Raw genomic sequence first — 56,476 nt, 5'->3', positions numbered from 1 at the left:
CCACCGCTTCGCCCATAAACGCGCCCGGTCGCGCCCCCATCCGGGCTGTCGCGGCCTTCACGTTCCATGGCCGTTTTCGGTCCGCCGGCAAGGTCCGGCCCGATTGTGCTGCCGTCGAGCGGGGGAGTGTCCCGAGTGGCAAAGGGAGCTGACTGTAAATCAGCCGCCTCATGGCTTCGCAGGTTCGAGTCCTGCCTCCCCCACCATCCTGCTTCGCGCTAACGCGCTTCGCAAGATTTGCAGCCTTCCACTGCGCGAAGCAGGATGCCCTCCGAAGCCTTGGCGTCGGATCTGGACAAGAGTCGGGTTCGGGCCACGCGTTCGCGAAGAAGAGTCTCTGGTGAGCGTAAGCGAAGACGAACTTTCCGCCACCCCATCATCTCCCTGAGCATCGGCATCACCTTCCGTGCGTAAAGCGCGATACTCTTCATCAGCTTCTCGTGCGGCAGCGGTCCCGCCGAGTATTTCAATTGAAACCGCGCAAGGCCGAATGTCTTGGCCGGCTTGTGGTGCTGTCGCGCAGCAGACTCTCGATCCACTCCCGGCAGAGCCGGCGATCGCCTCCATGATTTTCTAACGCTTACCTAAGGTAGCGATCATTGCGGTCTGCGCGCATGTTGATCACTGGCTGCAGCCCGACATTCATTACACTGGAAATAGTGGGCCATGTGTGAGCTAGCCGACACGCATTGATGTCCGGCACTCCTAACATCCCGGACGGTCAACATGCGGAGTGACGATACGAGAAAGGTGATCAGTCATGCCAACCAGAGAGCAGCTCGCCCACATTAGCCCCGTCGATGGCGACGGCGCATCTATCGTTCAGAACGACGACGGTTCGGTCACGACATCCTGGCCTGACGGTACCGTCCGCGTCGACGAATCCGACGGAAGGGCAATGGTCACTTTCCCTGACTTCGCGGTTCTCAATATCGAGACCGACGGAACCATGACCCTCAACGACGTTAATGGCAATCCGCTGGACGTTACTACGGGAGCGCCGCTGTCCGGCTCATCCGATGATCCTCCCACACCACCGCCGACGACAGTCGAAGAGCTCAGCGAAGTCCTCGAGGGGGTGAGTGCAATCCGCGACCTGGCAGCAGCCAAAGGCATCCTGCGCGCATTCGGGGTCGCCGCGGTGGTCGACAAGCAATATGGCGCGCTGTTCGAGCTTGCGTCCGCTTTCGGCGAGGCGCTCAAGGGCGAACTGTCGCCAACCAGCTGGTTCATCCAGCCGGTGAAGATGCTGCTCGCGGTGATCAAAGCCCTCCAGACGGAAGAGCGCGGAGCGGCCATGCGGTCATGGTGCTACACCGTGGCCTATGACGCGATGGCCATGGGGGTCCCTCCGGAGCCGAATTTTTCCGGCAGCCTCCAGGGTGCCGATCAGGACGCGTTGGACAAGCAGTGGTGGGATGACGCCCGCAAGCAGGCCCAGGACCAGCTCGCCGACGGGCAGGGCGGGATCGCCCTTCGCAACCGGGTGACGCTGCTGATTGCCAAATGCAGCGGAGATCCCGCGACCGCGGTCACCGAATTGTGGGCAGCAGCGTGCAAGCAATCGGGTGACGACGGCAACGCCGGACTGCTCGCCGCATATCCCAATCTGTCCTGGCCGCAGCCGACCGGCGCCTGACCGGATTGCCGTGCAGTAAATACCGAGCCTTCACGCACGCATTTGTTTTCGCCTACTCATATTTCATAGGAGCTTGATATGGCCGATTTTATTTCCGGCGTCGGACCGCTGTTTGGCCCCGATTTCGTTGTGGTCACGGTCAACGATGAAACAGGAACGAGATTTGATGTGCAGGTCTATCCTGATGCGCACAATCCCGAGCTGAGGCAAGCCGGGTTGCCCACCCAGTACTACTTCCAGCCCGCGCAGGTCTTCCTGGCGCGCAAGCAGAGCTCGCCGCAAGACTTTGATTTCGAGATGACTCTCTTCAAAGGTCTGGGTTCGGAGGAAGCCAACATAACTCCTGAAGAGCTCGCCGGCGCCTCAACCGAGATAGGCGGTGGCTTTTGCACGTTCTCCACCACGTTCGCGATCCCGCCGAGCGTGATCGAAGGTGTCATCGCCAAACTGAAGAGCCGCGAGCACCCCGCGCCGATCCCGCGGTTGGGTCGCTTCTTCAATCATCAATCGGGTGACCCCGACCCCGGGCTGGGCATCGTGCCCATCACCAACAGCACCGTGGTGTGCGCGGTGCAAGACCCCAGCGTCACCGGCGGCAAGATCCTGATGACCGCTCAGTACAGCCAGAAGGGCAGCATCGAGCAACACGGCATAAGCACTTTTCTCATCTCCTGCAATCTGTTCGCCGCGGGTGAGATCGCCTCAGCGCTCAAGGCGGGCGCCTCGCCGCCATTCACCGTCACCAACATCCTCAAGGAGGCGTTCTACGTCAATGCCGTGACGGTCGAGGTCAATGTCGACGTCGACAAGGTCTATGACTCGTTCTCCTTCGCGGTCCAGGCGGGCGGCTTCCTCGGCATCGACGAAATTTCCGCCAGCGCGGCCTGGTCCTCGTGCATCACCTCAGGAGGTGTGACAACGCACATCACCCAGAACGGATCCGTTCTCGATGCCTCCACGGCGAAGTGGGTCAACGAGAATGTCGACGCCATGAAGAAGACCGCGATGGATCTGGTCAAGCAGGAGATCTTCGACTGGGACCCGTCCAAGGCCGACTCCAAGGCCGCGACGTCGGGGCGCGGCTGGTTCAGCGAAGTCTTCGGCGGTGCTGCGGTGTCACTGAAGTCTGATCATGAGCGACGTGGTGTGCATTTCCAACAGACGCTGATCCTCGACGAGACCATCTCGGTCGAAACCGCAGTGACGGGAGACCTCAACGACCTGCTGCCGGCGGTGCGCGCCAACCTCAACAAGTACCTGTTCGTCATTGATATCGGCGAATTCTTCAAGAAAGTTCAGGTGGTCGGCACCTGCGCGGTGAACTTTGGCGAAAAGCTGCCGGATGGTACCGACCTGCGGGACCCGCTCGTCGCTGTTGAGCTCGAAGCCGGTTACCCCGACTTTTCCAGTCCGGTCGAGAATGGGCAAGTCAATCTGCGGATGCTGAACCAGGGCCAGCACTATGTGCAGGGACAAAGCGTTCCCAAGGGGCCTGTTTCGCCGGCGATTTGGAAGGCTGAGAACAGCAGCGATTTCGTGAGCTATTCTTTCCTGCGTCTGGACAACCCGGTGCAAGGTTGGCCGAAGGACCAAGTCAAACTGCGTCGCAAACTTGTCTTCGATGGACTTGACCCCCGGGTGAACCTTTCCCCGTCGATCGCCCCGCACGATCCGGCCATAGCCGAGATCGAAGAGCTCACCACCGATCATGGACCGATTCTCACCGCTGCGGCAGTCGGATATGTGTTCGTCCGGTTTGCGGTTACGCCGCTCAAGCTTCCGCCGAACGTCAGCGTCACGATCACGCCGAAGATCGGCAACGATACCTACCCGGAGATCGTGGTGACGAAGGCGAATGTGACCAACGCCATCTGGGAGGTATTCTCGGACAAATACATCCAGGAGACCAAATTTACGTACACGATGACGGTCGAGGTCGATGGTCCCAATTTCACCGATGACCCGGTGATCTACTCCACGCCCGAGCCTGTTTCGGTGGCGATCCCACAAGGACACATCAAGTACTTCCCGCAGCTGAAGACGCCGTTGCCGAGCGCGCCCGCTGACAAGAAGGCCCTTATCGACGTCTATGTGAAAGCGGCCCAGACCGCACCCGCGTGACCGGCTCTGCCCCTGGGCATGGCGCGTCATGCCTGCGCTGTCGTCAGCTTGGGAGGATGCCGTGGAAGAAGAGATCAACATAGCCTTCGACATGTTCCTGGCCGCAAGGCAGGCGCCATGGATCGTAAGGCGCAACGGCACCGCCCTCGCTGATGCGGGTGGCATAAAATTGCCGGCGGGAGCAATGGATCTGCCGCGGCTGGACGAGGTGTTTCCGGCTCATCTGCTGTCGGCGGACAAGCAGAGAGGCTGGTTCTTGCCGGATTTCATGCTGGTCGACGCCGACCCGGCGTTTCGCTTTGATGTGGTTCAGCAAGCAGGCGAAGTCACCCCCGATGGCAAGCCGGTCAATCAGGCGACGCTGGCACTTTCGTTCCGGACCGAAATTCCCGCCAACGTCAAGCATGTGCTGACGAGCCCGGACGCCCCGGCGCGCGTGACGATCGTGCCTGACCCGCATCCCGTCGCGACTCTGTCGGTGCCCGTCACGGCTCAGGATGGTTCGGTGCATCCGCTGATCACGCAAGGCGCGGTGACGCCTCAATCCGACGGCACTTACCTGGCGACATTTGCTCTGTCACAGGGCGCCGTAGAGGCGGCCTACGAGCGGCTGACCGATCTCGGCGGCGCGACACTCGAACTGTCTTTGAACTACAGCGCTTGGCAAACGGTGTTCGCCTTCATTCCCGACGTCGGGTTTCCGCATCCGACCCCATTGTTCCATGGCTGGCACTTCCAGGCATTCGGCGACGGAACCTCGCCAGTGATCGAGCAGCTCAATGTCTTCCCCGGCGGCTATCATTTTTTTCCGGTGACGGTAAGCTATCCTCCATCCCCGCCAACGCGGTCACTGCCGCTGGGTCTGTCCTTCGCTACCGATGCCTATCGCGCACGGTTCAGGATCACGACGCGAGACGGCCACACCCGGCCCATCATCGACGCCGGCGATCTCAGCGAATTCGCCACCGTCCGCTCGGAATATCGCGAGCTCACCTCGCTGGGAGATGTCCAGGCGCAATATCCGTCGCTTCGGCGGCTCTATCTTGGCCAGGTCAGCGGCACCGTCGTCGCGCTGCCGATGAACTACGGTATCGTGCACGGAGCCACAGGCCTTGCCGCCAAATGCGATTCCATCATCGATCCATCGAGCAATCTCACCGGCAGCCGCTTCCACTTCACCTTCACCGTTGCTCCGGTGGTGGACCCGATTGATTGGGCCAGGCTCGCGGCCGCGCTGCCGGGTGCGCCCGAGGCCGCAGGGCGCGGCTTGCGATTGACCTTGCCGGATGGACTGGACCCGCGCCATCCGTCAATGCTCAATGGATTTCCCTCGGCGACGGCAGCGTTCGCGGACGGAATCACGCCGCACACCGTCAGGGTCTCGGTCGACATCGCCGATGACCATGCCACACCTGCACTCACGAATGTCAGTCTGTTCCTGGCCGAACTCGAAACGGCCGGGGAGGCACCCCTGTTCGCGAACATGGCCGTCCGTCTCGACGATTTTTTCAACCAGCCGGTTCAGACCCAGGCGACGCTGAACCTGCACCAGACTGCCGGCTCCGACGATCTCAGCTCCGTTATCGTGCCTGGATCGCCGCCCGCTGCCGTGGTCACCAACAAGGGCCGGTTCGATCTCACCCTGCAGCGATTTGCGCTGTTGCCCCAGCTTGGTGTCACCGCACTCAACGACAAGGTCCTTGCGACGGGCCAGTCGACCACGTTGAGCGCAGACGCAACTGGCGCCACCTCCGTCGCTGTCGTCCGCTCCCTCGTCGTGCCCGATCCGATTCCCAGGAAGGCGATGCTCGAGTTCATCTCGTTCAATACTCAAACCGTGCAGCAGGTCCAGCATCCCCTCACTGTTCACGCTGCGATCAACTTCGCCGCCGCCGGGATCACTGCCATCGACGTGGCGTTCAGCCTTGCCGAAGCGCCTGCTCTGCCTGTGCCCCGGCTGACCCTGACTGCCTCGCACACGATAGACTTCGTCAACGTGTTGATCCCTGTCGACTCCGCCATCACCGGCCTCGAGACGACAGTCACGCTGGATATCACCACGTCCAGCGGCCAACGCACCGTCACCGTCACCCACGATTTCGTCGACGAGCCCACCCTGACCATCACCAACACTACGATCGCGTGAGGCGATTCCGACTGAGTTGCGCCGCACCCGGCGTTCTAAAGGAGGCAGATCATGACGGACGACGTTCTTCCGGCTGGCCCGATTTTCGGTCCCGACTTCGTTGCGATCAGCCTCGACGATGGCAGTGGTGCCAAGCTCGATGTTCCGATCTATCCGGACGCCAACAATGTTCAGCTGAGGGACGCAGGCCTCGCCGCCATATTCTATTTTCAGCCTGTAAGGGTCTTCCTGGCCAGTCGACCAGGCTCGGGTCGCCCTGACTTCTCCATGAGAGCCATGGTCAAGCGCAGCAGCGTTGCCGGTGCTCCCCAGGTCGAATTCGTTGGTGGATCATGCACTTTCAGCACCACTTTCGCGCTCGGTGACGCCATGCTCAATTCGATTCTGGCGGAGCTCATGTCGCATCGTCAGGTGCCGCCGCCCGACAGGATTGCTGCGCTCTTCAACCACGAGAGCGCCGACCCCGATCCAGAGCTGCGCATGGTCCCCATTTTGCACAACACCGTCTCATGCACGGTCCCGCGGCCTGAGCCCGGTTCGGCCTTCCTGACCGTTCAACCCAGCCAGATCGGAAGTATCGAAATGCACGCGCGCACCACCTTTCTGGTGTCTTGCAACGCGGCGGCTACGGAAGAAATTGTCGGCAATCTCAGGAACGGATCCTCGCCACCGTTTGTCGTGACCAACACGCTCACCCAACAATTCAGCACAGGCGGAGCCGAGCTGTCAGTGGAGATCGTTCTTGATGCGGCAAAACTTCATGACGCATTCGCGTCTGCTCTGCCGCAGGGCGATTCGCGCGCGATAGCAGGGGCCATCCCGAATACGGCTTACAGCACGGGCCTCGGCAATGGTGCGGTCGTCACTCACATCACCGAAGGCGACAGCCGAAGCGTGGATCCGAGCTTGAAAGGCTGGATCGAATTGAGCAACCCCGTCAAGAGCGCTGCGATCGCCGCAGCAAAGGAGCAACTGTTCGATGTCGGTCCTGAGGTGCCGGCTCCAGCCGATTCCGGTTGGTGGAACGACGTGTTCGGAGGGGCCACGGCCTCGTTGAAGCCAACGCGTCCCCCGGCGGGAACGACCATCTCACAGACCGTCGCGCTCAGTGGTCCCATTTCCACCGAGCAGACCGTCGTGGGCCAGTTCGAGTCGCTGGCCGCCGCGGCGAAGGCCAGCATCGATACCTATCTCACGGTCATCGATATGGGCGGGTTCGGGTGATACCGTGGTCCGGGGTGACCTATCGCAAAGGACTACCCCATCATCCCCCTGACCATCGGGACCACCTTGCGCCCGTAGAGCTCGATGCTTCGCATCAACTTCTCGTGCGGCAGAGGTCCCGCCGAGTACTTCAACTGAAACCGCGCGAGGCCGAGCGTCCTGGCCGTCTTCGCGATCTTGCGTGCCACCGTTTCCGGTGAGCCGACATAGAGCGAGCCGTGCTCGGCCTCGCTGACGAACTCGTCGCTAGACATCGGCGGCCAGCCGCGCTCGCGGCCGATGCGGTCGCGCATGGCCTTGTAGTCAAGCCAGAGCTCTTCGCGCGCCTGCTCGTCCGTTTCGGCGACATAGCCGGGTGAATGCACGCCGATCTGCTGCGCAGGCCGGCCGAATTCCTTGAAGGCCCGGTGATAGAGATCGACATAGGGCGCGAAGCGCTCTGGATCGCCGCCGATGATGGCAAGCATCAGGGGCAGATCGTAATGCGCGGCGCGCACCACCGATTTCGGACTGCCGCCGACGCCGATCCAGGTCTTGAGCTGGCCGTTCTCGACCGGTGGATAGACCAGCTGGTCCTTCAGCGGCGGGCGCAGTTTGCCCTGCCATGTCACCGGCTGCTGCGACAGCAGGGCCGCGAACAGATCGAGCTTCTCCTCGAACAGCTCCTCGTATTTGCGCAGGTCGAAGCCGAACAGTGGGAAGGATTCGGTAAACGAGCCGCGGCCGAGGATGACCTCGGCGCGTCCGCTCGAAAGTGCATCGAGCGTCGCAAAGCGCTGGAACACGCGGATGGGATCGTCCGAGCTCAGCACCGTCAAGGCCGAGCCGAGATGGATGCGCTTGGTGCGCGAGGCGATCGCGGCCAGCACGGTCTCGGGCGATGAGATCGCAAAGTCAGACCGGTGGTGCTCGCCGAGACCGATGAAGTCGAGGCCGAGTTCGTCGGCCAGCACCGCCTCGTCGACGAGATTGCGGATGACCTGCGCGTGGGGAAGCAAGGCGCCGGAGGCATCCTTGGTGACGTCGCCAAAGGTATCCAGTCCGAATTCGAGCGGTGCGGTCATCGATCAGATCTCTGCGGGGAATGCCGGACATTTAAGTGCCGGGCGTCGTACCACAAGCACGCTTTCGGAAATGCTCGGTTTCCGTTTGGTTGGTCTACCGCCACATCCCCCGCATCCGCGCGCCGATGTCGATCTTCGGTCCTTGCGATGTAGCGCGCGGGCCAGCCGCGGCGGCCTTCGGCCAGGCCGCGCGCTCGAACAGATAGACCAGCTGCTCCGGGATGAAGCGGGTGCGCGAGGCATAGACGTGGCGGTCGCCCTTGGCGGCCTGGCCGTGCACGAAGAAGCGCTGCGGCACGACGAGATGCAGATCGTCCTTGGCGCGCGTCATCGCGACATAGAGCAGGCGGCGCTCCTCCTCCAGCTCGGCCGAGGTGCCGGCGCCGAGATCGGAGGGCATGCAGCCGTCGACGACGTTGAGCACGAACACGGACTTCCACTCCTGGCCCTTGGCCGAGTGGATCGTGGAGAGGATCAGATAATCCTCGTCGCGCAGGGGCGGCCCGGATTTGTCGCTGGTCGCATCCGGCGGATCGAGCGTGAGCTCGGTCAGAAATTTCTCGCGCGAGGAATAGCCGCTCGCGATCTGCTCGAGCTGCATCAGATCGGCGCGGCGCGTCTCGGAATCCTCATGGATGCGATCGAGATGCGGCTCGTACCAGAGACGCACGCGCTCGAGATCCACAGGCCATTCCGAGTAGCGCAAATTCTCGACCGTGCGGACGAAGCTGGTCCAGTCATCGCCGGTGCGCGCCGGCACCGGGAGATGGGCGAGCGCGTGCAGCGGGTCCATACTCTCTGCCATCTGGTCGAGCACGCGCTGCGCGGTAGCGGGGCCGATTCCAGGCAATAGATGCAGGATGCGGAAACCCGCGACGCGATCGCGCGGGTTCTCGGCAAAGCGCAGCAAGGCCAGCACGTCCTTGACATGCGCGGCGTCGAGGAATTTCAGCCCGCCGAACTTCACAAACGGAATGTTGCGGCGGGTCAGCTCGATCTCCAGCGGACCCGAATGCGAGGAGGTACGGAACAGCACCGCCTGGTGCTTGAGCAGCGCGCCTTGCTCGCGGTTCGCCAGCACCTGCTCGACGATGTAGCGCGCCTGGTCAGTCTCGTCATGCACGGTGACGAGCTGCGGTCTTTGGGTGGAGGTGCGATCGGTCCAGAGGTTCTTGGTGAAGCGCTCGCGGGCCAGGCCAATGACGCCGTTGGCCGCCGCCAGCACCGCTTGCGTCGAGCGGTAATTGCGGTCGAGCGTGATCGTCTCGGCGCGCGGCGAGAAGCTCTGCGGAAAATCCAGGATATTGCGCACGGTGGCGGCGCGGAATGAATAGATCGACTGCGCATCGTCGCCGACGACGGTGAGCCCGCGTCCATCAGGCTTCAGGGCCAAAAGGATCGAGGACTGCAGGCGATTGGTGTCCTGATATTCGTCGACCAGCACATGATCGAAGCGGCCGCCGATCTCTTCTGCAATGAGCGCATCGCTCATCATCTGCGACCAGTAGAGCAGGAGGTCGTCGTAATCGAGCACGTGCTGGGCCTGCTTGGCCTCGACGTAAGCCGCAAACAGCCCGTTCAGCTCGGCGGCCCAGCCCGTGCACCAGGGATAGTGCTGACCGAGCACCTTCTCGATCTCCATCTCGGCATTGACGCAGCGCGAGTAGATCGACAGGCAGGTGCCCTTGGCCGGAAAGCGGCTCTCCGTCTTCGACAGCCCGCGCTCGTGCCGGACCAGATTCATCAGGTCGGCGGAATCCTCGCGGTCGTGGATGGTGAAGGCGGGATCGACGCCGATGCGCTCGGCATATTCGCGCAGGAGACGCGCGCCGATGCCGTGGAAGGTGCCGGCCCAGGTCAGCGCATCGCGCATGATCGCGGCAATGTTCTCACCCAGCACCTTGCGCGCGATGCGCTCGACGCGGCCGGCCATCTCGGCGGCGGCGCGGCGGGAGAACGTCATCAGCAGGATGCGGCGCGGATCGGCGCCGGCGACGATCAGATGCGCGACGCGGTGGGCGAGCGTATTGGTCTTGCCGGAACCGGCGCCGGCAATGACGAGCAGCGGCGCGCCCACGGTCGTGCCGTCGGCCACGCCATGCTCCACGGCGCGGCGCTGCTCCGCATTGAGCGTGTCCAGATATGACGTCACGAATCGCCCCGATGAAGCGGTCAGAATCAACGATCCCCGCGCGAATCGCAATGCGGCTGGACGCGAGTGGCGCGAGGATTTAGGGGAGAGGGCAGCTCAAGTTCCAATCCGAGGGATTGCAGACATGGCCGAATCCCGGCCCCGCATGGATACGCCGACGTCCGGCAAGTCGTGACGGCGCTTCTGTCCATCATCCCCCAGTTGCTGTCGCGCCGAACCCATCGGCCGGCACGTAAAGCTTGACGGGCCGGATCTCGTAAACCGCACTCGGATTGACCTCACGCAGCTTCCGTGCAGCCGCGATCGCCTCTTCATCCGTGTCGTAGTTGACGAGGTGGAAGCCCAGAAGCTGCTCCTTGGTCTCGGCAAACGGGCCATCCAGCACGATGCCGGCGCCGGGGCCGCGCAAGGTGCGGGCCTTTTTGGTATCGTCGAGACGAGCGGCCGGCCCGAGATGTCCGCTGGCCCGCAGGGGCGCCTGAACCTCGATGACCTTGGCCACGACGGCGGCGTCCTGCTGCGGCGTCCAGGACAACATCTCATCTTCCACGTGATAGGCCAGGATCGCGTAAAGCATTGTTACCTCGCTCGTTCTTGGGGGCGCCGCCGGAAGGATGTAGCACCGCCGCCGATGCCGGCAATAGCTGTGCGCCAATATTGCGTCGCGGCGATGCTGACGAAACCATTCTGAAACCCGATTGCCGGCCGGTGGCGTGAACGCCGGCCAAAGGCGGGGCGACTGATGGCCACCAAGAGCAATCAAAGGGCTATCGGAGGCGGCAATGTCGGGTCAAACCATCAAGATCATCTGCGACGCGCGGCGGGCGGGGAAGTCGGAGCCGGCTGATCTGCACGATCAGGCAGGCCATCACCGCTATTACGGAAGCTCGGTCGAGAATGGCGGCGAGCGCATCGTCGAGAGCCGCCGCGGCAAACGCCCGTCCGTGCTCGCGATCTTCGGCTTCTGAATCGCGCTTTCAGCCGGCATCGTCAGGGCGCGCTCAGCACCTGCTTGACGAGGGCTTCGCGCAGCGCCGCCAACTCGCCGCTCGCCTCCATCTGCGCAATCACCTGTCCAACCTTCGGCACGAGGTCGCGGTGGCGTTCGTGCAGGTAATGGAAGATGCTGATACGCTCGAGCGGCGGCGAGAGCGGATAGATTCTTGCTTGCAGATTGAGCTTGCGGACAGCGGCCAGCCCGCTGAAGAGGTCGGTGACCACCACGTCGAAACGATCGGCATCGAGCATCGCGATCATATTCTCGAGGCCAGCTGTTGCCGTGACACGGTCCATGCCGCGCGTGCCGGCTTCCGACGAGCCGACGCCGCGGACGATGCCGATGCGGTAGTCCCGGATCGAATTCCAGCCGTCCACGACGAAATGGAGTTTGGTCGTGAACACGGACGGCTCGATGTAGTTGATCGCGGGCGTCACCTGCAGCAGCGTCGGATAGTCGCGCGACAGCGTTCCGATGCGCTGGATTTCGCCGTCGACCTCGCCGGCACTCGACAGCGCGAGCGCCCGCTTGCCGGGGACGTCGACAAATTCGAGCTTGATGTTCAGCTTGGCGTAGACGGAGCGAAGCATTTCGCCGCCGACATATTGATCCGGGATGTCGGCGATCCGGGCCAGCCGGATTACCGACTGCGCCTGGGCCGAGCCGGCTGCAAACAGCGACAGGCAGACGAAGATGATCCGCCACATGAGCGCGCCTCGGCCGTTTTGCTACCCTTGAGTTCCGATACGAGCGTGATCTACCGGAGATGGCGGTTGCGCGAAGCCAGAACGCTCACTGCTCGCCCGCCATGGGCGCGAATCCGGGATATCACCGATGACATTCTAGCACGCGAAGTGGTAGTTTGCGCTGGCATCCTGCTGCTGGGCGCAAGATATGACCCCGCCGACCTCAGATCGCCCAAGGGCCGACAGGATTGCTGCGCGCACCGCGTGCTGAGGGAGATCAAAATCGTAAAATCGCGTGCGGCTGCGATCGGCAGGCCGAAGAGGAGTGCCGCCATTTTCCGGGACGGGGTGCATGGGCAACGCAGGTAAAGAGAGTCCGGATCGCAGCCGCGCTGTCGCGCCGGCGGCGGCGAAGCAGGATTTGAGCGGCATCGGAGCTGCATTCGCGTCCCCGATGCTCGCGACCTTGTCGTCGCGGGCATTCAACTGGTCGCGCAGCGGTATCGGGCCACGCCTGCTTGCGGCCGTGCTTCTGTTCTCATCGCTCGTGACGCTGACCCTGACTGCGCTCCAGCTCTATCTGGACTACGATCGCGAAGTCGGCATGATCGAGACAAGGCTCGGGGAGATCGGTCGCAGCACCACCGGCAGCCTCGGCGAGAGTCTGTGGAGTCTCGACCAGAACCAGCTCAAGCTTCAGCTCGAAGGAATCCTGCGGCTGCCTGGTCTGCGCGCCGCCGAGGTCCGCGAGATCGCCGATCGGCCCAATCCTATCAGTGTCGCCGTCGGCGAACGAGGTCGCCGCTCGGTCGTCACGCGCGACTATCCTCTGACTTACATGGTTCAAGGGACCGCGCGCCCGATCGGCGTGCTCCATGTCGAGGCGACGCTCAGCGACGTCTATCAGCAATTGCTGAACCGGGCCCTCGTCATCCTGGCAAGTCAGGCGGCAAAGACGTTCCTCGTCTCGCTGTTCATCATCTATATGTTCCACCTTCTGGTGACGCGGCACCTGGTCGCCATCGCCGAGTTCGTCAGCAAATACAATCTGGCGCGGCCGCCTCCGCCATTGCATCTGGAGCGCCGGCCGCCTTCCGACCCCGACGAGCTGGACAAGGTGGTCGACGCATTCAATGCCATGTGCGCCAACCTCGGGCATGCCTATGACGAGCTGCGCGAGGCCAATGCTATCCTCGATCGTGACCTGAAGATCCGCCAGCGCGCCGAAGAGGATGCGCGCGCGAGCGAGCAGCGCTTTCGCGACTATGCCGAGACCGCCTCCGACTGGTTCTGGGAAACCGGACCGGATCACGTCTTCACCTACATCTCGGACCGGGCCGGTGCTTTCGGAACGGACCACCGGGCCATGCTCGGCAAGCGACGCCCGGATGCCGCCTTCGACCAGAACGCCGAATTGGAGAAATGGCGCGACCACATGGCGACGCTGGATCGTCACGAGCCGTTCCGGAAGTTCGAATATCGCGGCCGCGATGCGGCCGGGCGTCCGCGCTATTTCAGCGTCAACGGCCAGCCTGTGTTTGGCGACGACGGACGTTTCATGGGCTATCGCGGCTCGGCCACCGATCTCACCGCACAGCGCGAGGCCGAGGAGCGGCTTCGCCAGTCCCAGAAGATGGATGCGATCGGTCAGCTCACGGGTGGCGTCGCGCACGACTTCAACAACGTGCTGACGGTCATCACCGGGACCATCGAGATCATCCAGGAAGGGCTCGCGGACAAGCCCGAGCTCGCCGCGGTCGCCCAGCTCATCGACGACGCGGCCGCGCGCGGTGCCGAGATCACCTCGCAGCTCCTGACCTTCGCGCGGCGCCAGCCGCTGGAGCCGCGAGAGATCGATATCAACGCTCTCGTCGCCGAGACGGCGAAGCTGCTGCGGCCGACCCTCGGCGAGCATGTCGAGATCATGATGCGTCTCGACGACGATGCGTGGCCGGCCATGGCCGATCCGTCGCAGCTTTCGTCGGCGATCGTCAATCTCGCCGTCAACGCGCGCGATGCAATGCCGGATGGCGGCAGGCTCACGCTCGAGACCGCAAACCGGGAATTCAACGGCACCGACAATGATGACGGCGAAGCCGGCGCTTACGTCATGATCGCGGTGGCCGACACCGGGCACGGCATTCCTGCCGAGATTCGCGAGCGCGTGTTCGAGCCGTTCTTCACCACCAAGGGCGTCGGTCGCGGCACCGGACTTGGGCTGAGCATGGTCTACGGCTTCGCCAAGCAGACCGGTGGCACCGTCACGATCGAGAGCGAGGAGGGACGCGGCACGGTGATCAGGCTGTTCCTGCCGCGATCGGCAGGCGATGCGACGGCGAGGACGGGGCCGGCGACGATGCCGGCGCCGACGCGTGGACACGAGACCATTCTCGTGGTCGAGGATGATCCGCTGGTGCAAGGCTACGTCATCGCCCAGCTCGGCAGCCTCGGCTATCGCACGCTGACGGCCAACGATGGCGCAACCGCGCTGGCGTTGGTCGACCGGGGCGCGAGTTTCGATCTTCTGTTTACTGATATCATCATGCCCGGCGGCATGAACGGGCGGGAATTGGCAGATGCCATCCAGCTCCGCCTGCCTGACGTGCGGGTGCTCTACACCTCCGGCTATACCGACAACGCGATCGTCCACGGGGGGCAGCTCGATCCCGGCGTGGCGCTGCTGCGCAAGCCCTACCGCAAGGCCGACCTGTCGCGGAAGATCCGGGAGGTGCTCGGGGGCGAGCGCTCTGAGAAGGGCGCGAGGTCCGCGTAAATGGCCCGACAAAAGAAAAGGCGCGGCGGGGAAATCCCCNCCCCGTCGCGCCCGATTTCTTGCTCGCTGGTCCAGGGCTGAGAGCGCCCCGATGCCAAGCCCTAGCTAGAGCCTAGCGGGCGATCCCAGCGAGGTGACAGCGCTTGGAAAAAGACACTGGATCACCTCCTTTCGTTGATTGCGGGAGCCCTCAATATAGGGTGGACGGCTGTACCTGTTAAGGGGCGGCGGTGCGGAACCGGCCCCCTGTGCGCACGGGCGGAAAGCCGTCGAAAGCGACCCCGCGGCAGTTGAGACCGCCGCCCGGCCGTGTTAGGGAGCGACTTACGCGGGTGTAGCTCAATGGTAGAGCAGCAGCCTTCCAAGCTGAATACGAGGGTTCGATTCCCTTCACCCGCTCCAACGCTTAGCCGGATTATGGCCTAGAGTTTTACAGCCGGTTTTACAGTTTTTGTTCCGGCCTCGTTCATTTGCTCAATCAGCGCCTTGGTCAAGGCCGTGCGGTTGACGTACCGCCGAATGATTTTTTCAACGCTCTCTTCGTCCCAAGCCATGATCTCGGCGATCGATCGAATTGGGATGCCGGCGACATCAAGCAGGCCACGCATGGTTCGGATGACCATCCCCTGAAGATCGGAGACATCGAAAGCCGAGCGGAGGCGAGCTATTCTACTTTTCTGATTTTCTTTTCGAGGTGCCCGTTTTTTTGCTCGTGAACCAGCTGGCTTAGCGATGTCTCATTGAGATGATGGAGCACTTCAGCCAACTTTGCTGTCTCCGGGTGGCCGGCGGCAAAGGTGTTGCCGTAAATCTTGCGCAGTGTGCGAATGAGGGTGTTGCCATGCTTCTTGCTGATCTCACCGTTCTTGTCACGGTGGCGGTCGTCGATGGACATCGCGCCCTCCCTTATATTTTGTGCTTGCTCGGGCAGCCTAACGTCATTAGGTCGGCGGCATGAACCCTAATGGTCCCGCAGACGAGTCGCAGAGTTACGGCAAAGAAATTGCCGTAGTCTCGCTCCTCTCAACCAAGGGTCGAGCATTAGGGCGTTCAGTTCCTCGGTGCGGCGCGCCAGCCGTATTCCTGATGCGGAATCGTGGAGGTAATGTCAGCGTCTCTGCTAGCCGACAGGCGCCAGGCTGCCACCCCAAAGCACAAAGTCAGGGTCAGGGCGACGGCAAGCAGAAGCATCGAGACGAACTGGCTCACGCGCGTGAGGCCCGCAAATTTGAGCTACTGGGAGCGAGCACGGCGGATCGATTCGAACAACACAGACAAGCTGACCTAATCGCGGGATTTCCCCAGCGCAATGAGGCGGCGCGTCCGTTAGGTCTAGGATAAGGAGGCCCGGCCCGCGGCAGTAATGCTGTACTCGACTTCACCTGAAGCTAGCGGGTTGGCCTCGACGAGACCAAGCTCCACCAGTCGAGCGACGATCTCATGATCGAACAGCGGAGTGCTGATCCACGGCTCAGCGGACAATTGCTTCAGGAAAGCGCGCTCGACCTCAGTCAGATCCATAGTTGCCTTTCTGGAGACAACTCGCGGCATCTCGCTGTCATTCCGCTCCCGAAGTAGCCCGAGCCCTGTCAGGAAGGACCGAAAGCGCTTATCAGCCCAATCGCGATGGGGACCAGGCCAACGACAGTCCACAGGGCAGGCGAACTGGAGCCGACGCCAACAACTAAAATCCAGACGCCGAAGCCTACGATGACTGCCGAAATGACGTAGGCGAGAGCTTTTTCCATTGTTCGATCCACAAGCAACAACGGACCGATTGCACTTCTAGGACTCGGCGCGAGCCGAAACGTTCCAACGCGCGCCGAGGGACAAGTCTGAGGGTTGGCGCCAAAACTACTTCACCCGCCGGCTTCGCTTGGCGAGCCTCACCCCGGCACCCCCACCGTTCTCTGGGCTGAACTAACCGGCTGCACAAGGAACGGTGGAGGCTGAACTGAGCGGCCCTTGATGGGGCGCGGCCCGCCGGTTCACGCTCGCGGATATGTGCACTCATTTGTGAACTGCTTCACAGCGTCCCAGCGTTGGAGGGATTGCAGTGCTCCTTTCGGTCTGCGGAGCCGAGGTCTCGATCTACACAGGAGGAGTTATGAAGCTCATTCTTTCAATCTTCATCATCCTTCCGACGAGCGCTTTCGCCAACGATTGTCCCGGATTTTTGAACTACGTGAAGGCCAATTCGCAGCTGAAGCAAGTCAGTAACAGCCAGATTCAGTGCTTTGTGACCAAGCCGCCCAAGCAGCACATTAAGGTATTCACTTTTACGTCCGGCAACGTGACCGTCGCTTGCACAAGGTCGGGATCTTATCCTTACCGACAATTGTCCTGCTCCGACGGCGGCCGAACCTTCGGAAGGTCCCTCAACAACTGAGAATGGCAATCGGTCAACCGCGCCGACGTGTCCGAATTATCGAACCCTAAGGCGCCAGGAACGCGCGCGAGCTACTGCGCGTCGTGGGATGTAATTCGGCGTCAGACAGCTCGCCGCTCCCTTTAGTCCAACTGGCGCTTGAGGATTGCGATCGTCGCCAGAAGGTTGTCCCGCCGATTCCGCAGGTTTCGGGCAAGGGTAGAGTATGTCGGCTCAGCGACGTCATGGACCCGGGTCCGCGCTTCTTCATGGGCGATGTCGGTTTCCAGCAGTTCGATCCGCCTTTGAAGGTCGGCAACCAACACTTTCATTTTGAGAGCGGTCTTGTCGGTGTGAGTCTCGAAACGGGATGACGTCTCCATCTGTCTGCTCCGGTTTGGCACGGACTGACGATCGCCGCGCGGTCCTGAGCCGTAACTGGCAACATGCGGGCCAACGGCTCCCAGCAAGACGCGAAGATCGTCCTAACTAACCCTTGACGAGCGCGCGGCGGCGGAAGTCCTGGGCGGCATCAGCACGACGTCGAAAGGTCGCGCGCAAAGTAGCGCATCTAGGACGGATCGAAGGAGCTCACTGCGGCCCTTCGCAGCCACTCAGTGCAGCGTAGTTTGAACTGGTGCGTTAGGAAGCCGCAACCGCGCCTTGCAGGAGGAAGCGCAGCGACGTTATCCGGCGCCTCGATCAATTCCGGCAACCAAGCAGCGCTCGTGACGGCGGTGCTCGAAGGTGCGCTGCTGGTCGGTCCCTGGGCCTTCGTGCCGGTAACCGAGGCTGAAATGACCTCGCCGTAGATCGCGTCCAAAAGCATGCTCAACATTGACCACCGTACCCGTTATTGATTGGCAATCCGCCGAATCCTTGCCAAACCTGCCATCTTCGCGAAGCGCCACCCGAAGGTTGAGCGCCTGTGGTATTCACTATCGCTGGGTGCAGCTCTGCCCGCTGGGAAAAAATGGCAAAGTTGAGGCCGTCAAGGATACATCGGATTAGAATGCCGATTATCCCCGTTATACACTGAGTCCCGTTTGGGGTTCTGGGTGCTTATTTGGGAGGGTCAATCATGGCAAGTGTTCAACCATTGCACAGACGGGAAGGTGTCAATCTAGTTCAACTTGAGGCGGACATTAGTTCGATACGCTCGGGAAGCTCTGTCGCTTCCATTGCTCTGCCTGATTATGTCGAGCACACCGCGGGGGTGACGCGCGTTGGCGCGCTCAGCGCGGAGGCGGTCATTCGCGACTATGAGTCCGCCGCAAAGGAGATCGAGGCTATGGGCACCGAGTTGATCGACGCCGCACAAAAATGCGAGGCGCTGACGGCGCAGGTCCATGATGCGATAGCCTTCATGCGCGAAACGGCGGCCGGGTATCGTGAAGAAGGACGGAAGATCTTCAAGCGCATCGAAGAATGCGCGTTGTTCACCGAAGACGTTCGCAAGACATGCGAACAGGTCAAGCGCAGAATGGCAGAAGTCTCCGTCGGCGAGTCTCCGAGGCCGGAGCTTGCGGAGCTGGAGCCCGAGACGGAAGGCGCATAGCGCGCAGAGGCGTAGGGCGGGTTACGCCGCGCGGATTCCTCTTCGCGCAATCCGCAGGGCTAACCCGCCCAGGCTCGCGACGACGGCTCGCCGCGGACCGGCGGATTACGGACAGCGAGCATTAGGTTTCCAAGGTTACGTGGCGAAGGTCTTTTCTTCCTCAGTCGGCTAGAACTGATCCTCGTTGCGTCCCGTCCGCGTGATAGATGTGCGTCCCCCGCGCACGAGGTGCCCATAAGCAGCGCGAGCCGCTCGCGCCATGCGCAACCGGCGCGGGCCCCGAAGTCCTCAAGCACCAGATAGATGTCGCGGTCCAGTCTATCGAGCGGCACGGTCGAGGGCGAGGCACGCATACGCGTACTCCAACTGCGGAGAGACGGCCCCGGCTGGGGCTGGGGGTAAGGCCGGGGCCGCTCCGCCAGCCCGGCGGCGGGCTGGCAAGGCTCAGAAGCGCACACCGCGGCCGTCGTTTTTTCCTGCCGCCGTTGGGGTCATGTTTGCCCCAGCAGGGTTCCCAAGTTCAATATTGAACCAAGCGGTCTGTGGTAGTTTACGACCATCACCGGCCGAGGCTCTGCCCGTAGGCGTCGGTGGCTGAGAGACCGAGAGCGCTCCGCCTGCATAACAGGGAGCGCCGCCATGCCGGTCTTTCGACCCATTCCCATTGACGCCGATCAGGCAGAGCATATGCGCCAGGTCGCGCAGAAGTCGCGCGAACTTCTGAGCGAGCCCGCTCCGGACACAATCTTGGGCCGCAAGGCGCAGGAGCCGTTTCCGGATGAAGATCCAATGGAACGCGCCGATGTTCAGAACCTGATCCGCAGCGAATTACAGCCGCCGCAAGAGTAAGGCCGCCTCGGTTGGCGGCCTCTTCGGCCCACCGGTTCACGTTGGGGGCCTATCTCTTCGATCACGTCGTATTCGAAAGCGACGCCTTCCGGATCGTTCTGCTCGAACCACATTTCCGCGGCATTCACAGTAGCGAAAACCTTGATGTGGTCCTTGTCGCCGACCTGCTTGGCGGTGTTGACGTATATGAAGACGGTCATTGGTCCCTCTGCAGATTGGTCGCCAGAGATCTCGGTCGCACAGTCTGGCATCACAGCGTTATCCCACTGAATTGAACGATGGTGAAACCATCAGCACTTGGGGATGATTGACGTCCGAACCACATGTCTGGCTCGGAACGCTCGATTGGAAACAGCGATGATGCGGTCGGTTTTGGTCCTGGGCTTATTGCTTAATTTGAGTGTTGCGGGGAATGCTGCCACGGTGCAACGCTCAACACCACCATTGCGCGCGCGCCCGCAAGTGTTCGTTCCCCACAGTCAACTCGTCCCTCCCGGTCAAGGCGTGGCGACTCCCGGCTTCGCCGTCCCCGGTTGGACCGACGAGGCCACCCGGCGATGGCTGGACAGCCCCACGGCCTGCTTAGGCTGTGGCGGATAGCCCGCCACGCTGTGGCCCCTTGTCTGCCGAGTAGTCGGCGGCGAAGGATAGAACGAGGCGGAGGCCGCTCGCGCTGGGACGGCATATCCAAACGCAACTACCCTGCTGTGGCGCTAGTTTTAAAACGCACGAGCGCAGTTCTTTCTTAACCGCCTCAGCCGGGGTAGTTTATTCTGCCTTGAAGGGGTGTGTTGGCGACGCTGATTGCCGCCAGCATCGAGCCGAGATCTATTGTCGTTCCTCGAATTTGCTGCAGCGAGGATCGCCTCGCTTCACCCGGCGAAGCTCCTGGAACGACGGCCCGTCGCACTGGAGCAGTGTGTATTCTTTGTATGATGGGGGCGGCACGCGCCAGCAAAGCGCCTCACCAGCGGGCACTGTGTACGTATCCCCCACGCCGGTAATATAGTTGCAGGCCGACACAGGCCTTTTGACCTTCTCTTGATCTTGTGCGTGAGCCTGAGCTAGCGAAGCCACTGCGAAGAACGCTACCGACAAAACGCGCATTATTCTCTCCTCTCGCGACAGCAAACATTCAGGGGTCCGAAGCATCGATCGGCTTGGGCGCAGGGAAGAGATCGGTCGGGGACGTAAGAAATTCCCGGATTCGGCGGCGGCCTCAAAGCGGAGCGAGAATCTGCCAGATGACCAGAAGCACCACGATCATCAGCATGGCATAAACCCAATCCGCGCGAACATCGTCGGGCCGCGCTCCAGCGGGGGCCGCATCGCCTAACGGTTATCAACGGCATCTGGGCGGACTGGATTCCTGTCTAGCTTGGTGGGTTTTGAGAGGCTATCGGCGTTGCATGCACGCATGCACGTAATCCTTCATGCCGGAATCCAGCGCGCTCCGGCTGAGGCCCATGGACATGGCCTCCTCTTTGCACCTTTCTCTCTTTGCTTCGAGCTGCGGATGGATTGCTTCGGCGCACTGAAGGCGGAAGGGGCCGGGGGGATATTGTCGGCAGTTTTGCGCCTGAGCGCTGGTGCTGCTTAGAACCATTGAGAAGGCAATCAGCGTGCGGACCACGTCAAAAAGGACGTCTTTCGCCATTTCACTTCTCCTTTCCCCCGATCGAAGCCGTGGTCGATTTCTTGTTGCGAGCGCCCGAGACCATGAAGCATCGGCGCTGAGTCTCACCGCACGCGCGACCGGCAGCGGCTCATGACCCATCGCCAGTGGTTGAGGCGGTAAGCTACGACGCGACCCGCCGGCTGCCACGTCGGCGGGTCTCTAACCGATTATCCAAAAAACGTCATGGCCGTGAGAGCCAAATCGGCGCCGAAATCTGATGCAAACGTCAGAAGAAGCCCGAGGGCGATACAGGCAGCGAAAATTGCGACAGCAACCTTAGACATAGTCATTTTTGCAATCCCTCTAAAAACGTTGGGAAGTGCAATTCCGAACATTGACTTAGCAAGGGCTATGCCGGCGATGTGTGAGGCAGTTCACACCAGACTGCTCGAACAAGCGAAAGTGACCCGCGCAGGGTGGCGCTGGGCAGCACCAATTTCTCGGAAAGCTTCCTGTCTCAGAGCTAGGGCCGAACGAGCGGCAAGTTTTACACCACGCCGCTAACCCATTGATACGACTTGATGCGGATAACAGCGGTTTTACAGCTAAGTCTCTCGCGCCCATGAATAAGCACAGCCTTCCAAGCTGAATCGAGGGTTCGATTCCCTTCACCCGCTCCAGCTTTTTCAGAGACTCGGCAATAGACATAGCGAGAGACTTGGCGAGAGACTTGGCGAGCGGTCAGTTTTTACCGTGACCACTGGGCTGCTTGACGCGTTCCGACGCGTCTTTCCGATCGCTTTCCGCGGGCCATCAGCGCCCGGCCCAGTGGACGAAGCGGCGCTCGATGACGAGGAAGATGAGGTTGAGCGAATAGCCCAGCGCGCCTGCGGCGAAGATGGCGGCATACATCGCGGGCATGTCGAACAGCTGCTGGGCTTCGAACACGCGCTGGCCGAGGCCGTCGGTCGAGCCGATGAACATCTCGGCGACGACGATGATGACCAGCGCCAGCGACACGCCGTTGCGCAATCCGACGAAGGTCTGTGGCAGCGATTCCCTGAGCATGACGTCGAACAGGACGCGCGCACGCGACGCGCCCATCACCTTGGCCGCCAGCAGCCGCGTCTTGCGCGCATTCATGACGCCATAGGCGACGTTGAACAGGATCACCAGGGCCGCGCCGAACGCCGCCACCGAGATCTTGGTGCGATCGCCGACGCCGAACAGCACCAGGAACAGCGGGAACATCGCCGAGGCCGGCGTCGAACGGAAGAAGTCGATGAGGAATTCGACCGAGCGGTAGACCTTTTCGGATGAGCCGAGCACGATGCCGAGCGGGATGGCGATGACGGCGGCAATCGCCGTCGAGGTGATGGTCCGCACCACCGTCCGGACGAAGTCGACTCCGAGCTTGCCGGACTGCATGCCCTCCCAGAGCGTGCGGAAAGTCGCAAGCGGCGAGGGCAACAGCACCGGATCGACCAGCTTGAGGAAGCTGACCAGCGACCAGATCGCCAGCAGGATGGCGATGCCGACGAGCGGCAGCAGGGCATTGGCGCGTTTCATCCGCGATGCACCTCGCGCTGGAATAGTTTCAGGCAATGCGCCTTGGTGGCGACAAAGCCGGGGTCGGACATGGTGCGATCGGTGCGCGGCCGGGGGGCGTCGAACGGAACGAATTCGACAACACGGGCCGGATGCCGCGACAGCAGCAGAACATGGTCGGACAGATAGACGGCCTCCTCGAGGTCGTGCGACACCAGCACCATGGTCGTCGCCGTCTCCATGAACACGCGCTGCAGCTGCTCGCGCATGAACAGCGTCATTTCATAGTCGAGCGCGGAGAACGGCTCGTCCAGGAACAGGATTTCCGGCTCGACGATCAGCGCGCGCATGATCGAGACCAGCTGCTGCTGGCCGCCGGACAAATGATAGGGATAGAGCGACAGATCGACCTTGACGCCGAGATGCGCGACCAGGCGCTCGACGCGCCGGTCGCGCTCGCGCTTGGCAATGCCCATCAGCTTGAGCGGGTAGGCGATGTTGTCGAAGGCGCGCAGCCAGGGGAACAGCGCTTCGCGATAGTTCTGGAAGACATAGCCGAACTTGACCTTGCTGACCGGCCGGCCGTCGAACAGCACTTCGCCCGCGTCCATCGGCACCAGGCCGGCGATCATGTTGATCAGCGTGCTCTTGCCGCATCCGTTCGGCCCGAACACCGAAATCAGCTTGCCGCGAGGAATGTCGAAATCGAAATTGTCGTAGATGACGGCGTCCGTGTAACCCTTGCAAAGTCCGCGGATGGTGACGTGAGGCGCGGTCCTGTGCGACTCGTCGTGGGTGCCGGTCGGCCGGCTCGGGACGGCGCTGCTCACGCGGGGCTCAAAACTTCTGCAGGAACTTGGTGGCGTCGACCTTTTCGGGGATGACGCCGATCGACGCGCCGAAATCCGCCAGCGTTTGCAGATCGGCGATCTGCTCCTTGCTCATGTCCGATGCCATCACGTAACCGAGCATCGGCACCATGTCGACGACGTTATCGGGCGTGAAGGTGTTCTTGGCGAGATGCTTGCGGGCCTCGTCCGGATTGGCGTTGATGAATGCGATCGCCTTGGCCCAGGCCGCAGCGAAGCGCTTGGCGACATCCGGCCGCTTCTGGACGAAGTCGCTGGTCACCGCGCAGCCGGCCGCGTAGGCATTGGCGCTTTCGCTGCCCAGGATGTATTTCGAGATCACGCCGGCCTCGAGCGAGCGGGCGACGCCGGCCTTGATCATCATGGATGCATTCGGCTCGAGCGTGTATCCGCCGTCGAAGCTGCCCGAGGTCATCGCATTGACGTGCTGGCCCATGTCGAGCTGATCGATGGTGTAGTCACCGTCCTTCAGTCCGTTCTTGGCAAGGATGGCCTTGGCGGTGTTCAGGTTGGCAGGTCCCGGCGCCGACATCAGCTTGGCGCCCTTGAGATCGGCGATCGAGTTCGCGGGAAAGCCGTTGCGGACGACGAATTGCTCCATCTTCCAGGTCCTGGTCTGGCTGTTGAGCGCGATGTACATCGCAACGCCCGGCTTCTTGACGTTGGCGTTCAGCCCCTCGATCGTGACGAGGACGGCGGACACCTCGATCTGGTTGGTCATGAGCGCCGCGACATTGGCCGGCCCGCCCATCAGCTTGGTCATCTCCGGCTCGATGTTCTGCTCCCTGAAGAACCCACGCTCGAGCGCGACGAAATAGGGCAGGGACGAGCTGAGCGGGAAGACGCCGACCGAAACCTTGTCCTGCGCTCGCGCGGGATCTGCAAGCCCGGCCATGCTCGCGAGCAGGAGGATTGCGGCGAGCGTCTTCGTCGTCCAGTTCATGGGGATGTCCGTCCGGAGGGTTCGATTTGATGAGCGTTGGCGAAATGAAGGGAGGACGGGACGCATTGCGGCCGTCCTCCCCTTGGGTCACTTCTTCATCGCTTCGATGACGGCGAAGCTGTAGGCGCCTTCGGGCTTCTTGGTGATGACGGGATCGGAACCGCCCGACATCAGCGTCGCCACCGTACGCTCATAGTCCTTGACGTCGAGCTTGCCGTCGGCGTCCCCAAGCAGCTTGGCGATCTCGCCCATCATCCGCTTCTGATCCTTCTCGGTCTTGGCGCCGGTCGTGTCGGCGGCGAGGATGATCTTCACGGCCTCATCGGGATGCGCCTTGGCATATTCCCAGCCCTTCATCGAGGCCTTCACGAACTTCGCCATCTTGGCGACGAAGGCGGGGTCCTTCAGGTTCTTCTCCAGCACGTAGAGGCCGTCCTCCAGCGTTGCGACGCCTTCGTCCTCGTATTTGAAGACGACGAGCTGGCTCGGCTTGTAGCCGCCGTCGATCACCTGCCAATACTCGTTGTAGGTCATGGTCGAGACGCAGTCGGCCTGCTTCTGCAGGATCGGGTCGACGTTGAAGCCCTGCTTGATCACCTTGACGCCGCCCGGCGAGCCGTCGGTCTTGAAGCCGAGCTTCGACATCCAGGACAGGAACGGATATTCGTTGCCGCCGTACCAGACGCCGAGCGTCTTGCCCTTGAGATCGGCCGGCTTCTTGATGCCGGTGTCGGCGCGGCAGGTCAGCTCCAGGCCGCTCTTCTTGAAAGTCTGCGAGATGTTGACGAGCGGCACGCCCTTCTCGCGCGAGGCGAGCGCGGACGGCATCCAGTCGACGGTCACGTCGGCGCCGCCGCCGGCGATCACCTGCGGGGGCGCCACATCAGGGCCGCCCGGCTTGATGGTGACGTCGAGGCCGGCTTCCTTGTAGAAGCCCTTGTCCCTGGCGACGAAGTAGCCGGCAAACTGCGCCTGGGCAACCCATTTGAGCTGGATGGTGACGGGTTCGGCTGCTTGTGCGTTCGAAAGCGTCAGGCCGAGCGAAAGACCTGCGGCCAGTGCCAATGCGTGCTTCATGCAAGACTCCAAATTCAACGTGGACCTCGCCGACCTAGGTCCGATAGGACGGATGCCAGAACGTTGTCGCGCGTTCGGCCAGCGTGACAAAGCCGTAGAAAGCCATTCCGGCGAGGGCGGCCAACGCGATCTCCGCCCAGACCATGTCGATGGCCATGCGGCCTGCCTCGGTGGAGATGCGAAATCCGATACCCTGTGTCGGAGTTCCGAAAAACTCTGCAACGATCGCGCCAATCAGGGCAAGCGTGGCGTTGATCTTGAGCGCGTTGAAGATGAAAGGCAGCGCGGCCGGCAGATGCAGCTTGGCCAGCGCCTGGGCATGCGTGGCGCCGTAGGAGCGCATCAGGTCGCGCTCGATATGGCCGGCCGCATTCAGCCCGGCGATGGCGTTGACCAGCATCGGGAAGAAAGTCACGAGCACGACGACGGCGGCTTTCGACGGCCAGTCGAAGCCGAACCACATCACCATGATCGGCGCGACGCCGACGAGCGGAAGCGCCGAAAAGAAGTTGCCGAGCGGCAGCAGCCCGCGGCCGAGGAAGGCGTAGCGGTGCGCCAGGATCGCAACCAGAAGGCCGGCGCCGCAGCCGATGACGTAACCTGCCAGCACGCCGCGGATGAAGGTCTGGACGAAGTCGGCGCCGAGGATCGGCAGCGAATGGGCGAATTTCGTCGCCGCCGCGCTCGGTGACGGCAGCAGCACGGCCGGCACGCCGAAGCCGCGCACCGCGACCTCCCAGAGATAGAACACGGTGAGACCGAACAGGAGCGGCACCATCAGGTCGAGCGCGCGCCGCCGTCTGCCCCGGGCTTGATGCGTCCCGGCGAGATTGACCACACCGAGTGCCGCCGACAGCCAGCACGCCATCACGATCATCCAGAAGCCGGCACGAGCGGTCCCGGCCACGGCCGCATCGTCCAGCAGGACCAGCGACGCGGTGGCGGCGAGCGTCGCGCCGGCAAGACCGGGAATGGTCGCCCGCTGATCCGACAGCCAGGCGGCCAGCAGGAACAAGATGGCAGCTGCGCCGACAATGGACCGGACGACGGCATAAGCCGACAAAGGCGGTGATTGCGGCGCGAGCGGAAGCACGAAGGCGAGCGCCAGCGCGGCGGTCGCGGCGATGAATCCCAGCCTCAGCTTGCGCGGATCCATCAATGCACCCCCATGCGCCGGCCGACGGCGCGTTCGATCAGTCCGATCAGCGCGATCAAGGCGGAGGAGAGGACGGCGGCGGCGACCAGCGCCGACCACAATTGCACGGTCTGGCCGTAATAGGAGCCGGAAAGCAGCCGTGCGCCGATGCCGGCTTCCGCGCCGGTCGGCAGTTCCGCGACGATGGCGCCGATCAGCGAAATCGTCACGGCGACCTTGAGGCTCGCGAACAGATAAGGCACCGATGCCGGCCAGCGCAGCTTCCACAGCACCTGCCGCGGTGTCGCCGACCACGTTCGCATCAGTTCGAGCTGGAGTGGATCGGGCGAGGCAAAGCCCTTCACCATCCCGATGGTGATAGGAAAGAAGCAGAGATAGGCCGAGATGATCGACTTCGGCAGCAGGCCGTGCAGTCCGAGCGCCCCCAGCACCACGATGAAGATCGGCGCCAGCGCCAGCACCGGTACCATCTGCGAGCAGATGATCCAGGGCAGCAGGCTGCGCTCCAGCACGCGGCTGTGCAGGATCAGCAGCGCCAGCACGATCCCGAACAGCGCGCCGAGCAGGAAGCCGAGCAAGGTCGCCGATAGCGTCACCAGCGAATGGTAGACCAGGCTGCGCGGCGCCAGCGGCGGGTAGCCGAACACGGAATCGAGGAAGGCGGCGGCGATCTGGTGCGGGGCCGGCAACAAGGGCCGCTCGGCATCCATGGTGCCGGCGAGCACGTCGCTCACAGTATAGGGTGTCTCTTCGCGCTCGAAGCCGTCGCGGACCAACGACCAGTTCATGGCGACGGCCCCGACATACCAGATCGCAACAAGCGCCAGCACCATTGTGACGGCNGGCTGGCGCGTAGCGCGTGACCAGGGGATGATCCCGAAGCGCGCGCGCGGGACGCGAGGGCAGGGCGAGCGCGCTACTCGTCATAGGAGTGCCCTGCGCGCAGGCCATTGCGCACGCGCTGCGCCACCTTCAAAAATTCCGGCGTCTCGCGGATCTCCAGGGAACGGTCGGTCGGGAAATCGCAGTCGATGACATCGATGATGCGGCCCGGGCGCGGCGACATCACGACGATCCTGGTCGACAGGAATACGGCTTCCGGAATCGAATGGGTCACGAACAGCACGGTCTTGCCGGTCGATTTCCAGAGCTGGAGGAGCTGCTCGTTGAGGTGATCGCGCACGATCTCGTCGAGCGCGCCGAACGGCTCGTCCATCAATAGCAGCGCCGGATCGAACGACAAGGCGCGTGCGATCGAGACCCGCTGCTGCATGCCGCCGGAAAGCTGCCAGGGAAATTTGCGCTCGAAGCCGGTGAGGTTGACCATCGACAAATAGCGCTCGACGCGCTGCTGCTGCTCGATCTCGGAATAGCCCATGATCTGCAGCGGCAGCTTCAGGTTCTTCTCGATGGTTCGCCATGGGAACAGCGCCGGTGCCTGGAATACATAGCCATAGCTGCGGGCAAGCCGCGCCGCTTCCGCGCTCATGTCGTTCACCGTGAGCGTGCCGGACGAAGGCTGCTGCAGATCGGCGATCACCCGCAGCATCGTGGTCTTGCCGCAGCCGGACGGCCCGATGAAGGAGACGAACTCGCCCTCGGCGACTTGCAGATTGACGTTGGAGAGCGCCTCGACCCGGCCGTCGGCGGTGTCGAAGGTCAGCGAGATGTTTTGGGCGTCGACGACGAGCCGCCCCGGTCGGGGGTCCGCGATCGGTTCGTCTGATATGGAGAGACTTGGCTTTGGCATGGCGATGCGAAATATTGTGGCAAAAGCGGTTTGTCGTGGCGCGCCCAATCTTTACGCAGGCGAAGTGCATAATAAGCAGGTTTTTGTCTGATTTCGAAGCAATTGACGCGCGGGTGACTTTTGACTTGCCTTGTTCACAGCAGATAGTTTCGTGTTCGCTTTCGCAACAAGCGCGCGAGCCCTCGATATGCGAGCCATATGAAGCCTGCTCCATTCAAATATGTCCTGGCGTCGTCGCTCGACCACGCGCTCGCGCTGAAGGCCGAACACGGCGACGAAGCGCGCTTTCTCGCAGGTGGCCAAAGCCTTATCCCGGCGATGAATTTTCGCCTGGCGCGGCCTTCGGTGCTGATCGATATCAACGCGCTCACGCGCCTCTCCGGCATTGATCGCCCGGAGGCGGGGCAGGTCAGGGTCGGTGCCTTGACGCGCTATCGGGCGCTCGAGCGGGATGGCGAGTTCCTCAGGAGCTGTCCGCTGTTCGCCGACGCACTGCCGCATATCGCGCATCCGCAAGTTCGTAACCGCGGCACCATCGGCGGCAATCTCTCCCACGCCGATCCGGCATCGGAGCTGCCGGCGCTCGCAATCGCCATGCAGGCCAGGATGCGGATCAGGTCGGCAGCGGGCGAGCGAACGGTGGCGGCGTCCGACTTCTTTGCCGGCCTGCTCACCACCGACCTCGCCAGCGACGAGATGCTGGTCGATATCACTTATCCGGTCCTGGCCCCGCGCAGCGGCGCCTGCTTCATGGAAATCGCCCGCCGCCGCGGCGATTTTGCCATTGCAGGCGTCGCGGCCGTCGTGACACTGGACGAGGAGCGCCGCTGCGCCAGCGTGCGGCTCGCGCTCTGCGGCGTCGGCGAGACGCCGGTGGATGCCGGTGCCGCAGCATTGCCGATGATCGGCAGCCGTTTGACCGGCGATGCGGTCGAAGCGGTCGCCGCAGGCGTGCGGGACCTCATCGCACCGTCCGGCAACGTTCACGCCAGCCCGGACTACCAGCGGCATGTGGCCGGCGTGCTGGTCCAGCGCGCCATCCGCACTGCTCACCAACGGATCAGCCATGCAGCCTGACCACCACGAGATCGAGCTCACGGTGAACGGCACCAGATATCGGCGCACGGTGGAATCGCGCCTGCTGCTGTCCGATTTCCTGCGTCATGAACTCGGGCTCGCCGGCACCCATGTCGGCTGCGAGCACGGCGTATGCGGGGCCTGCACCATCCTTCTCGACGGTGATCCGGTTCGGTCCTGCCTGATGCTGGCGGTGCAGGCCAACGGCCACGCGCTTGCGACGGTCGAGGGGCTGGCGCCTGCGAGCGGCGAGCTGCATCCGGTGCAGCAGGCGATGCACGCCCATCACGGCCTGCAATGCGGCTATTGCACGCCCGGGATCCTGATGACCATGACGGCCTATCTGAACGAGCATCCATCGCCGTCGGAGGACGAGGTGCGCGAGGCGCTGTCAGGCAATCTCTGCCGCTGCACCGGCTATCAGAACATCGTCGATGCGATGATGGATGCGGCCGCGCGGATGCGGGAGGAGGCGCCATGAGCACCCGCTTCTTCGGCGCGCCGGTCAAGCGCAACGAGGACAGGAAGCTCCTGACCGGACAGGCGCTGTTCATCGACGATGTCGAGCTGCCTGATATGCTGCATGTCGCCTTCCTGCGCAGCCAGGTTGCGCATGCGCGCCTGAAGCAGATCGACGTATCGCGCGCGAGACAGCGGCCGGGCGTCGTCGCGGTCTATGTTGCCGAGGACTATGGCGACTATTGGCAGCCCGGTCCGCTTCTGGTGCAGCCCCCGCCGATTCCGGGAAGCACCTTCAATCCGCGCACCCAGGTGCCGCTCGCCAGGGACAAGGTGCGCTATGTCGGCGAGCCGCTCGCTGTTGTCGTCGCAGAGAGCCGCTACCTCGCCGAGGACGCGCTCGACGATATCGATGTGGAGCTGGAGACGCTGCCTGCGGTCGTCGACATCGAGCAGGCGTTGACGTCCTCGTCGGTGCCGGTCCATGACGACCTCGGCTCGAATGTCGCGGCGCATGTCCACCAGGTCAAGGGCGACTATCGCAAGGCCGCCGCGAACGCGCAGATCATCCTCAAGCGCCGCTTTCGCTACGAGCACGGCATCTCCTCGCCGATCGAGACCCGCGGCGTGGTCGCGCATTGGAATGCGCGCGGCCAGCAGATGACGATCTGGGATACGACCCAGGCGCCGGTGTTCATCCGCAACGGCCTTGCCGCCATGCTCGGCCTCGGCGAGCGGCAGGTGCGCGTCATCGCGCCCTTCGTCGGCGGCGGCTTCGGGCCGAAGATCATGATGTTCTACCCGGAAGAGGTGGGGCTGCCGTGGATCTCCATGCGGCTCAACCGTCCGGTCAAATGGATCGAGGACCGGCTCGAGCATTTCGTCGCGACCACGCATGAGCGCGGCCAGATTCACGACGCCGAAATCGCGCTCGCGGCCGACGGCCGCATCCTCGGCGTCAAGGACGTCTTCCTGCACGACACCGGCGCCTACAATACGTACGGCCTGACGGTACCGATCAACAGCCAGTGTACCTTGCTCGGCCCCTACGTGATCCCGGCCTATGACAGCACGTTCACGGCCGTCTTCACCAATCTGCCGATCGTCACGCCCTATCGCGGCGCCGGCAGGCAGCACGGGGTTTTCGTGATCGAGCGGCTGCTCGATCTGGCCGCGCGGGAGCTCGGCATCGATCGCGCCGAGATCCGGCGGCGCAACCTGATTCCACCGGACGCCTTTCCGTACAACAATCAGATCATCTTCCAGGACTTTGCGCCGCTAAGCTATGACAGCGGCAATTACGAGCCTGTGCTCGCCAAGGCGCTCGACGCGATCGGATATCAGCGCTTCCTGAAGGAGGAGCAGCCGAAGTTTCGCGAGGAGGGACGCTGCGTCGGCATCGGTGTTGCCTGCTACGTCGAAGGCACAGGCATCGGCCCCTATGAGGGCGCCAAGGTGCAGGTGCAGGCCAACGGCAAGGTGAACGTGGCGACCGGCATCGGCACCCAGGGGCAGGGGCATTTCACCAGCTTCGCGCAGATCGTCGCCGACCAGCTCGGCGTCGATCCTTCCGATGTCGATATCGTCACCGGTGACACCGATCAGTTCTATTGGGGCGCCGGGACCTTTGCGAGCCGTGGCGCGGTGGTAGCCGGCAACGCCGTCAGCGAGGCATCGGCCGCGGTGAGGCGGAAAGCCCTGAAGCTCGCGGCCGACGCCTTCGAATGCGCCGAGGAGGACCTCGTCCTTGCCGACGGAAAAGTGTCGATCGCGGGGATTCCAGGAAAATTCATCCGCCTCGGCGAACTCGCGCAGCGCGCCAATCCGATGCGCGGTGCGGTGAGGCCGGGTACCGAACCGGGGCTGGAGTCGACGCAATATTTCGGTCCGCCCTCCGGCGCAACTGCGAACGGCGTTCATGCCGCGATCGTCGAGATCGATCCGCTGACCCTCGAGCTGAAGGTGCTTAAGTATGTCGTGGTCCATGACTGCGGCACGGTGATCAATCCGATGATCCTCGAAGGCCAGATCCACGGCGGCGTAGCGCAGGGCATCGGCAATGCCTTCTTCGAGAAGCTTGCCTTCGACGATCAGGGCCAGCTCCTCAACGCTTCGCTCGCCGATTATCTGCTGCCGACCGCGCTCGACGTGCCGCGCATGGAGCTCGACCATACGGTGACGCCGTCGCCGCTCAATCCGCTCGGCATCAAGGGCGCGGGCGAGGCGGGAGCCATTCCGGTGGGTGCGGTGTTCGCGCAGGCGATCGAGGATGCGCTGCAGCTCACCTCGCGCAAGGTCGAGCTGCTCGAAATTCCACTGAGCCCGAGCCGGCTGTTCGAGCTGACACGACAGGAGGACGCATGAGAACAGCACGCGTGTTTCGCCTGTCGATGGCCCATCCCGGCGACCTCTCCGAACTCGATGATCTGATCGTGCGCGGCACGATCAAGGCGGCCGACGTCGCGGCCATCATCGGCAAGACCGAAGGCAATGGCGGCGTCAACGATTTTACCCGCGGCTACTTCACCCAGACGCTGATGGCGCTGCTGTCGAAGCATCGGGGGCGGCCGGCCGCCGAGCTGATCCGCGAGATCCCCTGCGTGCTGTCCGGCGGCACCGAGGGCGTGATGAGCCCGCATTACAGCGTCTTCTGTGTCAGCGAGAGCGAAGCCGCAAAGCACCATCCGTCCGCGCTGGCAATCGGAACTGCCTTCAGCGCTCCGGTGCCGGCCGAAGAGGTCGGTCGGCGCGCCCATGTCGAGAGCGTGGCGGCGACCGTGCGTGCCGCAATGCGCGACGCCGGAATCGAACGGATTGAGGACGTGCATTTCGTCCAGGTGAAATGCCCCTGCGTGACGGTGGCGCGGGCGACGGCGGCCATCGCCGCCGGCAAGACACCGCTCACCAGCGATCCCAACAAGTCGATGGCCTTTGCGCGCGCCGCCGGCGCCTTTGGCGTCGCGCTCGCGCTGTCCGAGATCGGGCCGGACGACTTTACCGATGCGTCGCTGCTCGCCGATTTCTCGATCCAGTCGCCGCGTGCCAGCATTTCCTCGGGCGTCGAGGTCGAAAGCAACGAGGTCGTGGTGCTCGGCAACAGCCCGAACTGGGCGGGCGATTTGCGCATCGCGCACCGGTCGATGAGCGATGCGCTCGATATCGGAGCGGTGGTCGACGTGCTCGCCGATCTCGGCATCGCGGCCAGCCCGCAGGTGTCCGCCGCGGACTCGGCGCGCATCGCCTCGGTGCTGGTCAAATGCGAGCCGGACCGGCGCGGCCGGATCCGCGGCCATCGCCACACCATGCTCGACGACACCGATATCAACGCGCAGCGGCACATAAGAGGTGCGGTTGCCGGCCTCGTGGCCGGCGTGATCGGCGATGGACGCATTTTCGTGTCTGGAGGCGCCGAGCATCAGGGGCCGGATGGCGGCGGGCTGATCGCCGTGATCGCGTCGCAGGAAGGGGCTGGCTAGATGCGGATTGTCATCATCGGCGCTGGCGTCGCGGGATGCGTGATGGCGCGGCGGCTTGCAGCGCTCGACGGCGTCGAAGTCGTCTGCCTCGAGCGGGTCAGCCGCGATGACCACTCTGAAGCAGGCACCGGGCTCAATGTCGGGCCGAACGCGGTGAAGGCGCTGCGTGCGGTCGATCCGGAGCTTGCCGCGCGCATCACCGCGGCGAGCTTCGTCTGGGCCAATTGGCGGATATCGCTCACCGACGGCACCGTGCTGTTCGATCTGCCGCTCAAGGACGTTGCCGATGGGCCCGGCTGGCGTATCCGCTGGTCGGAGCTCTACCGCGTGTTGCGCGAGGCAGCCGGCGCGAGCGTCGCCTATGGCTGCGAGATCACGCATATCGCCCGCGATGCCGCCGATCCGCGCAAGACAAGACTTGCCTGGCGCCAGGATGGAAGCGAGCATCGGCTTGACGGCATCGATCTCCTGATTGCGGCCGACGGCCGTTACTCGGATGTGCGGCGGACCATCTCCGGCGAAGTGCCGGTGCGCCTCACGGGCGTTGCGATCTCGCGTCTCCTGGTGCCTGACACCTCGCGCGGCCTGATCGACGATTATGAGCAATGGTTCAACGGGCCGAACCGGTTGCTGGCGTTCCGCGTGCCGCCGGATCACGTGTATCTGGCCGGCACGTTCCCGATCGAGGGGGAGATCCCCGAGGCCCGCAAGGCGCCTGAGGCGCTGCGCGCCGCCTATACGCCGGCCGAGGCGCCGCCGAGCGACCAGGCGCGCTGGCTGATCGACCAGCTCTGCAATGGCGTCGCCGACACCCATTGGGCGCGGATGCAGGAGCATGATTTGCTCTACCGCGCCGCCGACTGCAACGTGCTCTATCTTGGCGACGCCGCCCATGGCATGGTGCCGACGCTCGGCCAGGGCGCGACCCAGGCGATCGAGGATGCCGCCTGTGCGGCCGCGCTGATCACGCAACGCCATCAGGGCGGTGTGCGTGACGTCGCGGCGTGGCTTGCGGAGATCGAGGCGCTGCGGTCTGATCGCATGCGCTTCGTGATGGAGCTGTCGCTGGCCGCGAGCGACACGATTCTCGCCGGCGGAGATCCGGTCGCGGGCACGCGCAAGAAGAGCGGCGAGCCGTTCCGCGACAAGCTGAAAGCGCTGTATCGTCAAATCGGCCCGCCGATCGACGGCGGCAAGCGTGAGGAGATATTGAGATGACCGATCTGCCGCTCGCGACCGTCCATGGTCTCTATCACATCGCGATCAAGACCGATGATCTCGCCGCGACCAGGACGTTCTGGACCGCGATCATCGGGCTGCGCGAATTTCCCCGGCCCGATTTCGGCTATCCCGGTGCCTGGCTCGGCTGCCCCCAGCCGGGCGGGCTCGGCATCATCCACGTCTATGCCGGCGGCCCCGCGCTCGGCCCCGAAGGCAAGGCGCCATCAGGCACGGCGGCGATCGATCACGTCTCGCTGTCCTGCTCGGGCTATCGCTCCTATGTGGCGCGCTTCAAGGCCGCCGGGCTCGACTGGCGCGAATTCATCGTGCCCGGCACCTCGCTGTGGCAGCTGTTCGTCTACGATCCCTCCGGCGTGCAGCTCGAGCTGACCTTCGAATCATCGGGCGAAGGCGAGGAGAAGCCGGACGTGTCGCCGAGCCGCAAATATGTCGCGGGCGCGAGCTTCTTCGACAAGGCGACCTACCCGAAACTCGGCTGATCCATGAACGATCGCGCTCCGCTCTGGGCCATGTCGGCGTGTGAGTTCGCGCGCGCCTTTGCGGATGGCCTTTCGCCACGCGCGGTGATCGAGGCGACGCTCTCACATATCGCCGCGACCAATCCGCGCCTCAATGCGATCGTGACGCTGGATGCTTCGGGCGCGCTCGCCGCGGCAGATGCGAGCGCGCGGCGTTGGCACGACGGGAAGCCCGCAAGCGCACTCGACGGCGTGCCTGTTACGGTCAAGGACAACATCCTCGTCGCGGGGCTGCGCGCAACCTGGGGGTCGAAGCTCTATCGCGACTTCGTGCCCGATGAGGACGAATTGCCGGTGCGCCGGCTGCGCGAAGCCGGTGCCATCATCCTCGGCAAGACCAACGTGCCTGAATTCACCGTGCACGGTTACACCGACAATGCGCTGTTCGGCACCACCGGCAATCCCTGGGATCCGGCTCTGACACCAGGTGGTTCGAGCGGCGGTGCGGTGGCGGCGGTTGCCACCGGCATGTGCGCGTTCGCGCTCTGCACCGACGGCGGCGGCTCGATCCGGCGCCCGGCCGCTCATACCGGCCTCGTCGGCTTCAAGCCCTCGCGCGACACCGTGGTGCGCGGCAAAGGTTTTCCGGCCATCCTGGGTGAGTTCGAGGTGATCGGCCCGATCGCACGCGGCGTCGAGGATGTTCTCGCAGCGATGGAGGTGATCGCTGCGCCGGCGTGGCCGCGCCTCATGGCTGCGCCGTTGCCGCCACGGCCGCGGATCGCCTATGCGCCGACATTTGGCGGAGCGCCCGTCGACCCCTTCATTCGCGACGTGATCGAACGCACGATCGCGGAGGCTCGGGCGCTCGGCCTCGACGTCGAGACCCTCTCTCCGTTCACGCTGGCCGATCCGCTTGAAGCGGTGTGGCCCGTGATCAGCCAGACCGGGGTCGCCTGGCTCCTGGAACAGCATCCAGCTTGGCAGGGCCAGGTTAGTCCCGCCATCGCCGAGATGGAGGCGGCCGGGCGCCGCCTGTCGGCGCGCGACTATCTCAATGCACTCGACCAGGTCGCAGCCTTGCGCCGGTCTTTCGATGCGTTGTTCGCGCAGTACGACTTCCTGATCACGCCGTGCGCCGCCGCGATGCCGTGGCCGGCCGCCGAATCCCATCCCCCCGTCATCGACGGCCAGCCGGTCGGGCCGCGCGGCCATGCCGTGTTCACGGCGATCGTGAATGCACTCGGCCTGCCTGCCATGTCTCTTCCTTGTGTCATCCCGGACGGTGCGCTTCCTGTCGGACTTCAAGTGATCGCGGGCCGCGATCATGATGGCCCGCTGGCGAGGTTTGCTCGAGAATATGAAGGCCGGCTGTTCGTGCACCGATGGCCGAATTCGCCCTGACGGGGTGAAGCTGGGATAACGATGCCGCAGCGGGTCAATCCTTCAACGCATAGGCGATGACGTAGTCGCCGCGCTTGGTGCCGAACGAGCCGTGACCGCCGGCCGCGGTGACGACATATTGCTTGCCGCCTGCCTCGTAGCTCATCGGTGTCGATTGGGCGCCGGCGGGCAGGCGGTCTTCCCAGAGCACCTTGCCGTCGCGCACGTCGTAGGCCCGGATCGTGTATTCGTAGGTGCCGGTGTAGAACGCAACGCCGCCGGCGGTCGTGATCGGCCCGCCCAGCATCGGCACGCCCATCCGGAAAGGCAAAGGCAGCGGCGTGGTGTCGCGGATCGTGCCGTTGGGATGCTGCCAGACGATCTTCATCGTCTTCAGATCGATCGCCGCCATCGAGCCCCATGGCGGCCGGTAGCACGGCACGGAGAGGGGCGAGAGGAAGCTCTGGATGTCCACCCCGAACGGCGTGCCATACATCGGCTGCGTGCCGACCTCGCTGCCGACAGGCTTCTCGGCCGTCGGCGCGGGAGGATTGCCGGGACCTCGCGGAATGAGCTTCGAGACGAACGGCAACGACATGGGATTGGCGATGGCGATCTGTCGCACCGGATCGATCGCGATGCCGCCCCATTCGAACATGCCGAGATTGCCGGGAAAGACGAGCGTGCCCTGCAACGAGGGCGGCGTGAACGTGCCCTCGTAACGCAGCCGGTGGAACATGATCCGGCACAAGAGCTGATCGAAGATCGTGCCGCCCCACATATCCGTGCCGGTCAGCTTCGCCTCGGGGCGGAACGTCAGCTCGGAGAACGGTTGCGTCGGCGCACTGCGATCGCCGGGCGCGGCGCCTTGCGGCACCGGGCGTTCCGGTGCCGGCACGATCAGCTCGCCGGTCCGCCGATCGAGCACGAAGATGTTGCCCACCTTGGTCGGCTGGATGATCGCGGGAACGACGCCCTTGGCCGTGGTGACATCGACCAGGCTCGGCTGCGAGGGCACGTCCATGTCCCAGAGGTCGTGATGCACCGTCTGGTACGACCAGACGCGCTTGCCGGAGTTGACGTCGAGCGCAACGATCGAGCTGGAATAGCGCTCGACCAGGGCATTGCGATTGCCGCCCCAGATGTCGGGTCCGTTATTGCCTGTCGGGATGTAGACGAGGTTCAATTTCGGATCGAACGAGGCCGTGATCCACGAATTCGGCGAGCCGTTGGTGTAGTGACGCGTCGGCGACGGCAGCGCGTTTTCATCCGCTGCGCCGGAGTCCCAGGCCCAAACCAGCTTGCCGGTGTAGACGTCGAAGCCGCGGATGACACCGGAGGGCACGTCGACCCCATAATTGTCGATCACTGCCGCTGCGACGACCAATATCTTGTCGCTGACCACAGGCGGCGACGTCGGCTCGAAGAAGCCCAGCGTCTTGATCCCCATGCCTTCCTGGAGATCGAGGCTGCCGTGATCGCCAAAGCTCTCGCACGGCCTGCCGCTGTCGGCATCGAGCGCGATCATGCGGCCGTCATTGACCGGCAGGAAAATCCGGCGGGGGCATTCGCCGGGCGCGGGAGCGCCGCTGCTGTCGACGGCACCATCAGCGGTTTCATGATAGGAGACGCCGCGGCAGGTCATGTGCTGGAACGTCTTGTTGAACACCAGCCTGGGATCGTATCGCCAGCGTTCCTTGCCGGTGCTGGCGTCGAGCGCGAACAGCACCTGGTGCTGTGAGCAAAGATAAAGCGTGTCGCGGACCTTGATCGGGGTGACCTCGAAGGTGGTCTCGCCGGAATCCTCCGGTGTCGGCATGTCGCCGGTGCGGAAGGTCCAGGCGACCTTGAGCTTGCCGACATTGTGGGGCGTGATCTGCTGCAGCGGCGAATAGCGCTGTCCGAATTGCGTGCGTCCATACGCCCGCCAATCGCCATCCGGCTGAGGGTCGGCTTCGCTTTGCGGCACGCTCGATGCTTGCTCGGCGATCGTGCCGTTGCTGTCGTGATAGCTGGACAGCAGCGAGATGACGAGGACGACCGAAGAGGCAGCTACGCCGATCCAGAGTGGCAGCGTCGCGCTTCGGTACGACACCGGCTGGTCTCGCAGCAGCCCGCGAACGATCACGGGCGTGAGCAGCCAGAGCGCCATGGGGAAAACGATGTCGCCCCGCGATGCCAGCGGCCACCAGTCGAACCGCACCTCCGAGATGGCCCACGCCACCGTGGCGACCAGCACGATCGCGAACAGCCAGAGCGCCTGATGGCGCTGTGCCAGCAACAACGCGGCCGTCACGACAATCCCGGCACCGAGAACAAGGTAGAAGATGGATCCGCCGAGCGTGGCGAGCCAGAGGCCGCCGCCCGCGAGCACCAGACCGATCAGGGCATAGACGAGACCTGTGACAAAGACGGCCCTGGATCGCTGCATGGTTGCTCCGGCGGGGCAAAAAGATCGAGCACTGTCCGGTGCAAACGCAGCAGACGGCGCCGAGTTGCAGTTACTGTGGTCAAGTCAACCACAGCTGGCAAGCTTCGACTGCTGCGTCGATGCAACATCCGCGGGCAAAAACTGCGATCCGATGTGATAAGTCTGTTCGGAATTGCGCGCTCGTTGAATACGATCATTGTCGTGTCTTCAGGACTCGCAATAGCCGGGAACCACATCCGTCATGTATCTGGGCATCGATCTCGGCACCTCCGCAGTCAAGACCGTTCTGGTGGACGGCGCGCAGCGCGTGATCGCGAGCGAGAGTCGAGCGCTGACGATCGCCTCGCCGCAGCAAGGCTATTTCGAGCAGGATCCAGCGCAGTGGATCGAGGCGACCTTTGCCACGCTGGACGCCCTGAAGGCCTCGCATGGAGAAGAGCTGGCGAGGGTCGAAGGCATCGGGCTGTCGGGCCAGATGCACGGCCCGACGCTGCTCGATGCGAACGATAGGCCATTGCGGCCCTGCATCCTCTGGAACGACGGACGCTCGGCCGGGGAGTGTCGCATTCTGGAGCAGCGCTGGGCCGCCTTGCGCGCGATCACGGGCAACAAGGCGATGCCCGGCTTTGCGGCGCCAAAGCTGCTCTGGATCGCAAAGCACGAGCCCGACGTTTTTGCGGCGACGCGGCGCGTGCTGTTGCCGAAAGCCTATCTGCGCCTCGTTCTATCGGGAGAGGCCGTCGAGGACGTCTCCGACGCATCGGGTTCGCTATGGCTTGACGCGGCGCGCCGGGACTGGTCGGATGCGGCATTGGCCGCGACCGACCTGTCGCGCGCGCACATGCCGCGCCTGGTGGAGGGGTGCGCGCCGGCGGCTTCATTGCGCAGCGAGCTTGCAGAGCGTTGGGGCATGGTTCGCCGGCCGGTAATCGCGGGCGGCGCCGGCGACAACCCCGCCGGTGCCATCGGCATCGGCGCGATCCGTCCCGGAACTGCATTCATCTCGCTGGGAACCTCAGGCGCCTTGCTGGCGCCATCAGACCATATTGCGACAAACCCGGACCGGGTGGTCCACACCTTCTGCCACGCAATCCCTGGCATGTGGATTCAGGCCGGCGCCATTCTCTCGGCGGCGTCGTGCCTTGCCTGGGCTGCGCGCCTGTTCGGCGTCCCTGAAAGCGAACTGCTGGCGCCGCTGGGCCCGCGGGCGCAGGCGCCGTCACCCGTGAGCTTCCTGCCATATCTTGCGGGCGAGCGGACACCGCACGACGATCCCGTCGTGCGCGGCATGCTCGATGGGCTGAGCCACGGCACCGAACGCACGGCGATCGTGCAGGCCGTGCTGGAGGGCGTAGCCTTCGCGCTAGCCGATTGCAGGGATGCGCTTGGCGATGCCGGCATTGCAGTGACCGAGGCCGACGTCATCGGCGGCGGTTCGCGGTCCCGGTTCTGGCTGTCGGTGCTTGCAAACGTCTTGAATGTTCCGATCCATCGCTTTGCCGAAGGCGAAACCGGCGCGGCGTTCGGTGCGGCGAGATTGGGGCGACTTGCTGTCACCGGCGAGGCCGTCGCAGACGTCTGCACGCCACCGCAACGCGTCGAGACTTTCGAAGCTGACCCCGTGCTGGCTGGGGCCTATGCAGAGCGGCTTCCCGCCTGGCGCCAGCTGTATCGGCCACGCCACTAGCCTCGCTTGGTTGCGCATTTTGACCTGTTCGCTGTTGCCCTGTGCGGCGGCCTTTTGTTTAATGCGCAAAACCGCGCCCGACGAGGCGCGAACAGGAAACGCATTGTGCGCCGGGAGGCACGATGAACGAGCCGATCCTCGAGATGCGAGGAGTGTCAAAATCCTTTTTCGGCATCAAGGCGCTGCGTGCGGTTGACCTGACGGTCTATGCCGGCGAGGTCCATGCCTTGATGGGCGAGAATGGCGCCGGCAAATCGACCCTGATGAAAATCCTGTCGGGGGCCTACCGGCCCGATCCTGGCGGCGAGATCCGCATCGAAGGCAAGCCGGTGCATATCCACGGCCCGCTCGGCGGTCGCGCCGCGGGTATCTCGATCATCTATCAGGAACTGTCTCTGGCCCCCAATCTGAGCGTTGCGGAGAATATTTATCTCGGCCGCGAGATGTCGCGTTCAGGTCTGCTGGCGCGCGGTGCCATGCGCGAAGGTGTTGGCCCGATCCTGGAGCGGCTGGGCGCGGATTTCACACCGTCGACCTTGGTGGCGCATCTCTCCATGGGGCAGCGCCAGCTCGTCGAGATCGCGCGTGCGCTGCACGCGCGCTCGAAAATCCTGATCATGGACGAGCCGACCACGGCGCTGTCCGCCGGCGAGAGCGAGCGGCTGTTTGCGCTGATCCGGCAACTTCGCGCCGAAGGGCTTGCCATCATCTATATCTCGCACCGCATGGACGAGGTCTATGCGCTCGGTGACCGCGTCACCGTGCTGCGCGACGGCCGGCTGGTCGGTTCGCTCGGCAAGCAGGATATCCGCGCCGATGCCATCGTCCGCATGATGGTCGGGCGCGACGTCTCCTCCTTCTACAAGAAGGATCATGATCCCGAGGCCGGGAAGGGGCATCCCGTGCTGACGGCGACCGACATGGCGGATGGGCAGCGCGTCAAGGGCTGCTCGCTCACCGTCCATGCCGGCGAGGTGGTCGGGCTTGCCGGACTGATCGGCGCCGGCCGCACCGAGCTTGCGCATCTGATCGTTGGTGCCGCACCGAGGATTTCGGGTCGTCTCGAACTCGAAGGCCAGCCGATCGACATCCGCACGCCCGGCGAGGCGCTCGAGGCCGGCATCGCCTATCTGACCGAAGACCGGAAGGCGCTCGGCCTGTTCCTCGACATGTCGTGCCTGGACAACATCAATCTCGCCGTGATCGGACGCGACGCCAAGCTCGGCTGGTTCCTGGACCGCGACAGGGCACGCGAGCGCGCCGACAGGGCGTTTGCTGGACTCAGTATCCGCGCCGCCAATCCTGGCGTGCCCGCAGGAGGCCTGTCCGGCGGCAATCAGCAAAAGGTGTTGTTATCGCGGCTGCTCGCCATTGCGCCGAAGGTGCTGATCCTCGACGAGCCGACGCGCGGCGTTGACGTCGGCGCCAAGTCGGAGATCTATACCATCATCGACAATCTCGCCAAGGCCGGCACCGCCATCCTCGTCATTTCGTCCGATCTGCCAGAAATCATCGGTATCTGTGACCGTGTCCTGGTGATGCGGTCGGGGCATATCGCAGGCGAGGTCAGGCGAACCGAGACGGCGCCTTTAACGCAGGAAGACATCATGGCCCTCGCCACGGGGACGGAGCATCTCGATGCCTGACAATGGATCGACGCAGGCGAAGGCCGCGACCGTAAACGGCACCGCCGCTGCCGAGGCGACGAAGCGCCAGCGCATCAGGCTCCTGATCCGCGCCGCGGGCATGCTGCCGGTGCTGCTACTGCTGTGCATCGGTTTCCACTATCTGTCGGATGGCCGCTTCTTCACCGGACAGAATCTCGGGATCGTGCTGCAGCAGGCTGCCGTCAACACCGTGCTCGCCGCGGGCATGACCTTCGTCATCCTCACCGGCGGCATCGATCTCTCGGTCGGCTCGATCCTGGCGGCCTCGGCGATGGCGGGCCTGACAGTCTCCAAACTGCCCGAGATGGGGGCGCTTTGGCTGCCGGTCGCTGTGCTCACCGGCCTTGGCTTCGGCATCATCAATGGCGCGCTGATCGCGCTGTTGCGCCTGCCGCCCTTCATCGTCACGCTGGGCTCGCTCACCGCCGTGCGCGGACTGGCGCGTCTGCTCGGCGCCGACACCACGGTGTTCAATCCGTCGATTCCCTATGCCTTCATCGGCAACGGCTCGCTGACGCTGATTCCGGGCGTCGCGTCGATTCCCTGGCTGTCGGTCATTGCGCTGCTCGTCATTCTCGTGTCGTGGGTGGTGCTGCGCCGGACCGTGCTGGGCGTGCACATCTATGCGGTCGGCGGCAATGAGAGCGCCGCGCGGCTTGCCGGCATCAAGGTCTGGGCCGTGCTGATCTTCGTCTATGGCGTATCCGGGCTTTTCGCAGGCCTTGGCGGCGCCATGCAGGCGGCGCGGCTCTATGCCGCCAACGGCCTGCAGCTCGGACAAAGCTACGAGCTCGATGCCATCACCGCGGTCATCCTCGGCGGCACGTCTTTCGTCGGCGGCATCGGCTCGATCTGGGGGACGCTGGTCGGCGCACTGATCATCGCGGTGCTCTCGAACGGCCTGATCCTCGTCGGCGTCTCCGACATCTGGCAATATGTGATCAAGGGCCTGGTGATCATCGGCGCCGCGGCGCTGGATCGCTACCGGCTGCAAGGCTCCGCCAGGACTTGAACGGTTTTACGCGCATCTGAGCGCATGGTGTGAAATTCGGTTGCGGCAACTGGTCTGCCGCGCCCGGGGATGAAGACAGACCAGGGGAGGAAGACAATGTTGAAGATGACCATGCTCGCCGGCGCCGCGATGGCGCTTGCCCTGACCACCGCACCGGCCTCGGCCAAGGAGCTCAAATCGATCGGCGTCTCGCTGGGCTCGATGGGCAACCCGTTCTTCGTCGCGCTGTCAAAGGGCGCCGAGTTCGAGGCCAAGAAGACCAATCCCAATGTGAAGATCACCACCGTCGGCTTCGAATATGATCTCGGCAAGCAGGTCACCCAGATCGACAATTTCATCGCCGCCGGCGTCGACCTGATCCTGCTCAACCCCGGCGATCCCAAGGCGATCGGCCCGGCGATCAAGAAGGCGCAGGCGGCGGGCATCGTCGTGGTCGCGGTCGACACCGCGGCCGAAGGCGCCGATGCCACCGTGACGACCAACAACGTCCAGGCCGGCGAGATCGCGTGCCAGTACATTGTCGACAAGCTGGGCGGCAAGGGCGACGTCATCATCGAGAACGGACCGCAGGTCTCCGCGGTGATTGACCGCGTCACCGGCTGCAAGAACGTCTTCGGCAAGAATCCCGGCATCAAGGTGCTGTCCAGCGACCAGGACGGCAAGGGCTCGCGCGAAGGTGGCCTCACCGTTGCGCAAGGCTATCTGACCCGCTTCCCCAAGATCGACGCCATCTTCGCCATCAACGACCCCCAGGCGATCGGCACCGATCTCGCGGCCAAGCAGCAAAACCGCAGCGGCATCATCATCACCGCGGTCGACGGCGCGCCCGACATCGAGGCTTCGCTGAAGGATCCCGGCTCGCCGCAGATCCAGGCGTCCGCCTCGCAGGACCCGTTCTTCATGGCGCGGCGCGCGGTGCAGGTCGGCGTCGGCATCCTCAATGGGCAGAAGCCGGCCTCGACCGTCGAGCTGCTGCCCTCGAAGCTCGTGACCCGCGACAATATCTCGGAATACAAGGGCTGGACCTCGGACCGTTCGCAGTAACGTCCCGCCAATTATTGTTGCCATTGGCAATTCGAGCAGGACGCCCCGGGAAACCGGCCCGGGGCGCGCCTGTGAGGTTGACCTCAGCGACTGATATGTCAAAGAAGGACAGGTTTTCGGCGGGAGCTGGAAGCAAGCCGATCGGGCATTGGGACATCGCGAATGGCAAGCGTACCGTTTGAGCTGAAGGGCAAGAGCGTCTACGTCGCCGGCCATCGCGGCATGGTCGGTAGCGCGCTGCTGCGCCGGCTGGCGCGAGAGGACGTCAAGCTCGTGACCGTTGACCGGCGCGAGGTCGATCTCTGCAACCAGGCCCAAGTGTTCGACTGGTTCGCGCGCGTGCGGCCGCAGGTCGTCTTCCTCGCCGCGGCCAAGGTTGGCGGCATCGTCGCCAACAACACGCTGCGCGCCGAGTTCATCTACGACAACATCGCGATCGCCGCGAACGTGATCCAGGCCGCGCATGCGAATGGCGCGGAGAAGTTGATGTTCCTGGGCTCGTCCTGCATCTATCCAAAACTGGCAGCCCAGCCGCTGCGCGAGGATGCCGTGCTCACCGGTCCGCTGGAGCCGACCAACGAGCCCTATGCCATCGCCAAGATCGCCGGCATCAAGATGGCGGAAGCCTATCGCAGCCAATATGGCAGCGACTTCATCAGCGTGATGCCGACCAACCTCTACGGTCCCGGCGACAATTATCATCCTGAATTGAGCCACGTCGTCGCGGCGCTGATCCGCCGCTTCCATGAGGCGAAAGAGTCGGGCGCCAGGAGCGTCGTCGTCTGGGGCACGGGGACGCCGCGGCGCGAGTTCCTCTATGTCGACGACATGGCGGATGCCTGCGTGCATCTGATGAAGACCTATTCGGGCAGCGACCTCATCAACATCGGCACCGGTGAGGATATCGCCATCGCCGAGTTTGCGCGCGTGGTCGCGGAGATCGTCGGCTATCGCGGCGAGATTTCCTACGATACGTCGCGGCCCGACGGCACGCCGCGCAAGCTGCTCGACGTCAGCAGGCTCGACAAGCTCGGCTGGCGCGCGACGACCTCGCTTCGCGAGGGCTTGGAGCGCGCCTACGAGGCGTATCGGGCGACCCTGCTGGTTCCGACGCAGGCATAGGAACCATCGTAGCAAGCACGAGTTGGGCGCAGGGGCAGGGCGACATGCGAGACCTACCGTGCAAGATATCGTGCCCGTGCGCTCCACTGCGCAAATCGCGGGTCATCCCATTCATCCGATGCTGGTGCCGATCCCGATCGCGTGCTTCATCGGCGCGTTGCTGACCGACATCGTCTATCTCGTCTCCGCCGAGATCATGTGGGCGGATTTCTCCGCCTGGCTTCTGCTCGTCGGCGTCGTCTTTGGTGTGCTGGCTGCGATCGCCGGCCTGACCGATTTCCTCGGCAACCGCCTGGTGCGGGCGCAGACGCCGGCCTGGCCGCATCTGATCGGCAACGCCGTGGTTCTGATCCTCGCGATCATCAATGCGCTGATACACACGCGTGATGCCTGGACCTCGGTATGGCCATGGGGGCTGGTGCTTTCGGTGCTCACCGTGCTGATCCTGCCTGTTACCGGCTGGCTCGGCTGGGCCATGGTGTATCGCCACGGTGTCGGAGTTGCGCGATGATGTCCTTGCAAACGCGCGCGCTGCTATGCGCTTCGCTTCTGGCTCTTCTCGCCGGCTGCAATGACGGCAGCGGCGATCCCAAGGCGCAGATCGGCGCCAATCCTGTGCTGCCCGACATCCAGCAATATCTGCTGCCGCCGATGCACATCGCCCGCATCATCGGCTGGAAGAAGGACGAGACGCCTGATGTTGCGCAGGGCTTGCAGGTCAAGGCGGTGGCGACCGGCCTGCAGCACCCGCGCTCAATCTACGTGCTGCCCAATGGCGACGTGCTGGTGGTGGAATCCAAGGCGCCGAAGGCCGCCGCGATCAAGCGGCCGAAGGAGATCGTGATGGGCTACATCGAGTCCTGGGCGACTTCGGGCGGCGATACCGGGCCCAGCAACCGCATCACGCTGCTGCGCGATACCAATGGCGACGGCGTACCGGATACGCAGAGCGTCTTCCTCGACCATCTCAATTCGCCGTTCGGCGTCGCTCTGGTCGGCAACGAGCTCTACGTCGCCAACACCGACGCGATCGTGAAATATCCCTACGCCGAAGGCGACACCAAGATCACCGCGCCGGGCACGGTGCTGGCGCCGCTGCCGGGCGGCCCGATCGACCATCATTGGACCAAGAGCCTGGTCGCAAGCCCTGACGGCTCAAGGCTCTATGTCGGCGTCGGCTCCAACAGCAACATCACCGAGAACGGGATGGAGGCCGAGCACAATCGCGCCGACATTCTCGAGGTCGACCGCGCCAGCGGCCGCTGGCGGATCTTTGCCAGTGGCCTGCGCAATCCCAACGGTCTCAGCTTCGAGCCGCAGACCGGCGCGCTGTGGACCGTGGTGAACGAGCGCGATGAGCTCGGGCCCGATCTCGTGCCTGACTACATGACCTCGGTGAAGGACGGCGCCTTCTATGGCTGGCCCTACAGCTATTACGGCCAGCACGTCGATCCCCGCGTCAAGCCGCAGCGGCCGGATCTCGTGGAAAAGGCGATCGTGCCCGATTACGCCCTGAGCTCGCATGTCGCACCGCTCGGGCTTGCCTTCTCCACCGGCAACAGCCTGCCGGAAGCATATCGCGGCGGCGCCTTCGTCGGCGAGCACGGCAGCTGGAACCGGCAGGTGCTTAACGGCTACAAGGTCGTCTATGTGCCGTTCACGGACGGCAAGCCGAGCGGGCCGGCGCAGGACGTCGTCACCGGCTTCCTCACCAGCGACAACCAGGCGCGCGGCCGTCCCGTCGGCGTCGCGCTGGACAAGACCGGTGCACTGTTGGTCGCCGACGACAGCGGCAATACGGTGTGGCGGGTGACCGCGGCGCATCCGCAAGTGACGCAGCGATAGGCAAGCCGCGCAATGATAGGAGAGGGATGATGGGCCTTGCCCAATATGCGATCGTACCGGTCCAGGACGAATGGGGCGTGCTGCACGACGGCGACGTCAAGAGCAGATACGCCACCAAGGAAGCCGCATTCGAGTCGGCGGTCGCCGCTGCGTCCCTGGCGCTACGCCAGGGCCACGAAGTCCATGTCAGCGTGCCGGGCCGCGAGCCGGGCGAGAACGCGCTCGGAATCTAGCGGCCTCACACGATCAGGCGTCCGCGCCGCTTGGCGATGCCGATCGTGACCTCGGCGCCCGCGTTGAAATCGAGCCGGTCGGCTTCGACGCCGTCGCTGAAGATCACGCCGTTCTCCGCCATCAGCGAGCGGATGCGCAATTGCTCTTCGGATGCGAGCCGGCCGCAGACCAGATTGGTCTGCGAGTGCCGGCTCGGGAACGGCTCGCGCACGGCGAAGCGCAGCTCAGCGGCGTCCCAGGGCAGGGCCTCATAGCCCGTCAGCGAGGGCGGCTGACCGAAGCTGCCGGCGATCGCCAGTGAGCCGGTGACGATGCTCTTGAACCACGCGGTCGAGCCGAGCCCGGTCGAGACGATCAGCCCGCTCGAGGATTGCCGCTCCCTCGTCCCGCCGGCCGCGATCTCGTAGATCGCGGAGACATGCGTCCGCGCGCCGATGAAAAGGTCGTTCACCGCATGCAGCACCTGGCCGTCGCCGAGCCGGGCCTCCGCCATCGTCACGGCCTGGCTGTCGCGCTTGTCGGCGGCGACATCAGGCAGCAGCTTTGCGAGGTCGCGCGGCGCGAAGGGCAGCAGGATGCCGTCGTAGCGCGCCGGATCGGGGTTGAGGCCAACAAGCGGATGGTCGTCGAGATATTTCATCGTATTGGCGACGACGCCATCCTGGCCGAGCGCGACCACGATGTCGTCAGGGGCGAAGATGAAGTTCGGAAGGTATGCGCGCTCGATCACCTGATAGCGCCCCCATTGCTCGAGCACCTGAAGTGTCGCGCGCCGCTGCGCCTGGTAGACCTCGTGCTCCCTCTCATAATCGGAGAAATCGGCGCCGAGATGCTCGACATAGAAGCGTGCCTGCGCCGCCGTCAGGTAACGCGCGACCAGGTCTTCCAGCCTGGTCTTGCGCGTCACCAGCACGATCTTGCGATCATTGGCGGCGGGCATTGGCGGCCTCCGGCTTCGGCTTCTCGATCAGCTGGCTGAGCAGGTCGGGCGAGACGTTGAGCTGGCCGATCTTCTGGGCCTTCTCGGCGATGCCGGAAAAGGCCTGCGCGATCAGCTGACCCGGCTGCATGCCGGCGGCGGCGAGCGCCTGGATCACGCGGGTGTCGACGCCCTCGAAGATCTTCATCAGCGCGCCGACGCGATAGGCCTCGGCATCGGCCAGAGTGCGGGTGTTTTCGGCATTGAGGCCGACGAAATCCTTGCGCTTGCCCTCCAGCACGATATCCGCGGCCATGCCGGCCTCGCGCAACTCGTTGCGCTTGGCGGCAACGCTCGCCTCGGCATCCATCTGGGTCTCGCGGATCGAGCGCTTCTTCTGCTCGACCGCGATCTCGGTGTCGAGCTCGCTCTCGCGAATGGCGCGCTCCTGCTCGACGGCGAAATTGCGCCGGGCGAAGATCGCCTCGTCCGCGTTCTTCAAAATCGCTTCGCGCGCCTGCGCCTCCAGCGCCTTGGCCGTATCAGGCGTCGGCTTGATGCCGCGGATCGAGACACCGAGGATTTCCAGGCCAAGCGCCTCGATGTCGGCGCGTCCGCGCAGGCCGCCGGCGATGATGTCGGCGATGCGGTCGGAGGCTTGCAGCGCCTCCTTCAGCGTCAGCTCCTTGATCGCCTGCTGCGCCAGCACCTCGACCGTGCCGAGAATGCGCTCCGGCAGCTTCTCGGGATCGTCGCTCTCATAGGTCTTGCCGTCGGGCTTCAGGGTGAAGTTGAGCATCGAGGCCGCTTTCTTCGGCTCGCTGACGCGATAGGTGACGTGGCCCTGCACGGTCAGGGTCTGAAAGTCGCGCGCGATCTGCTGAAAGATGAAGGAGGCGTCGCGGCTGCCGACCGGCACGGCGACGAGCGTAGTCACCGGCGCATAGTAGAACGCCGAGAGGCCGGTGCCCTCGGCGACAACGGCGCCGGCGCGGTACTTCATCAGATAGGTGGTGGGCTGGGCCTTGATAAACCTGATGCCGAACATGGCCGTCTCCAATGGCTGCTATAAGTTGGTCTGAGCAACTAAGTAAGTTGGACTGTACAACTAACTATGTTACTGTCAAGGCCCAACGAAGGAGGCTGCCGGTGGCAGGCGAGGATCGGGCCGAAGGCTTTGAAAAATCAGGAGATCTGGACTTCCCGCGGCCGCTGACCACGGTCGACGTCGTGATCTTCTCGATTCGCGGCGACCAGCTCCAGGTGTTGCTGGTACGGCGTCCGGCCGGTGAGGACGAGCCCTTTCCGCAGGCGCTGGCTCTCCCAGGCGGCTTCGTCGACGTTGTGAAGGACCGCGATCTCGCGGCCTGTGCAGCGCGCAAGTTGAAGGAGAAGACCGGCGTCACCGCTCCTTATCTGGAGCAGCTCGGAAGCTGGGGGAGCGCCTCGCGCGATCCGCGCGGCTGGTCGGCAACGCACGCCTATTTCGCGCTGATTCCGGAAGAGGCGGGCGCGCTCACGCCAGATGCGCGCTGGTTTCCGATTCAAGGCGGCAGGCTCAAGGAGAAGCTTGCCTTCGATCACAGCGACATCCTGGCCAGCGCGATCCAGCGCCTGCGCAACAAGGTGGAATACACCTCGCTGCCCGCTTACCTGATGCCCGCGGAATTCACGCTGCCCGACTTGCAGCGGGTCTACGAGATCGTGCTTGACCGTCCCTTGGAGAAGAGCGCCTTCCGCACCCGGATCCTGTCGGCCGACATGATCGAGCCGGTGGCTAAGATGCGGCGCGGCCCGAACCGTCCGGCGCAGCTCTATCGCCTGAAGAAGAACAGCAAGCCGGTGTATTTCGTGCGGACCTTCAATCCGCCGGAGTGATGCAGCGTCCGCCCGCTTCGGACGGGCATAACATCATGTTAGGTTTATCGCATAACAGGGTAATTGTGTTAGCGCGGTGACAGCCTATTATCACGTCACTCAAGCACGTATCGGCAGTGACAAGCGCTGGCGGAAAAGTCCGCACAGCGCGCGGAGAGGGCTGCCCAATTTCTCCAAGAAGCCCGCCAAGGGACGTCAAAAAAACCAGTTTGGAGGACTCCCAGGATGACCGGAATCCATCAGGTGAGCCAGTCAAGGAAGGCCGCTGCAAGCGGCTGGATCGGGTCGGCTCTCGAATATTATGACTTCTTCATCTACGCGACCGCCGCGTCGCTGATCTTCCCGCAAATCTTCTTCCCGTCGGAAAATCCCACCGTCGCCATCGTCGCATCGCTGGCGACCTATGGCGTCGGCTATGTGGCCCGGCCGATCGGCGCCTTTGTGCTCGGACATTGGGGCGACACCCATGGCCGCAAGACCGTTCTGATCGTCTGCATGTTCCTGATGGGTCTGTCGACCATGGCGGTGGGCCTCCTGCCGACCTATCATCAGGTCGGCATCCTCGCGCCGATCCTGCTGGTCGTCCTGCGCCTGATCCAGGGCTTTGCCGTTGCCGGCGAAATCTCCGGCGCCAGCTCGATGATCCTGGAGCACGCGCCGTTCGGCCGTCGCGGCTTCTATGCGAGCTTTGCGCTTCAGGGCGTGCAGGCCGGACAGATTCTCGCAGCCGCCGTCTTCCTGCCGCTGGCGGCCTATATGCCGACCGAGGCCTTCAACAGCTGGGGCTGGCGGATTCCGTTCCTGCTCAGCTTCTTCGTCATCGTCGCAGGCTACATCATCCGCCGCGAAGTCGACGAAACCCCTGCCTTTACCCGTGAGGACAAGCGGGGAGAAACGCCGCGCTCGCCCATCGTTCAGGCCATCAAGCTGAGCTGGCCCGACATGCTCCGGGTCATCTGCATGGCGCTGATGAACGTCATCCCTGTGGTCGCGACCATCTTCGGTGCGGCCTATGCGGTGCAGCCGGCCTATGGCATCGGTTTTGCCAAGGACGTCTATCTGTGGATCCCCGTCCTCGGAAACATGCTGGCCGTCTTCGTCATTCCCTTCGTCGGCAATCTCTCCGACAAGGTCGGCCGCAAGCCTCCCATCGTCGTAGGCGCGCTGCTCTCTGGCCTGCTCGCTTTCGGCTATCTCTATGCCATCAGCATCAAGAGCGTGCCGCTTGCGATCGTGCTGTCGCTGTTGATGTGGGGTGTGGTCTATCAGGGCTACAACGCGATCTTCCCGAGCTTCTATCCGGAGCTGTTTCCGACCCGCACCCGCGTGTCGGCGATGGCGATCTCGCAGAACATCGGCACCACCATCACCGCGCTGCTTCCGGCCCTGTTCGCGACCGTGGCGCCTCCCGGCTCCGCCAACATTCCCTTGACGGTGGGAGCGATCGCCTTCGGCATCACTGTCATCGCGGCGCTTGCAGCCGTCACGGCCCGGGAAACCTACCGGGTCCGGATCGACGATCTCGGCAATCCCGCGGCCGTTCCGATCGCGCGGGCCGACTATGATCGGCAGCGGACGGAGGCAGCGAGCGGTGCTGCCGCCGCTCGGACCTGACCGAGCGAGGCGCCGCTGCGATCGATGACGCTCGCAGCGGCGCAGCTTCACGGTATAGACTGACGATCGATCGACTTGGTATGCGCGTGAGCGCTCATGATGAGGTTGCAGGATGAATCCCGCTGTTGTTGCCGTCGCCATTACCGGCTCTGTCCCGCGCAAGAAGGACAATCCCGCGGTGCCGATCCTGCCCGCCGAGCAGATCGAATCGACCCACCAGTCCTTCGAGGCCGGCGCGACGCTCGCCCATATTCACGTTCGCAACGACGACGAGACGCCGTCTTCCGACCCGGAGCGCTTCGCCCTGGTGCAGGAAGGCATCCGCAAGCATTGTCCCGGGATGATCGTGCAGTTCTCGACCGGCGGGCGTGGCCGTGATCCCTCGGCACGCGGGTCATCGCTCTATCTGAAGCCGGACATGGCCTCGCTGTCGACGGGGTCGGTGAACTTTCCGACCATCGTCTATGAGAACAGCGCCGCGCTGGTCGAGACTCTCGCCACCGGCATGAAGGCAAATGGCGTCCGTCCTGAAATCGAGATCTTCGATCTGTCGCATCTGCACGGCGCACGACGCCTGATCGAGGCGGGGCTGATGGATGCGCGTCCGCATGTGCAATTCGTCATGGGCGTCAAGAACGCGATGCCGGCCGACGAGCACGTGCTCGACATCCTGCTGGCCGAGCTGCGTCGCCTGATCCCGAAGGCAACCTGGACCGCGGCCGGCATCGGTCGCCATCAGGCCGAGGTCATGGACTGGGCCCTTGCGCGCGGCGCCGATGCGGTTCGCACCGGGCTCGAGGACAATATCAGGGTCGACAAGACGCGCCTCGCCGCCAGCAATGCGGAGCTCGTGAGCATCGCCTGCGAGGCCTTGGCGCGCCACGGCCGCCGAGCCGCAACCGCAACGGAGGCGCGATCCTTGCTCGGGATCGTGCGGTAGGGGACGACCGTCGCGCACCTGACATGCTCCTGGCTGCCTTCTGCCATTCGGCGGCCGGCGTTCCCGTGTGCTGAGTCTCCCGGTAAGAGGGGCTCACAGGCGTGATCGGCGCCTGCCGGGCAGGCGACGACTGGAATGCGGTTCTTGAAATCTGACAGCAGGCTCATCGGGGTCCTGCTGGTGCTTGCAATCACCCAGCTCATTGCATGGGGTACCATCGGCCTTCCGGCCGTGGTCGGCCGCGACCTCGCGGCCGATCTCGGCATGAGCTTGCCGGCGGTGTTCGCGGGCAGCTCGGTGCTCTATGTCACCATGGGCCTGTGCGCGCCGTGGCTCGCCAAGGCCTTTGCGCGCCACGGCGCGCGCAAGGTGATGATGGTGGGCACCGTCGTCTCCGCGCCGGGCTACGTCGTTCTGTTTTTCGCGCGCGAGCCGATGCTGTATTTTGCCGGCTGGATCTTTCTCGGCATGGGCGGCAGCGCCACCTTGTCGACCGGCGCCTACATCATGCTGAACGAGGTCGCAGGGCGGGGCGCCAAGAATGCCATCGGCGGGCTGATGCTGGTGACGGGTCTGTCCAGCAGCATCTTCTGGCCGACGACGTCCTTCCTCAGCGACCTGTTCGGCTGGCGCGGCACTTGTCTGGTCTTTGCAGTCATGCTGCTCGGCATCAATCTCCCGCTCTACGCGTTCGTCGCGCCGCGCCGCAAAATCGTGACCGACGAACATGCCGAGGCCGTGAAGGCGGTGCGGCCGCCTGCGATTCCAAGAAGCACTTTCGGCCTCGTTGCCTCCGTGATCACGATGAACGCCTTCGTCAATTTCGGCATCGGCGCCATCCTGATCGAGCTGTTGCGAGCGGAGGGCCTCGCGCCCGCGCAGGCGCTTGCGTTCGGCTCGATGCTGGGGGTGATCCAGGTCAGCGCCCGCGGCCTCGACTTCCTCGGCGGCGGCCGCTGGGACGGCATCACCACCGGGCTGGTTGCCGGTACGGCGCTTCCCATCGCCATGGTGCTGCTGATGCTGAGCGAGGGCGCGACCTGGGCGGTCGCAACCTTCATCCTGCTCTATGGCGCCGGCAGTGGCGCGATGGGGGTGGCGCGGGCGACGATCCCGCTGGTCTTCTACGACCAGGCCGAGTTCGCCAAGGCGATGTCGATGATCGCACTGCCGCTCAATCTGGCCTCGGCGATCTCGCCGCCGCTGCTTGCCGGCCTGCTCACCCAGTTCGGCAGCCGCGGTGCGCTTGGCCTCACGCTGGTGATCTCCTGCGCGACGGTGCTGATCCTGATCCTGCTCGGACGGCGTCGGCCGCGGCTGGCCGCAGCGGCCGCGACCTGAGGCGTTACTCGCAGCGCGGAATTCGTCGCAGCGGGGCTGCGTCCGCTGCCGGGCAGGGGATGGCCGTATGCCGCCAGTGCAGTGCTCAGGGCACCAAAATGGTGTATCCGCAGGTGCGCGGCACGGCCTCTCGCCGCTGCGCCAAGATCAGCTTCAAGATCCAGTTCCCCGGAGGAAATCGCATGTCGGCCTTGCCGCTCTCAGGCATCAAGATCCTTGATCTCACGCGCGTCCTCGCCGGCCCCTTGTCGGCCCAGATGCTGGGTGATCTGGGCGCCGAGGTGATCAAGATCGAGCGGCCCGGCACCGGCGACGACGCCCGCGCCTTTGGCCCGCCTTACCTCGCCGACCCCGAGGGCAAGGCCAACAACAACAATTCGTTCTATCTCTGCGCCAACCGCAACAAGAAGTCGGTCACCGTCAACATCGCCAAGCCCGAGGGGCAGGCGATCATCCGCGAACTCGCCAAGGACGCCGACGTCTTCATGGAGAATTACAAGGTCGGCGATCTCAAGCGCTACGGCCTCGACTACGAGACGATCAAGGCGATCAACCCCAGGATCATCTATTGCTCGGTGACCGGCTTTGGCCAGACCGGCCCTTACGCGCCGCGTGCCGGTTACGACGCCATTCTGCAGGCGATGGGCGGCTTGATGAGCGTCACCGGCCATATCGACGGCGAGCCCGGCGAGGGCCCGATGAAGGTCGGTCCTTCCATCGTCGACTACATGACCGGCATGAACGCCTCGATCGGGATTCTCTCGGCGCTCTACCATCGCGACGCCAATGGCGGCGTCGGGCAGCATCTCGACGTCTGCCTGTTCGACACCGTGATCGCCTCGCTCAGCCACTGGCTGCAGATCTACCTCGTCAACGGCAAGATCCCGCCGCGCCGCGGCACCTGGGGCAATGGCGGCATGCCGGCCGGCGTATTCCGCTGCACCGACGGCGAGCTGATGGTGGTGGTCGGCAATGACGGCCAGTTCCAGCGCACCTGCGCCGTTCTCGGCGAGCCCGAGCTCGCGAGCGATCCGCGCTTCGTCAAGAACAACGACCGCGTCGTGCACGGCAAGGAGATCATGGCGATCTTCGCCGGCCTGTTCCTGAAAAAGCCGGTGGCCTATTGGCTGGACAAGCTCGAGGAGGCCGGCGTGCCGTCAGGCCCGATCAACGATTTCGAGCAGGTGTTTTCCGATCCGCACGTCCAGTCGCGCGGCATGCGGGTGAAGGTGGACCATCCCTTCCAGCCTGATCTGTCGCTGATCCGCAATGCGCTGACCTTCGCCGGCACGCCGATCACCGACTACCGCGCTCCGCCGCTGCTCGGCGAGCACACAAAGGAGGTGCTCGGCGGCAAGCTCGGCTATGATGCCGGGAAGATCGACGAGCTGAAGAAGCAGGGGATCATCTAAAGCGCGATGAGACTATGATGAATCGTCATCGCGCTTTAGGTTATTGTTTGAGCATGATCTCCGCGCAAACGCGTTCCTCGTTCGTCGCGAGGGAAAACCGCTTCGCACTTTTCCGGATCATGCTTTAGCCCTGCGCATCATCTGGTGACCAAAGCATGACGATGGCGCGGCCTTATCTGAGGCTTGCGCGCAATCCCCAGATAAACCCGGTCCGTACGCGCACAGGCTTTCGTTTCGGCTCCGACTCAGATTCGATCTCATTACTGAGTTCGGGGAGACACGTGCATGTCCTACACGATCGGGTTCCAGGCGAAGGACCAGAAGGCAATTCTGGCGACCGAAGCAGCGACTGCCAATCAGGCGGTCGCGATCATTGCCGCACTGCGGCAAAGCGCCGAAGAGATCAAGTACATCCGCTCGCCGCAGGAAGGCGACATGGGCATCGAGATGCTGCTGCTGCTAGCCAAGGAAGAGGCTGAGGAGATGCCGCAGCGGGGCTAGCCCCGCACCCACACTTCGATCAGAAGCGAAACATGCTGGCTGCGGAATAATGTAGTCAGCAGGCAGTCCCGCTTGAACCGAAGGTGGCCCATGAAACGCGAAGTGCTCCGCGTCGAACCGATCTCGTCCTTTCTCGATCGTGTGAAGGCGCCGACCTCGCCGGTGACGCGCGCCGGCAACATGGTCTTCGTTGCCG

52 protein-coding genes, 2 tRNA genes and 2 pseudogenes are annotated in these 56,476 nt (G+C 63.8%); 33 read left to right on the top strand and 23 right to left on the bottom strand.

What is annotated here, in order from left to right; genetic code table 11:
- Positions 1 to 120 precede the first annotated feature (120 nt).
- A tRNA-Tyr gene (locus tag AOQ71_RS11045) sits at positions 121 to 206 on the top strand.
- 165 nt (positions 207 to 371) lie between these two features.
- Here AOQ71_RS11045 and AOQ71_RS47620 read toward each other — a convergent pair.
- Positions 372 to 500, bottom strand: a pseudogene (locus tag AOQ71_RS47620) (LLM class flavin-dependent oxidoreductase); the annotation flags it as partial.
- A 260-nt stretch (positions 501 to 760) separates the two neighbouring features.
- On the opposite strand from AOQ71_RS47620, the gene AOQ71_RS11035 reads away from it, so the two are divergent.
- Positions 761 to 1,639, top strand: coding sequence for a hypothetical protein (locus AOQ71_RS11035; protein WP_157083483.1), 879 nt, complete (start codon positions 761 to 763; stop codon positions 1,637 to 1,639).
- A gap of 78 nt (positions 1,640 to 1,717) precedes the next feature.
- Positions 1,718 to 3,760, top strand: coding sequence for a hypothetical protein (locus AOQ71_RS11030; RefSeq protein WP_057745813.1), 2,043 nt, complete (start codon positions 1,718 to 1,720; stop codon positions 3,758 to 3,760).
- Between the two features lie 43 nt (positions 3,761 to 3,803).
- On the opposite strand, the gene AOQ71_RS45905 is transcribed toward AOQ71_RS11030, so the two are convergent.
- Positions 3,804 to 3,983, bottom strand: coding sequence for a hypothetical protein (locus AOQ71_RS45905; RefSeq protein WP_162268347.1), 180 nt, complete (start codon positions 3,981 to 3,983; stop codon positions 3,804 to 3,806).
- A gap of 45 nt (positions 3,984 to 4,028) precedes the next feature.
- On the opposite strand from AOQ71_RS45905, the gene AOQ71_RS11025 reads away from it, so the two are divergent.
- Both AOQ71_RS11025 and AOQ71_RS11020 read left to right on the top strand, forming a co-directional pair.
- Entirely contained in the window at positions 4,029 to 5,906 is a 1,878-nt protein-coding gene (locus tag AOQ71_RS11025) for a hypothetical protein (protein WP_162268346.1), read from the top strand.
- Between the two features lie 51 nt (positions 5,907 to 5,957).
- Complete coding sequence (locus AOQ71_RS11020; protein ID WP_057745808.1) at positions 5,958 to 7,130, top strand: hypothetical protein; 1,173 nt, start codon at positions 5,958 to 5,960, stop codon at positions 7,128 to 7,130.
- Between the two features lie 32 nt (positions 7,131 to 7,162).
- Here AOQ71_RS11020 and AOQ71_RS11015 read toward each other — a convergent pair whose 3' ends face one another.
- The 3 genes from AOQ71_RS11015 to AOQ71_RS11005 all read right to left on the bottom strand — a co-directional run bounded on the left by AOQ71_RS11015 (position 7,163) and on the right by AOQ71_RS11005 (position 10,923).
- A complete protein-coding gene (locus AOQ71_RS11015; RefSeq protein WP_057745804.1) occupies positions 7,163 to 8,194 on the bottom strand; it encodes an LLM class flavin-dependent oxidoreductase in 1,032 nt (343 codons plus the stop codon).
- A gap of 94 nt (positions 8,195 to 8,288) precedes the next feature.
- Positions 8,289 to 10,346 (bottom strand): ATP-dependent helicase, encoded by a 2,058-nt coding sequence (locus tag AOQ71_RS11010; RefSeq protein ID WP_057745933.1) that lies wholly within the window; start codon positions 10,344 to 10,346, stop codon positions 8,289 to 8,291.
- Positions 10,347 to 10,536: 190 nt separating this feature from the next.
- Positions 10,537 to 10,923 (bottom strand): YciI family protein, encoded by a 387-nt coding sequence (locus AOQ71_RS11005; protein ID WP_057745801.1) that lies wholly within the window; start codon positions 10,921 to 10,923, stop codon positions 10,537 to 10,539.
- 205 nt (positions 10,924 to 11,128) lie between these two features.
- On the opposite strand from AOQ71_RS11005, the gene AOQ71_RS11000 reads away from it, so the two are divergent.
- Positions 11,129 to 11,314 (top strand): hypothetical protein, encoded by a 186-nt coding sequence (locus tag AOQ71_RS11000; protein ID WP_057745799.1) that lies wholly within the window; start codon positions 11,129 to 11,131, stop codon positions 11,312 to 11,314.
- Positions 11,315 to 11,336: 22 nt separating this feature from the next.
- On the opposite strand, the gene AOQ71_RS10995 is transcribed toward AOQ71_RS11000, so the two are convergent.
- Positions 11,337 to 12,050: a substrate-binding periplasmic protein gene (locus tag AOQ71_RS10995; protein WP_057745796.1), complete on the bottom strand. Its 714-nt coding sequence runs from the start codon at positions 12,048 to 12,050 to the stop codon at positions 11,337 to 11,339.
- A gap of 331 nt (positions 12,051 to 12,381) precedes the next feature.
- Here AOQ71_RS10995 and AOQ71_RS10990 point away from each other — a divergent pair, with 331 nt between their 5' ends.
- Together AOQ71_RS10990 and AOQ71_RS10985 are read left to right on the top strand one after the other, a co-directional pair.
- Positions 12,382 to 14,802 (top strand): ATP-binding protein, encoded by a 2,421-nt coding sequence (locus tag AOQ71_RS10990; RefSeq protein WP_057745793.1) that lies wholly within the window; start codon positions 12,382 to 12,384, stop codon positions 14,800 to 14,802.
- A gap of 328 nt (positions 14,803 to 15,130) precedes the next feature.
- A tRNA-Gly gene (locus AOQ71_RS10985) sits at positions 15,131 to 15,204 on the top strand.
- Positions 15,205 to 15,224: 20 nt separating this feature from the next.
- Here the strand turns inward: AOQ71_RS10985 and AOQ71_RS10980 are convergent.
- The 5 genes from AOQ71_RS10980 to AOQ71_RS10960 all read right to left on the bottom strand — a co-directional run bounded on the left by AOQ71_RS10980 (position 15,225) and on the right by AOQ71_RS10960 (position 17,553).
- On the bottom strand, positions 15,225 to 15,410 hold the full coding sequence (locus AOQ71_RS10980; RefSeq protein ID WP_157083481.1) for a hypothetical protein: 186 nt from the start codon (positions 15,408 to 15,410) through the stop codon (positions 15,225 to 15,227).
- A gap of 56 nt (positions 15,411 to 15,466) precedes the next feature.
- Positions 15,467 to 15,697 (bottom strand): hypothetical protein, encoded by a 231-nt coding sequence (locus tag AOQ71_RS10975; RefSeq protein ID WP_157083480.1) that lies wholly within the window; start codon positions 15,695 to 15,697, stop codon positions 15,467 to 15,469.
- Positions 15,698 to 16,134: 437 nt separating this feature from the next.
- The gene (locus tag AOQ71_RS10970; protein WP_057745930.1) at positions 16,135 to 16,323 is read right to left on the bottom strand and encodes a hypothetical protein; all 189 of its coding nucleotides are present in this window, start codon (positions 16,321 to 16,323) and stop codon (positions 16,135 to 16,137) included.
- Positions 16,324 to 16,391: 68 nt separating this feature from the next.
- Positions 16,392 to 16,550, bottom strand: coding sequence for a hypothetical protein (locus tag AOQ71_RS46270; RefSeq protein WP_167353972.1), 159 nt, complete (start codon positions 16,548 to 16,550; stop codon positions 16,392 to 16,394).
- A gap of 763 nt (positions 16,551 to 17,313) precedes the next feature.
- Positions 17,314 to 17,553, bottom strand: coding sequence for a hypothetical protein (locus AOQ71_RS10960; RefSeq protein WP_057745781.1), 240 nt, complete (start codon positions 17,551 to 17,553; stop codon positions 17,314 to 17,316).
- 234 nt (positions 17,554 to 17,787) lie between these two features.
- Between AOQ71_RS10960 and AOQ71_RS46625 the strand changes: the two genes are divergently transcribed.
- From AOQ71_RS46625 to AOQ71_RS43050, 3 genes are all read left to right on the top strand, one after another.
- Positions 17,788 to 17,982 (top strand): hypothetical protein, encoded by a 195-nt coding sequence (locus AOQ71_RS46625; protein ID WP_157083479.1) that lies wholly within the window; start codon positions 17,788 to 17,790, stop codon positions 17,980 to 17,982.
- A 269-nt stretch (positions 17,983 to 18,251) separates the two neighbouring features.
- Positions 18,252 to 18,728, top strand: coding sequence for a hypothetical protein (locus tag AOQ71_RS10950; RefSeq protein WP_057745774.1), 477 nt, complete (start codon positions 18,252 to 18,254; stop codon positions 18,726 to 18,728).
- A gap of 639 nt (positions 18,729 to 19,367) precedes the next feature.
- On the top strand, positions 19,368 to 19,577 hold the full coding sequence (locus AOQ71_RS43050; RefSeq protein WP_083514115.1) for a hypothetical protein: 210 nt from the start codon (positions 19,368 to 19,370) through the stop codon (positions 19,575 to 19,577).
- Here AOQ71_RS43050 and AOQ71_RS43045 read toward each other — a convergent pair.
- The 9 genes from AOQ71_RS43045 to AOQ71_RS10905 form a co-directional block, all read right to left on the bottom strand.
- Positions 19,535 to 19,777 carry a hypothetical protein gene (locus tag AOQ71_RS43045; protein WP_083514114.1) on the bottom strand — a complete coding sequence of 81 codons (243 nt, stop codon included), beginning with the start codon at positions 19,775 to 19,777 and terminating at the stop codon, positions 19,535 to 19,537. The two genes, AOQ71_RS43050 and AOQ71_RS43045, sit on opposite strands and share 43 nt — an antisense overlap.
- A gap of 1,196 nt (positions 19,778 to 20,973) precedes the next feature.
- Positions 20,974 to 21,234, bottom strand: a complete 261-nt coding sequence (locus AOQ71_RS10940) for a hypothetical protein (protein WP_057745766.1) — start codon at positions 21,232 to 21,234, stop codon at positions 20,974 to 20,976.
- Positions 21,235 to 22,008: 774 nt separating this feature from the next.
- On the bottom strand, positions 22,009 to 22,764 hold the full coding sequence (locus AOQ71_RS10935) for an ABC transporter permease (RefSeq protein WP_057745763.1): 756 nt from the start codon (positions 22,762 to 22,764) through the stop codon (positions 22,009 to 22,011).
- Entirely contained in the window at positions 22,761 to 23,573 is an 813-nt protein-coding gene (locus AOQ71_RS10930) for an ABC transporter ATP-binding protein (RefSeq protein ID WP_057745759.1), read from the bottom strand. The genes AOQ71_RS10935 and AOQ71_RS10930 overlap by 4 nt, the downstream gene beginning before the upstream one ends.
- Before the next feature lie 7 nt (positions 23,574 to 23,580).
- Positions 23,581 to 24,555: an ABC transporter substrate-binding protein gene (locus AOQ71_RS10925; RefSeq protein WP_057745756.1), complete on the bottom strand. Its 975-nt coding sequence runs from the start codon at positions 24,553 to 24,555 to the stop codon at positions 23,581 to 23,583.
- An 87-nt stretch (positions 24,556 to 24,642) separates the two neighbouring features.
- Entirely contained in the window at positions 24,643 to 25,632 is a 990-nt protein-coding gene (locus AOQ71_RS10920; protein ID WP_057745753.1) for an ABC transporter substrate-binding protein, read from the bottom strand.
- Between the two features lie 34 nt (positions 25,633 to 25,666).
- Positions 25,667 to 26,788, bottom strand: a complete 1,122-nt coding sequence (locus tag AOQ71_RS10915) for an ABC transporter permease (protein WP_157083478.1) — start codon at positions 26,786 to 26,788, stop codon at positions 25,667 to 25,669.
- The gene (locus AOQ71_RS10910) at positions 26,788 to 27,498 is read right to left on the bottom strand and encodes an ABC transporter permease (protein WP_347336693.1); all 711 of its coding nucleotides are present in this window, start codon (positions 27,496 to 27,498) and stop codon (positions 26,788 to 26,790) included. The genes AOQ71_RS10915 and AOQ71_RS10910 overlap by 1 nt, the downstream gene beginning before the upstream one ends.
- Before the next feature lie 206 nt (positions 27,499 to 27,704).
- Positions 27,705 to 28,538, bottom strand: coding sequence for an ABC transporter ATP-binding protein (locus AOQ71_RS10905; RefSeq protein ID WP_083514111.1), 834 nt, complete (start codon positions 28,536 to 28,538; stop codon positions 27,705 to 27,707).
- Between the two features lie 198 nt (positions 28,539 to 28,736).
- On the opposite strand from AOQ71_RS10905, the gene AOQ71_RS10900 reads away from it, so the two are divergent.
- Genes AOQ71_RS10900 through AOQ71_RS10870 form a run of 7 tightly spaced genes read left to right on the top strand, consistent with a single transcriptional unit; the run spans position 28,737 to position 36,654 of the window.
- A complete protein-coding gene (locus AOQ71_RS10900) occupies positions 28,737 to 29,615 on the top strand; it encodes an FAD binding domain-containing protein (protein ID WP_057745747.1) in 879 nt (292 codons plus the stop codon).
- On the top strand, positions 29,605 to 30,096 hold the full coding sequence (locus AOQ71_RS10895; RefSeq protein WP_057745744.1) for a (2Fe-2S)-binding protein: 492 nt from the start codon (positions 29,605 to 29,607) through the stop codon (positions 30,094 to 30,096). The genes AOQ71_RS10900 and AOQ71_RS10895 overlap by 11 nt, the downstream gene beginning before the upstream one ends.
- Positions 30,093 to 32,438, top strand: a complete 2,346-nt coding sequence (locus AOQ71_RS10890) for a xanthine dehydrogenase family protein molybdopterin-binding subunit (protein WP_057745740.1) — start codon at positions 30,093 to 30,095, stop codon at positions 32,436 to 32,438. The genes AOQ71_RS10895 and AOQ71_RS10890 overlap by 4 nt, the downstream gene beginning before the upstream one ends.
- Positions 32,435 to 33,550 (top strand): cyanuric acid amidohydrolase, encoded by a 1,116-nt coding sequence (atzD, locus tag AOQ71_RS10885; protein WP_057745737.1) that lies wholly within the window; start codon positions 32,435 to 32,437, stop codon positions 33,548 to 33,550. Before AOQ71_RS10890 ends, atzD begins: the two co-directional genes overlap by 4 nt.
- A complete protein-coding gene (locus AOQ71_RS10880) occupies positions 33,551 to 34,768 on the top strand; it encodes an FAD-dependent monooxygenase (RefSeq protein WP_057745734.1) in 1,218 nt (405 codons plus the stop codon).
- Positions 34,765 to 35,271: a VOC family protein gene (locus AOQ71_RS10875; RefSeq protein ID WP_057745731.1), complete on the top strand. Its 507-nt coding sequence runs from the start codon at positions 34,765 to 34,767 to the stop codon at positions 35,269 to 35,271. Before AOQ71_RS10880 ends, AOQ71_RS10875 begins: the two co-directional genes overlap by 4 nt.
- A 3-nt stretch (positions 35,272 to 35,274) precedes the next feature.
- Positions 35,275 to 36,654 (top strand): amidase, encoded by a 1,380-nt coding sequence (locus tag AOQ71_RS10870; protein WP_057745729.1) that lies wholly within the window; start codon positions 35,275 to 35,277, stop codon positions 36,652 to 36,654.
- 34 nt (positions 36,655 to 36,688) lie between these two features.
- Here AOQ71_RS10870 and AOQ71_RS10865 read toward each other — a convergent pair whose 3' ends face one another.
- Positions 36,689 to 39,064, bottom strand: a complete 2,376-nt coding sequence (locus tag AOQ71_RS10865) for a glucose/quinate/shikimate family membrane-bound PQQ-dependent dehydrogenase (protein WP_057745726.1) — start codon at positions 39,062 to 39,064, stop codon at positions 36,689 to 36,691.
- A gap of 241 nt (positions 39,065 to 39,305) precedes the next feature.
- On the opposite strand from AOQ71_RS10865, the gene xylB reads away from it, so the two are divergent.
- The 8 genes from xylB to AOQ71_RS10825 all read left to right on the top strand — a co-directional run bounded on the left by xylB (position 39,306) and on the right by AOQ71_RS10825 (position 47,674).
- Positions 39,306 to 40,751 carry a xylulokinase gene (xylB, locus tag AOQ71_RS10860; protein WP_057745723.1) on the top strand — a complete coding sequence of 482 codons (1,446 nt, stop codon included), beginning with the start codon at positions 39,306 to 39,308 and terminating at the stop codon, positions 40,749 to 40,751.
- 122 nt (positions 40,752 to 40,873) lie between these two features.
- Positions 40,874 to 42,397 (top strand): sugar ABC transporter ATP-binding protein, encoded by a 1,524-nt coding sequence (locus tag AOQ71_RS10855; protein WP_057745720.1) that lies wholly within the window; start codon positions 40,874 to 40,876, stop codon positions 42,395 to 42,397.
- Positions 42,390 to 43,430: an ABC transporter permease subunit gene (locus tag AOQ71_RS10850; protein ID WP_057745717.1), complete on the top strand. Its 1,041-nt coding sequence runs from the start codon at positions 42,390 to 42,392 to the stop codon at positions 43,428 to 43,430. The genes AOQ71_RS10855 and AOQ71_RS10850 overlap by 8 nt, the downstream gene beginning before the upstream one ends.
- A 96-nt stretch (positions 43,431 to 43,526) precedes the next feature.
- Positions 43,527 to 44,474 (top strand): ABC transporter substrate-binding protein, encoded by a 948-nt coding sequence (locus AOQ71_RS10845; RefSeq protein ID WP_057745920.1) that lies wholly within the window; start codon positions 43,527 to 43,529, stop codon positions 44,472 to 44,474.
- Positions 44,475 to 44,636: 162 nt separating this feature from the next.
- On the top strand, positions 44,637 to 45,596 hold the full coding sequence (gene fcl, locus AOQ71_RS10840; RefSeq protein ID WP_057745714.1) for a GDP-L-fucose synthase: 960 nt from the start codon (positions 44,637 to 44,639) through the stop codon (positions 45,594 to 45,596).
- 58 nt (positions 45,597 to 45,654) lie between these two features.
- Positions 45,655 to 46,107, top strand: coding sequence for a DUF2231 domain-containing protein (locus tag AOQ71_RS10835; protein WP_057745711.1), 453 nt, complete (start codon positions 45,655 to 45,657; stop codon positions 46,105 to 46,107).
- Entirely contained in the window at positions 46,104 to 47,441 is a 1,338-nt protein-coding gene (locus AOQ71_RS10830; RefSeq protein WP_057745707.1) for a PQQ-dependent sugar dehydrogenase, read from the top strand. Before AOQ71_RS10835 ends, AOQ71_RS10830 begins: the two co-directional genes overlap by 4 nt.
- Before the next feature lie 29 nt (positions 47,442 to 47,470).
- On the top strand, positions 47,471 to 47,674 hold the full coding sequence (locus tag AOQ71_RS10825; protein WP_057745703.1) for a hypothetical protein: 204 nt from the start codon (positions 47,471 to 47,473) through the stop codon (positions 47,672 to 47,674).
- A gap of 5 nt (positions 47,675 to 47,679) precedes the next feature.
- On the opposite strand, the gene AOQ71_RS45005 is transcribed toward AOQ71_RS10825, so the two are convergent.
- Entirely contained in the window at positions 47,680 to 48,615 is a 936-nt protein-coding gene (locus AOQ71_RS45005; protein WP_057745700.1) for a diacylglycerol kinase catalytic domain-containing protein, read from the bottom strand.
- Complete coding sequence (locus AOQ71_RS10815; protein ID WP_057745697.1) at positions 48,599 to 49,642, bottom strand: SPFH domain-containing protein; 1,044 nt, start codon at positions 49,640 to 49,642, stop codon at positions 48,599 to 48,601. Before AOQ71_RS10815 ends, AOQ71_RS45005 begins: the two co-directional genes overlap by 17 nt.
- Positions 49,643 to 49,743: 101 nt before the next feature.
- On the opposite strand from AOQ71_RS10815, the gene AOQ71_RS10810 reads away from it, so the two are divergent.
- The 7 genes and pseudogenes from AOQ71_RS10810 to AOQ71_RS47615 form a co-directional block, all read left to right on the top strand.
- The gene (locus AOQ71_RS10810) at positions 49,744 to 50,472 is read left to right on the top strand and encodes an NUDIX hydrolase (protein WP_057745694.1); all 729 of its coding nucleotides are present in this window, start codon (positions 49,744 to 49,746) and stop codon (positions 50,470 to 50,472) included.
- Positions 50,473 to 50,697: 225 nt separating this feature from the next.
- Entirely contained in the window at positions 50,698 to 52,086 is a 1,389-nt protein-coding gene (locus AOQ71_RS10805) for an MFS transporter (RefSeq protein WP_057745691.1), read from the top strand.
- 112 nt (positions 52,087 to 52,198) lie between these two features.
- Positions 52,199 to 53,026 carry a 3-oxoadipate:acetyl-CoA acetyltransferase gene (locus AOQ71_RS10800; protein WP_057745688.1) on the top strand — a complete coding sequence of 276 codons (828 nt, stop codon included), beginning with the start codon at positions 52,199 to 52,201 and terminating at the stop codon, positions 53,024 to 53,026.
- 135 nt (positions 53,027 to 53,161) lie between these two features.
- Positions 53,162 to 54,367 carry an MFS transporter gene (locus AOQ71_RS10795; RefSeq protein ID WP_057745685.1) on the top strand — a complete coding sequence of 402 codons (1,206 nt, stop codon included), beginning with the start codon at positions 53,162 to 53,164 and terminating at the stop codon, positions 54,365 to 54,367.
- 182 nt (positions 54,368 to 54,549) lie between these two features.
- Positions 54,550 to 55,779, top strand: coding sequence for a CaiB/BaiF CoA transferase family protein (locus AOQ71_RS10790; protein ID WP_057745916.1), 1,230 nt, complete (start codon positions 54,550 to 54,552; stop codon positions 55,777 to 55,779).
- Between the two features lie 285 nt (positions 55,780 to 56,064).
- Complete coding sequence (locus tag AOQ71_RS10785) at positions 56,065 to 56,280, top strand: hypothetical protein (RefSeq protein WP_057745682.1); 216 nt, start codon at positions 56,065 to 56,067, stop codon at positions 56,278 to 56,280.
- Between the two features lie 90 nt (positions 56,281 to 56,370).
- A pseudogene (locus tag AOQ71_RS47615) lies at positions 56,371 to 56,476 on the top strand (RidA family protein); the annotation flags it as partial.

The organism is Bradyrhizobium manausense (assembly GCF_001440035.1).
In the GTDB taxonomy this organism is placed as follows: Bacteria; Pseudomonadota; Alphaproteobacteria; order Rhizobiales; family Xanthobacteraceae; genus Bradyrhizobium; species Bradyrhizobium manausense.
Note: the sequence above shows the minus strand (reverse complement) of the source record. Positions and strands in the feature narration are given on the sequence as shown.

Coding starts and splice junctions, on each gene's coding strand:
- AOQ71_RS10880 (WP_057745734.1), top strand. CDS start 33,551: ATGCGGATTGTCATCATCGGCGCTGGCGTCGCGGGATGCGTGATGGCG.
- AOQ71_RS11035 (WP_157083483.1), top strand. CDS start 761: ATGCCAACCAGAGAGCAGCTCGCCCACATTAGCCCCGTCGATGGCGAC.
- AOQ71_RS10910 (WP_347336693.1), bottom strand. CDS start 27,498: ATGGATGCCGAGCGGCCCTTGTTGCCGGCCCCGCACCAGATCGCCGCC.
- AOQ71_RS11005 (WP_057745801.1), bottom strand. CDS start 10,923: ATGCTTTACGCGATCCTGGCCTATCACGTGGAAGATGAGATGTTGTCC.
- AOQ71_RS10940 (WP_057745766.1), bottom strand. CDS start 21,234: ATGGCGAAAGACGTCCTTTTTGACGTGGTCCGCACGCTGATTGCCTTC.
- AOQ71_RS10795 (WP_057745685.1), top strand. CDS start 53,162: ATGCGGTTCTTGAAATCTGACAGCAGGCTCATCGGGGTCCTGCTGGTG.
- AOQ71_RS11000 (WP_057745799.1), top strand. CDS start 11,129: ATGTCGGGTCAAACCATCAAGATCATCTGCGACGCGCGGCGGGCGGGG.
- AOQ71_RS10845 (WP_057745920.1), top strand. CDS start 43,527: ATGTTGAAGATGACCATGCTCGCCGGCGCCGCGATGGCGCTTGCCCTG.
- AOQ71_RS10960 (WP_057745781.1), bottom strand. CDS start 17,553: ATGGAGACGTCATCCCGTTTCGAGACTCACACCGACAAGACCGCTCTC.
- AOQ71_RS10970 (WP_057745930.1), bottom strand. CDS start 16,323: ATGGATCTGACTGAGGTCGAGCGCGCTTTCCTGAAGCAATTGTCCGCT.
- AOQ71_RS10890 (WP_057745740.1), top strand. CDS start 30,093: ATGAGCACCCGCTTCTTCGGCGCGCCGGTCAAGCGCAACGAGGACAGG.
- AOQ71_RS10855 (WP_057745720.1), top strand. CDS start 40,874: ATGAACGAGCCGATCCTCGAGATGCGAGGAGTGTCAAAATCCTTTTTC.
- AOQ71_RS10900 (WP_057745747.1), top strand. CDS start 28,737: ATGAAGCCTGCTCCATTCAAATATGTCCTGGCGTCGTCGCTCGACCAC.
- AOQ71_RS10990 (WP_057745793.1), top strand. CDS start 12,382: ATGGGCAACGCAGGTAAAGAGAGTCCGGATCGCAGCCGCGCTGTCGCG.
- AOQ71_RS46270 (WP_167353972.1), bottom strand. CDS start 16,550: ATGGAAAAAGCTCTCGCCTACGTCATTTCGGCAGTCATCGTAGGCTTC.
- AOQ71_RS10805 (WP_057745691.1), top strand. CDS start 50,698: ATGACCGGAATCCATCAGGTGAGCCAGTCAAGGAAGGCCGCTGCAAGC.
- AOQ71_RS10830 (WP_057745707.1), top strand. CDS start 46,104: ATGATGTCCTTGCAAACGCGCGCGCTGCTATGCGCTTCGCTTCTGGCT.
- AOQ71_RS10975 (WP_157083480.1), bottom strand. CDS start 15,697: ATGTCCATCGACGACCGCCACCGTGACAAGAACGGTGAGATCAGCAAG.
- AOQ71_RS10950 (WP_057745774.1), top strand. CDS start 18,252: ATGGCAAGTGTTCAACCATTGCACAGACGGGAAGGTGTCAATCTAGTT.
- AOQ71_RS10850 (WP_057745717.1), top strand. CDS start 42,390: ATGCCTGACAATGGATCGACGCAGGCGAAGGCCGCGACCGTAAACGGC.
- AOQ71_RS10865 (WP_057745726.1), bottom strand. CDS start 39,064: ATGCAGCGATCCAGGGCCGTCTTTGTCACAGGTCTCGTCTATGCCCTG.
- AOQ71_RS10815 (WP_057745697.1), bottom strand. CDS start 49,642: ATGTTCGGCATCAGGTTTATCAAGGCCCAGCCCACCACCTATCTGATG.
- AOQ71_RS11020 (WP_057745808.1), top strand. CDS start 5,958: ATGACGGACGACGTTCTTCCGGCTGGCCCGATTTTCGGTCCCGACTTC.
- AOQ71_RS43045 (WP_083514114.1), bottom strand. CDS start 19,777: ATGACCGTCTTCATATACGTCAACACCGCCAAGCAGGTCGGCGACAAG.
- AOQ71_RS10790 (WP_057745916.1), top strand. CDS start 54,550: ATGTCGGCCTTGCCGCTCTCAGGCATCAAGATCCTTGATCTCACGCGC.
- AOQ71_RS11030 (WP_057745813.1), top strand. CDS start 1,718: ATGGCCGATTTTATTTCCGGCGTCGGACCGCTGTTTGGCCCCGATTTC.
- AOQ71_RS10920 (WP_057745753.1), bottom strand. CDS start 25,632: ATGAAGCACGCATTGGCACTGGCCGCAGGTCTTTCGCTCGGCCTGACG.
- AOQ71_RS10935 (WP_057745763.1), bottom strand. CDS start 22,764: ATGAAACGCGCCAATGCCCTGCTGCCGCTCGTCGGCATCGCCATCCTG.
- fcl (WP_057745714.1), top strand. CDS start 44,637: ATGGCAAGCGTACCGTTTGAGCTGAAGGGCAAGAGCGTCTACGTCGCC.
- AOQ71_RS10925 (WP_057745756.1), bottom strand. CDS start 24,555: ATGAACTGGACGACGAAGACGCTCGCCGCAATCCTCCTGCTCGCGAGC.
- AOQ71_RS10785 (WP_057745682.1), top strand. CDS start 56,065: ATGTCCTACACGATCGGGTTCCAGGCGAAGGACCAGAAGGCAATTCTG.
- AOQ71_RS11025 (WP_162268346.1), top strand. CDS start 4,029: ATGCTGGTCGACGCCGACCCGGCGTTTCGCTTTGATGTGGTTCAGCAA.
- AOQ71_RS45905 (WP_162268347.1), bottom strand. CDS start 3,983: ATGAGCCGGAAACACCTCGTCCAGCCGCGGCAGATCCATTGCTCCCGC.
- AOQ71_RS10895 (WP_057745744.1), top strand. CDS start 29,605: ATGCAGCCTGACCACCACGAGATCGAGCTCACGGTGAACGGCACCAGA.
- AOQ71_RS10870 (WP_057745729.1), top strand. CDS start 35,275: ATGAACGATCGCGCTCCGCTCTGGGCCATGTCGGCGTGTGAGTTCGCG.
- AOQ71_RS43050 (WP_083514115.1), top strand. CDS start 19,368: ATGCCGGTCTTTCGACCCATTCCCATTGACGCCGATCAGGCAGAGCAT.
- AOQ71_RS10825 (WP_057745703.1), top strand. CDS start 47,471: ATGGGCCTTGCCCAATATGCGATCGTACCGGTCCAGGACGAATGGGGC.
- AOQ71_RS45005 (WP_057745700.1), bottom strand. CDS start 48,615: ATGCCCGCCGCCAATGATCGCAAGATCGTGCTGGTGACGCGCAAGACC.
- AOQ71_RS10980 (WP_157083481.1), bottom strand. CDS start 15,410: ATGCGTGGCCTGCTTGATGTCGCCGGCATCCCAATTCGATCGATCGCC.
- AOQ71_RS10905 (WP_083514111.1), bottom strand. CDS start 28,538: ATGCCAAAGCCAAGTCTCTCCATATCAGACGAACCGATCGCGGACCCC.
- AOQ71_RS11015 (WP_057745804.1), bottom strand. CDS start 8,194: ATGACCGCACCGCTCGAATTCGGACTGGATACCTTTGGCGACGTCACC.
- AOQ71_RS10915 (WP_157083478.1), bottom strand. CDS start 26,788: ATGGATCCGCGCAAGCTGAGGCTGGGATTCATCGCCGCGACCGCCGCG.
- AOQ71_RS10800 (WP_057745688.1), top strand. CDS start 52,199: ATGAATCCCGCTGTTGTTGCCGTCGCCATTACCGGCTCTGTCCCGCGC.
- xylB (WP_057745723.1), top strand. CDS start 39,306: ATGTATCTGGGCATCGATCTCGGCACCTCCGCAGTCAAGACCGTTCTG.
- AOQ71_RS10875 (WP_057745731.1), top strand. CDS start 34,765: ATGACCGATCTGCCGCTCGCGACCGTCCATGGTCTCTATCACATCGCG.
- atzD (WP_057745737.1), top strand. CDS start 32,435: ATGAGAACAGCACGCGTGTTTCGCCTGTCGATGGCCCATCCCGGCGAC.
- AOQ71_RS10995 (WP_057745796.1), bottom strand. CDS start 12,050: ATGTGGCGGATCATCTTCGTCTGCCTGTCGCTGTTTGCAGCCGGCTCG.